At 63.1% G+C, this 43,607-nt stretch carries 41 protein-coding genes (1 of these 41 cut by a window edge); 25 read left to right on the forward strand and 16 right to left on the reverse strand.

Features of this window, described 5'->3' with window-relative positions:
- A protein-coding gene (locus tag BTM36_RS18590; RefSeq protein WP_077237433.1) for a chemotaxis protein crosses the window boundary here: on the reverse strand, positions 1–778 show its 5' portion. Its footprint begins 389 nt before the window's first position; 778 of the gene's 1,167 nt are visible here — the first part of the coding sequence; the start codon lies at positions 776–778; its stop codon lies beyond the left edge, outside the window.
- 429 nt (positions 779–1,207) lie between these two features.
- Between BTM36_RS18590 and BTM36_RS18595 the strand changes: the two genes are divergently transcribed.
- The gene (locus BTM36_RS18595) at positions 1,208–1,849 is read left to right on the forward strand and encodes a deoxynucleoside kinase (protein WP_006461789.1); all 642 of its coding nucleotides are present in this window, start codon (positions 1,208–1,210) and stop codon (positions 1,847–1,849) included.
- Between the two features lie 7 nt (positions 1,850–1,856).
- The gene (panB, locus tag BTM36_RS18600) at positions 1,857–2,684 is read left to right on the forward strand and encodes a 3-methyl-2-oxobutanoate hydroxymethyltransferase (RefSeq protein WP_006461790.1); all 828 of its coding nucleotides are present in this window, start codon (positions 1,857–1,859) and stop codon (positions 2,682–2,684) included.
- A 109-nt stretch (positions 2,685–2,793) separates the two neighbouring features.
- On the opposite strand, the gene dnaJ is transcribed toward panB, so the two are convergent.
- The 6 genes from dnaJ to BTM36_RS18630 form a co-directional block, all read right to left on the reverse strand.
- A complete protein-coding gene (gene dnaJ / locus BTM36_RS18605; RefSeq protein WP_006461791.1) occupies positions 2,794–3,924 on the reverse strand; it encodes a molecular chaperone DnaJ in 1,131 nt (376 codons plus the stop codon).
- Between the two features lie 264 nt (positions 3,925–4,188).
- Positions 4,189–6,138 (reverse strand): molecular chaperone DnaK, encoded by a 1,950-nt coding sequence (dnaK, locus tag BTM36_RS18610; RefSeq protein ID WP_077237434.1) that lies wholly within the window; start codon positions 6,136–6,138, stop codon positions 4,189–4,191.
- A 155-nt stretch (positions 6,139–6,293) separates the two neighbouring features.
- Entirely contained in the window at positions 6,294–6,857 is a 564-nt protein-coding gene (gene grpE, locus BTM36_RS18615; RefSeq protein WP_077237435.1) for a nucleotide exchange factor GrpE, read from the reverse strand.
- Between the two features lie 618 nt (positions 6,858–7,475).
- Positions 7,476–8,585, reverse strand: coding sequence for a ferrochelatase (gene hemH, locus BTM36_RS18620; RefSeq protein WP_077237436.1), 1,110 nt, complete (start codon positions 8,583–8,585; stop codon positions 7,476–7,478).
- Positions 8,586–8,638: 53 nt separating this feature from the next.
- Positions 8,639–10,285: a DNA repair protein RecN gene (gene recN / locus BTM36_RS18625; protein WP_077237437.1), complete on the reverse strand. Its 1,647-nt coding sequence runs from the start codon at positions 10,283–10,285 to the stop codon at positions 8,639–8,641.
- Positions 10,286–10,353: 68 nt separating this feature from the next.
- Positions 10,354–11,271, reverse strand: coding sequence for an NAD kinase (locus BTM36_RS18630; protein WP_006461796.1), 918 nt, complete (start codon positions 11,269–11,271; stop codon positions 10,354–10,356).
- A 36-nt stretch (positions 11,272–11,307) separates the two neighbouring features.
- On the opposite strand from BTM36_RS18630, the gene BTM36_RS18635 reads away from it, so the two are divergent.
- Entirely contained in the window at positions 11,308–12,024 is a 717-nt protein-coding gene (locus BTM36_RS18635; RefSeq protein ID WP_077237438.1) for an HAD family hydrolase, read from the forward strand.
- 78 nt (positions 12,025–12,102) lie between these two features.
- Complete coding sequence (hrcA, locus tag BTM36_RS18640; RefSeq protein ID WP_006461798.1) at positions 12,103–13,131, forward strand: heat-inducible transcriptional repressor HrcA; 1,029 nt, start codon at positions 12,103–12,105, stop codon at positions 13,129–13,131.
- A gap of 120 nt (positions 13,132–13,251) precedes the next feature.
- Here hrcA and fur read toward each other — a convergent pair whose 3' ends face one another.
- Positions 13,252–13,677, reverse strand: a complete 426-nt coding sequence (gene fur / locus BTM36_RS18645) for a ferric iron uptake transcriptional regulator (RefSeq protein WP_006461799.1) — start codon at positions 13,675–13,677, stop codon at positions 13,252–13,254.
- Positions 13,678–13,887: 210 nt separating this feature from the next.
- Between fur and BTM36_RS18650 the strand changes: the two genes are divergently transcribed.
- The 5 genes from BTM36_RS18650 to BTM36_RS18670 all read left to right on the forward strand — a co-directional run bounded on the left by BTM36_RS18650 (position 13,888) and on the right by BTM36_RS18670 (position 16,941).
- Complete coding sequence (locus tag BTM36_RS18650) at positions 13,888–14,436, forward strand: outer membrane protein assembly factor BamE (RefSeq protein ID WP_006461800.1); 549 nt, start codon at positions 13,888–13,890, stop codon at positions 14,434–14,436.
- A 40-nt stretch (positions 14,437–14,476) separates the two neighbouring features.
- Positions 14,477–15,283 carry a 4-hydroxy-tetrahydrodipicolinate reductase gene (dapB, locus tag BTM36_RS18655; RefSeq protein WP_006461801.1) on the forward strand — a complete coding sequence of 269 codons (807 nt, stop codon included), beginning with the start codon at positions 14,477–14,479 and terminating at the stop codon, positions 15,281–15,283.
- A gap of 160 nt (positions 15,284–15,443) precedes the next feature.
- Entirely contained in the window at positions 15,444–16,142 is a 699-nt protein-coding gene (locus tag BTM36_RS18660) for a MotA/TolQ/ExbB proton channel family protein (protein WP_006461802.1), read from the forward strand.
- A gap of 16 nt (positions 16,143–16,158) precedes the next feature.
- Positions 16,159–16,602, forward strand: coding sequence for a biopolymer transporter ExbD (locus BTM36_RS18665; RefSeq protein ID WP_077237439.1), 444 nt, complete (start codon positions 16,159–16,161; stop codon positions 16,600–16,602).
- 12 nt (positions 16,603–16,614) lie between these two features.
- Positions 16,615–16,941 (forward strand): barstar family protein, encoded by a 327-nt coding sequence (locus BTM36_RS18670; protein ID WP_077237440.1) that lies wholly within the window; start codon positions 16,615–16,617, stop codon positions 16,939–16,941.
- A 100-nt stretch (positions 16,942–17,041) separates the two neighbouring features.
- On the opposite strand, the gene BTM36_RS18675 is transcribed toward BTM36_RS18670, so the two are convergent.
- From BTM36_RS18675 to BTM36_RS18700, 6 genes are read right to left on the reverse strand one after another with little or no spacing between them, the layout of a single operon-like run.
- Positions 17,042–17,863: a phosphodiesterase gene (locus BTM36_RS18675; protein ID WP_077237441.1), complete on the reverse strand. Its 822-nt coding sequence runs from the start codon at positions 17,861–17,863 to the stop codon at positions 17,042–17,044.
- Positions 17,860–18,963: an ABC transporter ATP-binding protein gene (locus BTM36_RS18680; RefSeq protein WP_006461806.1), complete on the reverse strand. Its 1,104-nt coding sequence runs from the start codon at positions 18,961–18,963 to the stop codon at positions 17,860–17,862. The genes BTM36_RS18675 and BTM36_RS18680 overlap by 4 nt, the downstream gene beginning before the upstream one ends.
- Positions 18,960–19,763, reverse strand: a complete 804-nt coding sequence (locus BTM36_RS18685) for an ABC transporter permease (protein ID WP_077237442.1) — start codon at positions 19,761–19,763, stop codon at positions 18,960–18,962. Before BTM36_RS18685 ends, BTM36_RS18680 begins: the two co-directional genes overlap by 4 nt.
- Before the next feature lie 18 nt (positions 19,764–19,781).
- Complete coding sequence (locus BTM36_RS18690) at positions 19,782–20,675, reverse strand: ABC transporter permease (RefSeq protein WP_237022535.1); 894 nt, start codon at positions 20,673–20,675, stop codon at positions 19,782–19,784.
- A 21-nt stretch (positions 20,676–20,696) separates the two neighbouring features.
- Complete coding sequence (locus BTM36_RS18695; RefSeq protein ID WP_077237443.1) at positions 20,697–21,704, reverse strand: ABC transporter substrate-binding protein; 1,008 nt, start codon at positions 21,702–21,704, stop codon at positions 20,697–20,699.
- Between the two features lie 45 nt (positions 21,705–21,749).
- Entirely contained in the window at positions 21,750–22,841 is a 1,092-nt protein-coding gene (locus BTM36_RS18700; RefSeq protein WP_077237476.1) for a LacI family DNA-binding transcriptional regulator, read from the reverse strand.
- 551 nt (positions 22,842–23,392) lie between these two features.
- Here BTM36_RS18700 and leuS point away from each other — a divergent pair.
- From leuS to BTM36_RS18775, 15 genes are all read left to right on the forward strand, one after another.
- The gene (gene leuS / locus BTM36_RS18705) at positions 23,393–26,050 is read left to right on the forward strand and encodes a leucine--tRNA ligase (protein WP_077237444.1); all 2,658 of its coding nucleotides are present in this window, start codon (positions 23,393–23,395) and stop codon (positions 26,048–26,050) included.
- Between the two features lie 28 nt (positions 26,051–26,078).
- Positions 26,079–26,618, forward strand: coding sequence for an LPS assembly lipoprotein LptE (gene lptE, locus BTM36_RS18710; RefSeq protein ID WP_077237445.1), 540 nt, complete (start codon positions 26,079–26,081; stop codon positions 26,616–26,618).
- 17 nt (positions 26,619–26,635) lie between these two features.
- The gene (gene holA, locus BTM36_RS18715) at positions 26,636–27,655 is read left to right on the forward strand and encodes a DNA polymerase III subunit delta (RefSeq protein ID WP_077237446.1); all 1,020 of its coding nucleotides are present in this window, start codon (positions 26,636–26,638) and stop codon (positions 27,653–27,655) included.
- Between the two features lie 79 nt (positions 27,656–27,734).
- Entirely contained in the window at positions 27,735–29,003 is a 1,269-nt protein-coding gene (locus BTM36_RS18720; RefSeq protein WP_077237447.1) for a glutamate-5-semialdehyde dehydrogenase, read from the forward strand.
- 39 nt (positions 29,004–29,042) lie between these two features.
- Positions 29,043–29,468, forward strand: coding sequence for a CopD family protein (locus BTM36_RS18725; RefSeq protein ID WP_006461815.1), 426 nt, complete (start codon positions 29,043–29,045; stop codon positions 29,466–29,468).
- A 55-nt stretch (positions 29,469–29,523) separates the two neighbouring features.
- Positions 29,524–30,129, forward strand: coding sequence for a 2-hydroxychromene-2-carboxylate isomerase (locus tag BTM36_RS18730; RefSeq protein ID WP_077237448.1), 606 nt, complete (start codon positions 29,524–29,526; stop codon positions 30,127–30,129).
- Between the two features lie 101 nt (positions 30,130–30,230).
- The gene (locus BTM36_RS18735; protein WP_006461817.1) at positions 30,231–31,487 is read left to right on the forward strand and encodes a class I SAM-dependent RNA methyltransferase; all 1,257 of its coding nucleotides are present in this window, start codon (positions 30,231–30,233) and stop codon (positions 31,485–31,487) included.
- A gap of 179 nt (positions 31,488–31,666) precedes the next feature.
- On the forward strand, positions 31,667–32,080 hold the full coding sequence (locus BTM36_RS18740) for a DoxX family protein (protein ID WP_077237449.1): 414 nt from the start codon (positions 31,667–31,669) through the stop codon (positions 32,078–32,080).
- 141 nt (positions 32,081–32,221) lie between these two features.
- Positions 32,222–33,052, forward strand: coding sequence for a dioxygenase (locus BTM36_RS18745; RefSeq protein ID WP_077237450.1), 831 nt, complete (start codon positions 32,222–32,224; stop codon positions 33,050–33,052).
- 52 nt (positions 33,053–33,104) lie between these two features.
- Complete coding sequence (locus BTM36_RS18750; RefSeq protein ID WP_077237451.1) at positions 33,105–34,022, forward strand: LysR family transcriptional regulator; 918 nt, start codon at positions 33,105–33,107, stop codon at positions 34,020–34,022.
- 317 nt (positions 34,023–34,339) lie between these two features.
- Positions 34,340–34,867 (forward strand): 2,4'-dihydroxyacetophenone dioxygenase family protein, encoded by a 528-nt coding sequence (locus tag BTM36_RS18755; protein WP_077237452.1) that lies wholly within the window; start codon positions 34,340–34,342, stop codon positions 34,865–34,867.
- A gap of 11 nt (positions 34,868–34,878) precedes the next feature.
- Positions 34,879–35,613, forward strand: a complete 735-nt coding sequence (locus BTM36_RS18760) for an SDR family NAD(P)-dependent oxidoreductase (protein WP_077237453.1) — start codon at positions 34,879–34,881, stop codon at positions 35,611–35,613.
- 240 nt (positions 35,614–35,853) lie between these two features.
- On the forward strand, positions 35,854–37,140 hold the full coding sequence (locus BTM36_RS18765; protein WP_077237454.1) for an MFS transporter: 1,287 nt from the start codon (positions 35,854–35,856) through the stop codon (positions 37,138–37,140).
- A 95-nt stretch (positions 37,141–37,235) separates the two neighbouring features.
- Positions 37,236–37,961 (forward strand): SDR family NAD(P)-dependent oxidoreductase, encoded by a 726-nt coding sequence (locus BTM36_RS18770; protein ID WP_077237455.1) that lies wholly within the window; start codon positions 37,236–37,238, stop codon positions 37,959–37,961.
- Between the two features lie 142 nt (positions 37,962–38,103).
- On the forward strand, positions 38,104–38,901 hold the full coding sequence (locus BTM36_RS18775; RefSeq protein ID WP_077237456.1) for an IclR family transcriptional regulator: 798 nt from the start codon (positions 38,104–38,106) through the stop codon (positions 38,899–38,901).
- Positions 38,902–38,945: 44 nt separating this feature from the next.
- Here BTM36_RS18775 and BTM36_RS18780 read toward each other — a convergent pair whose 3' ends face one another.
- On the reverse strand, positions 38,946–40,571 hold the full coding sequence (locus BTM36_RS18780; RefSeq protein ID WP_077237457.1) for an alkaline phosphatase: 1,626 nt from the start codon (positions 40,569–40,571) through the stop codon (positions 38,946–38,948).
- 351 nt (positions 40,572–40,922) lie between these two features.
- Here BTM36_RS18780 and BTM36_RS18785 point away from each other — a divergent pair, with 351 nt between their 5' ends.
- On the forward strand, positions 40,923–42,125 hold the full coding sequence (locus BTM36_RS18785; protein ID WP_077237458.1) for an ammonium transporter: 1,203 nt from the start codon (positions 40,923–40,925) through the stop codon (positions 42,123–42,125).
- A gap of 493 nt (positions 42,126–42,618) precedes the next feature.
- Here the strand turns inward: BTM36_RS18785 and BTM36_RS18790 are convergent.
- On the reverse strand, positions 42,619–43,607 hold a 989-nt coding region (locus tag BTM36_RS18790; RefSeq protein WP_217349593.1), incomplete at its 5' end, for an HD-GYP domain-containing protein.

The following is a 43,607-nucleotide window of genomic DNA, read 5'->3' on the forward strand; positions in this document are numbered from 1 at the left end:
TGCCGACGGCAGCCAGGATCTGCTGGCGGGCACCCTTGGCGCGGGCGGCGATCTGCCGACTGTTCTCGGCCGAACGCTCGGCCAGCTCCTGCCAGCTCTGGGCATCGCTGAGGAGATCGGTCACACCGGTCTGGCCGGCCAGTTGTTCATTTTGCTGGGCCAGGCGGCGGATGTCGTCATTGGCGGCCATGAGCGCGTCGAAGCGGGTCGCCAGCACCTGACGGGCGGCCTGCATGCCTTCCAGCGCCGAGGCGATGATGCCCAGTTGCTCTGCAGCATCCTGGATGGTCTGCAGGATGTCGCCGTTGGCCGCGCGGCTGGCGGGGTCCAGCGTGCCACCGAGACGCTCGTGGATGCCGACGAAACGGGCCGTGAGGCTATCGATGGCCGACTGGGTCTGTGCACGTGCCAGCTGGACATTGCCTTGCCACACCGGCAGCACTTCGCGCAGCAGGTCGGCCAGCGGGAGGGTCTGAGTGGCGCGGGAGGTGGACGCCAATTCCGGCTCCAGTACGGGTTCCATTGCAGGCACCAGGATTGGCTCACCCAAGGCTGCGCCCGGCGCGTGGACGCCCGTTGGCTCGCGCGCCTCGGCTGCCCCGGCAACGGCGGTCCGCGAGACGTCTGCGGCGGCGGGTGCCGGCAGGCAAGTCAGATAGAACGCACCGCCGATCAGGAGGCCGACCAGCAAACCCAGCCACCAGTGCTGGGCCAGCATCATGAACAGCAGCAAATTGACCAGGCACAGCACTGGCAAGATATTGCGAAGCGATTTCAAAGCCACGATCCCGATTTGTTGTTCTCAGCTTGGGTCAATGCGCGTGGCGCCACGGGCACACCATGCTCTTGACAGCGTTTACGGCAGGTATTGGCCGATCTTGGGGCAACAGACAACAGACCGGTACACCGCCTGTTGCGCGCTGCCGGGGCACCGCCTGCTCGGCATGCCGCCCTGCAGCGAACCCGGCACTAATCTCCCACCGGGTTGGTCTATCCTGCGCGCACCAACCCACAGTCTATTGTGCTGGTTGCCCGAGTGTCGCCTTTCGTCGAATAAAGGCCAATTTCCGTTTGAGTTATCGACGCAGTGGATGGGCGAACGGGGATTATTGCAATAATTACAACAAAACCAAGCTTCCGCGGGTGCCGCCCGTCGGGGGAAATCAACTACAATGCCGCACCCGGCGTGCCGGGGGAAAGAGGACGCATGGAACTGGAAAGTTACCGCTACATTGCAATCGACGGGCCGATCGGCGCCGGCAAGACTTCCCTGGCCAAACGCCTGGCCAGCTTGTGGGACGCCCAGGTGGTGCTGGAACAGCCGGAGGAGAATCCCTTCCTGGCCGACTTCTACCGCAATGCCGGCCAGCATGCCTTCCAGACCCAGGTGTTCTTCCTGTTGCAGCGGATCCGACAGTTGCAGGCGCCGCTCGATCCGGCGCTGCTGGAGGGGCGCTTCGTCGCCGATTTCATGCTGGAAAAGGACATGCTTTTCGCCGGGCTGACCCTGGCCGGCGAAGAACTGGCGCTCTATGAAACCTTGTACCTGCAGTTGCGCCCGCAGGCGCGGCTGCCGGACCTGGTGATCCATCTGCAGGCCGCGCCCGAGATATTGCAGGCGCGCATTGCCGAGCGCGGCGTGGCCATCGAAGAAGGTATTTCGCTGGATTACCTGCAACGGCTTTCCGAGTGCTACAGTCAGTTTTTCTATCATTACGAAGGGGCGCCGGTATTGACCGTCAATACCGAACACCTGGATCCGGCGCACAACGACGCCGATCTGCGCACGCTGCTGCAGCACATCGAAGAGATGCGCGGCAAGCGCGCCTTTCTCAATCAAGGAGGTTGAATTTCCAATGGCAGGCTATCTTCAGGAATCCGGCGCGGCACGCGCCAAGCCGGTGACGACCCACACCCTGCAGGCCATGCGCGCCAAGGGCGACAAGATCAGCATGCTGACCTGTTACGACGCCAGCTTTGCGACGCTGATGGAGCGCGCCGGGCTGGAGACGGTATTGATCGGAGACTCTCTCGGCATGGTCTGCCAGGGTCACGATTCGACGCTGCCGGTGAGCATCCAGGACGTGGCCTACCACACCGCTGCCGTGGCGCGCGGCAGCCACACCATGCTGATCATCGCCGACCTGCCCTTCGGCACCTATCCGACCCGTGAAGAAGCCTTCCGCAATGCCGCCCTGCTGATGCAGGCGGGGGCGCAGATGGTCAAGCTGGAAGGCGGTGTATGGCTGGCGGATACGATCAAATTCCTGACCGAGCGCGGCATCCCGGTCTGCGCCCATATCGGCCTGACGCCGCAGTCGGTACACCAACTGGGCGGCTTCAAGGTGCAAGGCAAGACCAGCGATGGCGCTACGCAATTGCACGCCGATGCACTGGCCGTGCAGCAAGCGGGGGCGTCGCTGGTGGTGATCGAGGCGGTACCAGCCACGCTGGGCAAGGAAGTGACCGACCGCCTGGCCATTCCCACCATCGGCATCGGTGCCGGCCCGGACTGCTCCGGCCAGGTGCTGGTGATGCATGACATGCTGGGCGTCTTCCCGGGGCACAAGAGCCGCTTCGTGCGCAACTTCATGGACGGCGCCGGCAGCATCGAGCAGGCCGTGCGCGCCTACGTGGCTGCGGTCAAGGACGGCAGCTTCCCGGCGCAGGAGCATTGCTTCTGAGACTGCGTGAAGCATCAACCGCCTGCAGCATGACTTAGGCGGACAGCAAAACGGCCAGCGATCTGCTGGCCGTTTTGCTTTGCTGCGGTTGTGTGAAGGAGCTCCGGTCTTACTCGAAGAATTCCTTGACCTTGTCCTTCCAGGTCTTGGTCTGCGGACTGTGCTTGGCGCCACCTTCGGTGGTCAGCTGCTCGAACTCGCGCAGCAGTTCCTTCTGGCGTTCGGTCAGCTTGACCGGCGTTTCCACCACGACGTGGCAGAACAGGTCACCGGCATAACCGGAGCGCACACCCTTGATGCCCTTGCCGCGCAGACGGAAGGTCTTGCCGCTTTGGGTTCCTTCGGGGATGGAGAAGGATGCCTTGCCGTTCAAGGTCGGGGCTTCGATCTCGCCGCCCAGCGCTGCCTTGGCAAAGGAGATCGGCATTTCGCAATGCAGGTCGTCGCCATCGCGCTGGAACACGTCATGCGGCTTGATGTGGATTTCCACATACAGGTCGCCCGGAGGACCGCCGTTGACACCCGGCTCGCCGTTGCCGGAGGAGCGGATGCGCATGCCGTCGTCGATGCCTTCGGGAATCTTCACCTCCAGCGTCTTGTTGCGCTTGATGCGACCGGCACCGGCGCAGGTGGGGCAAGGTTCAGGAATGATCTTGCCGCTGCCGTGGCACTTGGGGCAGGTCTGCTGGATGCTGAAGAAGCCCTGCTGCATGCGTACCTGGCCATGACCGCCGCAGGTGGTGCAGGTGACCGGCGAGGTGCCGGGCTTGGCGCCGCTGCCGTGGCAGGTGTCGCATTGATCCCAGGAAGGGACACGGATGGTGGTATCGAAACCGTGGGCCGCCTGTTCCAGGGTGATTTCCAGGTTGTAGCGCAGGTCGGCGCCACGATAGACCTGCGGGCCCGAATTGCGCCCGCCACGTCCGCCGCCGCCACCGAAGATGTCGCCGAAGATATCGCCGAAGGCGTCGGCAAAGCCGCCCGCGCCGGCACCGCCGCCGGCTCCCATGTTGGGATCGACACCGGCGTGTCCGTAGCGGTCGTAGGCCTCGCGCTTCTGCGGGTCCGACAGCATCTCGTAGGCTTCCTTGACCTCCTTGAACTTGTCTTCCGCGCCCTTGCTGTCGGGGTTGCGGTCAGGATGGTACTTCATCGCCAGCTTGCGATAAGCCTTCTTGATTTCGTCGTCGCTGGCGTTCTTCGCCAGTCCGAGCACTTCGTAAAAATCGCGTTTTGCCATGTTGTATAACCCACCTTGTTATTGTGTTCCGTCGCTGCTGCGAAGGCCTGCACTGCGGCCGCCCTTGCGCGACCGGGAACCAACAATGTGAAAAAGCCGAGTTCAGCTTTTGACTGCGGACTCGGCGTACCGGCCTGGCCGATCAGACAACCCGGCCGGGTGGATGCTGCTGGAGCTGATTTCCTAAAAATCCGCCCGGGCTGCGGAAAAACCGCACCCGGGCGCGAGCGCTGACGTCAGGTGAAACGACGCGTCAGTCCCGGATTACTTCACTTCCTTGAAGTCGGCGTCGACCACGTTGTCGTCCTTCGCGGCTGCACCACCGGCACCGGCCGCACCCGCCTGGGCGCCTGCGGCACCGGCTGCGCCACCGGCGGCAGCGGCTTGCGCCTGCTGGTCGGCGTACATCTTCTCGCCCAGCTTTTGCGCAGCGGTCGACAGGGCAGCGGTCTTGGCATCGATGGAGGCCTTGTCGTCACCCTTCAGGGCTACTTCCAGCTCCTTGATGGCCGCTTCGATGACTTCCTTCTCGCCGCCTTCGAGCTTGTCGCCGTACTCGCCCAGGGCCTTCCTGGTCGAGTGCACCAGCGCGTCGCCCTGGTTGCGGGTCTCGGCCAGTTCCTTCAGGCGCTTGTCTTCCTCGGCGTTGGCCTCGGCGTCGCGCACCATCTTTTCGATCTCTTCCTCATTCAAGCCCGAGTTGGCCTTGATGGTGATCTTGTTTTCCTTGCCGGTGGCCTTGTCCTTGGCGCCCACGTGCAGGATGCCATTGGCGTCGATGTCGAAGGTCACTTCGATCTGCGGGGTGCCGCGCGGTGCAGGCGGGATGCCTTCCAGGTTGAATTCACCCAGGGCCTTGTTGCCCACGGCCATTTCACGCTCGCCCTGATAGACTTTGATGGTCACGGCCGGCTGGTTGTCGTCGGCAGTGGAGAACACCTGGCTGAACTTGGTCGGGATGGTGGTGTTCTTCTTGATCATCTTGGTCATGACGCCGCCCATGGTTTCGATACCCAGCGACAGCGGGGTCACGTCCAGCAGCAGCACGTCCTTGCGGTCACCCGAGAGGACCGAACCCTGGATCGCGGCGCCCACGGCGACGGCTTCGTCGGGGTTGACGTCACGGCGCGGGTCCTTGCCGAAGAATTCCTTGACCTTCTCGATGACCTTGGGCATGCGGGTCATGCCGCCGACCAGGATCACGTCGTCGATGTCGGAGACCTTCACGCCGGCATCCTTGATGGCGGTGCGGCAGGGTTCGATGGTCTTGGCGATCAGTTCCTCGACCAGGGATTCCAGCTTGGCGCGGGTGATCTTCAGGTTCAGGTGGACCGGCGCGCCATTGGCCATGGCGATGTAGGGCTCGTTGATCTCGGTCTGCTGAGAGGACGACAGCTCGATCTTGGCGCGTTCGGCCGAGGCCTTGATGCGCTGCAGGGCGATGGCGTCCTTGGACAGGTCCAGACCGTTGATCTTCTTGAATTCCTCGATGATGTAGTCGATCAGGCGCTGGTCGAAGTCTTCGCCACCCAGGAAGGTATCACCGTTGGTAGAGAGCACTTCGAACTGCTTTTCGCCATCGACGTCGGCGATTTCGATGATGGACACGTCGAAGGTGCCGCCGCCGAGGTCATACACGGCGATCTTGCGGTCGCCCTTCTCTGCCTTGTCCAGGCCGAAGGCCAGCGCAGCCGCGGTCGGCTCGTTGATGATGCGCTTGACATCCAGGCCGGCGATGCGACCCGCATCCTTGGTAGCCTGGCGCTGGGCGTCGTTGAAGTAGGCCGGCACCGTGATGACGGCTTCGGTCACTTCTTCGCCCAGGTAGTCTTCGGCGGTCTTCTTCATCTTGCGCAGGACTTCTGCGGAGATCTGCGGCGGTGCCAGCTTCTTGTCGCGCACGCCGATCCAGGCGTCGCCGTTGTCGGCAGCCACGATCTCGTAGGGCATCAGGTTGATGTCCTTCTGCACTTCCTTCTCGGTGAACTTGCGGCCGATCAGACGCTTGGAGGCGTAGATGGTATTGCGCGGGTTGGTCACCGCCTGACGCTTGGCGGGTGCGCCGACGAGGATTTCGCCGTCTTCCTGGTAAGCAATGATGGAGGGCGTGGTACGCGCGCCTTCCGAGTTTTCGATCACCTTGGGCTGATTGCCTTCCATGACGGAAACGCAAGAGTTGGTGGTGCCCAGGTCAATGCCAATGATTTTTCCCATGATTTTTCCTTCGATCTTTCAGCCCTGGATGCCGGGCTACAGTAGTTTTGGATGTTATTAATATGTGGAGAAAAGATGGACTTTCAAGCGTCGAAACCACCGGAACAAGCAAAAATGATGCCTTTGGCGCTGTTCCCCCTTCGACGCCGGTCCGCTTACTTTCCCTGGGCCACCGTCACCAGCGCGGGGCGCAACAGACGGTCGGAAATCATATAGCCTTTTTGCAGCACGGCCACGACGGTGTTGGCTTCCTGCTCGGCCGGCACGGCCGAGACGGCCTGGTGCTTCATCGGGTCCAGCTTGTCGCCGGTTTGCGGGCTGACTTCCTGCAGCTTGTTCTTGTCGAAGGCCGAGGTCAGTTGCTTCAAGGTCATGTCCACGCCTTCCTTCAGGGATTCCAGCGAGGCGTTTTCGATCTTCAGGGCCATTTCCAGGCTGTCCTTGACGGCCAGCAGGGATTCGGCAAAACCTTCGATGGCGAACTTGTGGGCCTTGGCGATGTCTTCCTGAGCGCGGCGGCGGATGTTCTCGCCTTCGGCACGGGCGCGCAGGAAGGCGTCCTGCATCTCGGCAGCACGGGCTTCTGCGGCGGCCAGCTTGTCTTCCAGGGTGGGCTCGGCCGGAGCAGCCTGCTCGGTGGCATTGGCGGCAGCGGCGGCATCCTGCGACTGGGGATCTTGCTGGGCGGTTTGGGCTTCCTGTTTTTCCATGTCTTGCATTCCTGAATTACCTCCAACGAATCGATTGGTGACGTGCATCCGGCAAATTGCGTGCAGTATCGCCGGCGCAAGATGCGGCTCAAGTAAGGCATATCCCTGCATTTTCAAGGGCTATTTAGCCTTTTTTGAGTGGTTTTTTGCCTGATTCTGCCGTTACCGCGTGAAATCCCGAACGTTGGACAGCGCTTTGGACAGTGTTTACCAGGCCGGCCTTCACGTTCACTCGATGCCGGCCTAATATGAATTTAGCCCAATAGCGGGCTGCCCTCGGACTTATCGTATCAACAAGGTGACATCATGAAACCGCCACTGATAGCGGCCACCATCCTCATCGCCGCCTACAGCCTCTTGGCCACCGCCTGGATCAGCTATACCCATCTGGTCGGCGAATTCACGCTCTGAGACTGCCTCTGGGCTGACATCCTGCTTCTGCCGTCGCAACCGCTGGCAAGCCGTGGCGACCTGCGGAACGGCTGCTTTGTTCTTCTATAGAGCAAGCCATCGCGCGGCAAAGAGTTGCACAATAAACAACAACGATGCATCCCGTCCGTATTCTAGCAGGCTGCACGCGGCATTCCGTCGATTCCGGGCAACTTGTTGTTGCCCCATGACAATGCATTACTGGGTGGCACCCAGGGCCTTGGCGCGTTCGGCGGAAATGAGCGCTTGCCGGGCGGCCTCGTCGCGGGCCGCCCCGTTGCTCATGGTGGGCCAGCCGGCCAGGTGCTGCTCGACGATCTCCACCATGCCGCCGATCCAGGCTGGGGCTTCATTCAGACATGGAATAAAGTGAAACTCCTTGCCACCAGCCTGCAGGAAGTCATGCTTGACCTCCATGGCGATTTCTTCCAGCGTTTCCAGGCAGTCACTGGTGAAACCGGGGCACATAACATCGACCCGGCGCACGCCCTGGCGCCCCAGTTCCTGCAGGGTCGGGGCGGTATAGGGTTGTAGCCATTCCGCCTTGCCAAAGCGCGACTGGAAGGTGACCAGATATTCTCCTTCGGACAAACCCAGCGACTGCGCCAGCAGGCGCGCCGTCTTGTAGCACTCGCAATGATAGGGATCGCCCAGCAGCAGCGTGCGCTTGGGAACACCGTGGAAACTCATGACCAGCTTGTCGGGGCGCCCATTGAGCTCCCAATGATCCAGCACCGACTGGCGCAGGGCCTGGATGTAGCCGTCCTGGTCATGATAATTGCGGATCAGGCGCAGCTCGGGGATGTTGCGCACCTGGCGGTAGTGCTCGAACACGGCATCGAAGATGGAGGCCGTCGTGGTGCCGGAATATTGCGGATAGGCCGGCAGTACCAGGATGCGGGTGCAGCCCTGTTCCTTCAGCTGGTCCAGCACCTGCGGCAGCGAAGGCGTGCCGTAGCGCATCGCATACGTCACCTGCAATTGATGATGGCCGCGCGCAGCCAGCTGCACGCCCAGTGCGGCCGCCTGGCGCTGCGTATGCACGCGCAGCGGCGAGCCCTCCTCGGTCCAGATGCTGGCGTACTTGGCGGCCGATTTGGAAGAACGGAACGGCAGGATGATGCCATTGAGGATGAACCACCAGACCGCCCGCGGGATTTCCACCACCCGCGGGTCCGACAGGAACTGCCTGAGGTAGCGGCGCAGTGAGGGGGCATCGGGAGCATCGGGCGTGCCCAGGTTGACCAGCACCACCGCAGTGGAGGCCGGACTGCCGTGGGTGTAGGGAAGTTCTTTGCGGAAGGCCATGGTCGCTTGATTGGATGTTCTTGTTGTGATCGTGGACGATCAGGGATCTGGGATCAGGAGGCCAGCAGTTCGCGTGCGTGCTTGCGCGTGGTGGCGGTGATTTCCAGGCCACCCAGCATGCGGGCGATTTCCTCGACACGGGCCTTGGCATCCAGACCGTCGATGTCGGACAGGGTCTTGCCACCCTCGCTGCGTTTCTTGACCTGGTAATGCTGGTTGGCCTGGCTGGCGACCTGCGGCAGGTGGGTCACGCACAGTACCTGGCGTTCCTGCCCCAGGCGCTTGAGCAAGCGTCCCACCACTTCGGCCACGGCGCCGCCGATGCCGCTGTCGACTTCGTCGAAGATCAGGGTCGGCACGGTCGTAGCCGCCGAAGCGATCACCGAGATGGCCAGCGAAATACGCGCCAGCTCACCGCCCGAAGCCACCTTCGCCAGCGCACGCGGTGCCACCCCGGCATGACCGGCGACCAGAAACTCCACCTGTTCCAGGCCGTACGCGGCGGGCTCGCCGACGTTGAGCGCAATCTCGAAACGACCGCCGGCCATAGACAGGTCCTGCATGGCTGCCGTGACGGCCTCACCCAGTGCAGTTGCCGCCTTGGCCCGGGCCTTGGACAATTTCTGCGCCTGAGACAGGTAGGCGGCCTGCAGCTTGTCTTCCTGGGCTCGCAGGGCGTCGAGGTCGCTGGCGTCGGCCAGCTGCTTCAATTGTTCGGACAGCTTGCGATATTCCTCGGGCAGTTCATCGGGCTGCACATGGAATTTGCGGGCGCTTGAATGAATCGCTTCCAGGCGCTCTTCCACTTCCTGCAGACGCGCCGGATCGAGTTCCACCCGCCCCAGGTAATCATTGAGCGCATACACGGCTTCCTGCAGCTGGATCTGGGCCGGCTCCAGGGCGTCAAGCACGGGCTTGAGGGCGGTATCGACATCCACCAGCTTGCCCAGCTTCTGCGTGATCGAGGACAGTTGCGAGAGGATCGGCGACTCCGATTCGGAGATCACGCCCAGCGCTTCCTGCGCACCGCCGATCAGCGCTGCCGCATGCGAGAGGCGGCTATGCTCGGTGCTGATCTCGGCCCATTCACCGGGCTTGACGGACAGTTTCTGCAGCTCCGCCACCTGCCATTCCAGCCGCTCGCGCTCCAGCAGCACATTGCGGGCATCCTGCTCGAACTGCTCGCGTTGGCGCGCCAGGGCGCGCCAGGTGCGATAGGCGGCGGCGACTTCACCTGCCTGGTCGAGCAGGCCGGCCTGGCTATCCAGCAGCTGGCGCTGGGCATCGGCCTTCATCAGCGACTGGTGCGCATGCTGGCCGTGGATGTCGACCAGCATCTCGCCGACCTCACGCAATTGCCCGGCGGTGGCCGCGCTGCCATTGATGTAGGCCTTGCTGCGACCGGCATTGTCGATCACCCGACGCAGCAGCACGCCGCCATGTTCGTCGGCGAACTCATGCTCTTCCAGCCAGGCCTGGACCTCGGGCGTAGCGGTGAAATCGGCGCTGACGTCGGCCTTGGCCGCGCCCTCGCGCACCACGCTGGGATCGCCGCGACCGCCCAGGGCCAGCGCCAGGGCATCGATCAGGATGGATTTGCCGGCGCCGGTTTCGCCGGTGAAGACGGAAAATCCGCGCGCAAATTCGAGCTCGATGGCATCGACAATCACGAAGTCGCGGATCGTTAAGGTACGCAGCATGGTGGTCTCGCAGCGGGTTGGACGGACAGGCCTGAAGAATGGCGCAAGCCGGCATGCGCCGGCCGCGCTTATTGTAATCGGCCTTCTATCGAGGGGTATTCATTCCAGTGCAGCTTCTCGCGCAGGGTGTCGAAATAGCTCCAGCCCTGGGGATGCAGGAAGGTGATCTTGTGCGCCGAACGGCGGATCACGATGCGGTCGCCATGCAGCACGCTGGTGAGCGACTGCATGTCGAAGTTGGCGCTGACCTCGCGCCCGGAAACCACCTGGATCACGATCTCGCAGGAATCCGACAGCGTGATCGGACGATTGGACAGCGAATGCGGGGAGATCGGCACCATCACGATGCCATGCAGGCTGGGGTGCAGGATGGGTCCGCCGGCCGAGAGCGCATAGGCGGTGGAGCCGGTCGGGGTGGCCACGATCAGGCCGTCGGAGCGCTGGTTGTACATGAAGCGGCCATCGACCTCGACCCGCAGCTCGACCATGCCGGAGGTGGAACCCCGCGCCACCACCACATCGTTCAGGGCCAGGGCGCGGAAGATCTCGCCGCCCTCGCGATAGACCCGCGCTTCCAGCAGCGAGCGCGACTCGGCTTCGACATTGCCGTCCAGCATTTCGGCCAGAGCCGGTATCATGCGGTCTTGCGCGATGTCGGTGATGAAGCCCAGGCGTCCCTGGTTGATGCCGATCAGCGGTACGTTGTACGGTGCCAGCTGGCGCGCGATGCCCAGCATGGTACCGTCGCCGCCGACCACGATGGCCACGTCCGCGTGATGACCGATCTGCTCGGGAGTCATGCTGTCATAGCCTTGCAGGGCGATGTTCTCGGCGGTTTCGGTCTCGAAGACCACGGTGTGGCCGTGCGACTCCAGGAACACGGCGATGTCCGACAATATCTGCGCGATGCCGACGGCCTGGTACTTGCCGACGATGGCGACGGTTTTGGGTACGGCTGCCTGAACGGGTAATTTGATGGGCCACATGCTGCGGATTAGACCATAATTTGAGATGACATTGTAATGAAACCAAGCGCTTCCCCCCTGCCTCCCCCGCCCATCGAAGCGGTCCTGTTCGACCTCGACGACACCCTCTGGGCCATCGAACCGGTGCTGGTGCGCGCCGAAGGCCTGCTCTACGACTGGCTGCGCCAGCACGCACCGACCGTGGCTGCCGCGCATACCGTGGCCAGCCTGCGCGAACGCCGCATGGCCCTGATGCAGACCGATCCGGTCTACCGCATCGACCTCTGGAGGTTGCGCCATACCGCCTTGACCGAGGTCTTCCGCGAACATGACGTGGACCTGGCCCTGGTCGATCCCGCCATGGCCCTGTTCTCCGAAGCACGCAGCACGGTCGCGCTGTTCGACGATGTGGAACCGGCACTGCTGCGCCTGAAAGACAAACTGACGCTGGGCTCGGTCTCCAATGGCTTCGCCGACCTCGAACGCATCGGCCTGGCCGGGCACTTCGTCGTCTCCATCGCAGCCCACCGCTTTGGTCGCGCCAAGCCCGATCCGGCGATCTTCCACGCCGCCTGCGAAGCGCTGCAGGTGGCGCCGGGCGCCACGGTCTATGTCGGCGACGATCCCCTGCTGGATGTGCAGGGTGCGCAACAGGCCGGCCTGCGCGCGGTGTGGATGAACCGCTTTGCGCGAACGCTGCCCGATGGCATCAGCCCCGATGCCATCTGTCGCGATCTGCACGAGCTGCACGACTGGCTGGCGGCTCAGGCCTGAAGTGTCGGCTGGCGCCAATTCACATCCGCCCTCACGTAGCTGTCACTCTTTGCATCATAAGCCGCTAGAATATGCACCATGCAACTCGATAACCGCGCCCGCACACTCCTGAAGGCACTGGTCGAACGGTACATCGCCGACGGCCAGCCGGTGGGCTCGCGCGCCCTGTCGAAACTGTCCGGCCTGGAACTGTCACCAGCGACCATCCGCAACATCATGGCCGACCTGGAAGAGATGGGCTTCGTCGCCAGCCCGCACACCTCGGCCGGACGGGTGCCGACCCCGCGCGGCTACCGCATGTTCGTCGATACCCTCCTGACAGTCGAGGCGATCGACGAAAGCGCGCTGGAAGGCCGCCTGCAGGCTCGCCTGCAGCACAACACCTCGCCGCAGAAGATCATCACCAACGCCGCCCAGGTGCTGTCGTCGCTGTCGCAGTTTGCCGGCGTCGTGATGACGCCCAAGCGTGAATCGGCGTTCCAGCAGATCGAATTCCTGCGGCTGTCGGAAAAGCGCATCCTGCTGGTGATCGTAGATCAGGGTGGCGATGTGCAGAACCGCATGCTGCTCACCGAGGTCGATTACACCCCCAGCCAGCTGGTCCAGGCCGCCAACTACATCAACCAGCATTACGCCGGCCAGTCCTTCGACCAGGTGCGGCTGCGCCTGCAGGGCGAGCTGCGCCAGTTGCGCGACGACATGACCGTGCTCATGCAGGCCGCCGTGGAAGCCGGCAGCGACGCCATGAGCGAGGAGGCCGACAACAACGTGGTCATCTCCGGCGAGCGTAACCTGCTGTCGGTGAGCGACCTGTCCTCCAACATGAATTCCCTGCGCCGCCTGTTCGACATGTTCGAGCAGAAGACCGGCCTGCTGCAGTTGCTGGATGTGTCCAGCAAGGCCACCGGCGTGCAGATCTTCATCGGCGGCGAATCGCAACTGGTACCGATGGACGACATGAGCATCGTCACCGCCCCCTACGAAGTCAACGGGCGCATCGTCGGTACCCTGGGCGTGATCGGCCCCACCCGCATGGCCTACGAACGGGTCATCCCCATCGTCGACATCACCGCCAAGCTGCTCTCCAGCGCGCTGAGCCAGCACTGAAGACGGATACGGCTTCCGCCGGCGGAGCCAACGAAAAAAGCCACGTGGGACATCACGTGGCTTTTTCATTTTCTTTGCAAAGGATTGCCTGCGTAAATATCCGCAAGCAAGGCCCCTGGTTTATTTCTTCAGCTTCTTGCAGTTCTTGCAATGTCCGTACAACGCCAGGGCGTGGTCGGCGATTTCGAAACCGTGTTCCTGGGCGATCTTGATCTGGCGCTTCTCGATCTCGGCATCGAAGAATTCCTCGACCTTGCCGCAGTCCAGGCAGACCAGGTGGTCATGGTGCGAACCTTCGTTCAGTTCGAAGACCGCCTTGCCGGTCTCGAAGTGGTTGCGCTGGAGCAGGCCTGCCTGCTCGAACTGCGTCAGCACGCGGTAGACGGTGGCCAGGCCCACGTCCAGATTGTCGGAGAGCAACTGTTTGTAGACGTCTTCGGCGCTAAGGTGGCGCACGGAGGTGTTCTGGAAGATTTCCAGGATCTTCAGGCGTGGCAGGGTGGCCTTCAGGCCGCTGGCCTTCAGTTCGGATGGATTGTTCGGCATGGTAGAGTGGGTTCCCGGTTTTTACTGGTCTCAAACAGGCGCGCTGGTCCGCTGGGAGGGCCTGGGGACCGCTCCGGCCGGGCTGGTGGGGCAGCCTTTTGCGTCCGGAACGCACTCATGCCTATTTAAGAAGTAAGTTCTAGCTTATCATATAGCGCTTTAGGCTCATGGCTCAACCCGGTTGAAAACTTTATGCGCATGCTTTCCCGAATGAAGTCCCGTCATCAAACCGCCGCAATCGGCGTCGTCGCGGTCCTGGCCCTGCTGGCGGGCTGTTCCTCGACCAAGTCGCCCGAGCAGGCGGCCCCGACCGACACCTCGGGCGTGAAGGTAACCGGCAAGAGCAACAGCCTGTTCGGCTTCCTCAAGCCCTACCGCATCGACATCCAGCAAGGCAATTTCGTCTCCAAGGAAATGGTGGCGCAGTTGCGCCCCGGCCTGACCCGCGACCAGGTGCGCTTCGTGCTGGGCACCCCGCTGCTGACCGACATGTTCCACGCCAATCGCTGGGATTACGATTTCCGCCTGGCCAAGGGCAATGGCGAGATCATGACCAGCCGGGTCTCGGTCTTCTTCAAGGATGACCTGCTGGATCACGTCGAAGGCGGCGAGAACCTGCCCACCGAGAGCGAATACCTGACCCTGATCACCGACTCCAAGGTCGGCGCCAAGGCCAGTTTCGGCGCCGACAAGGACAAGGCCGACAGCGAAGTCAAGCCGGCCTCTCCCGTGGCGCCCTCCTCGGCCACTGGCAAGTAAGCAATACCCGTCTCCCGTCATCCGTCATTCCGAGTTTCCCATGACAGTATTGAATATCGCAGTCGCCGGCGCCTCCGGGCGCATGGGCCGCATGCTGATCGAAGCCATCCTCAACGCCGACGACCTCAAGCTCTCCGGCGCCCTTGACACTCCCAGCGCACCGGCCATCGGCACCGATGCCGGCCTGTTCCTGGGCAAGACCACCGGCGTGCTCATCGAATCCGACCTGGCCCGTGGCCTGGCCGGTGCCGACGTGCTGATCGATTTCACCCGTCCTGAAGGCACGCTGAAGCACCTGGAGTTCTGCGCTGCGCATGGCGTGAAGGTCGTCATCGGCACCACCGGCTTCGAAGCCGAAGGCAAGGCCGCCATCGCCGAATTCGCCAGGAAGACCGCTGTCATGGCCGCCCCCAACATGAGCGTGGGCGTCAACGTGACCCTGAAGCTGCTGGAACTGGCCGCCAAGAACTTCTCGCACGGCTACGACATCGAGATCATCGAAGCGCACCATCGCCACAAGGTCGACGCCCCCTCCGGCACCGCCCTGAAGATGGGTGAAGTCATCGCCGACGCGCTGGGCAAGAATCTCGACGACGTGGCCGTCTATGCCCGCGAAGGCGTCACCGGCGAGCGCGATCCGTCCTCCATCGGTTTTGCCACCGTGCGCGGCGGCGACATCATCGGCGACCACACCGTGCTGTTCGCCGGCATCGGCGAACGTATCGAGATTTCGCACAAGTCGTCCAGCCGCGTCTCGTACGCCATGGGCAGCCTGCGTGCCGCGCGCTTCCTGGCCGGCAAGGAGAGCGGTCTGTACGACATGCAGGACGTGCTGGGCTTCAAGTAAGCCTGGCCCGAAACCACAGGAAATGCCCGACGCTGCCGCGCCCCACCAGGTCCGGCAGCGAATTTTTTTGGGGCAGGCCGCTCAAAGCGACAGCCCCCCTTGATTGCTTCCGATTGACCCATTGCCGCGCTGGCGCGGCGCTATCCCGAAAGAACGCAATATGGAACCGAACGTTGGATTTGCCCACTACTGGGCGCAAGGCGATGCCGTTTCCCACTCCGTCGCCTATCTGCTGCTGATCATGTCGATCGCCAGCTGGTACTACATCCTCTCCAAGGCCTGGGCCGCCTGGCGTATCCGCCGGGGTAGCAACGCGCTGGAACAGTTCTGGCAGGCCCCCACCCTGGCCGACGCCACCGGTGCCATGCAGCGCCTCGACAGCGAGCAGATCTACAGCCCCATGGCCGAGCGCGCCGCCGAAGCCGCCGACATCGGCACCCGCCAGCAAGGCACGCCCTCGCTGAACGCCGCAACCGACCCCGGCGAACTGATCACCCGCACCCTGCGGCGCGAAATCAACCGCGTCTCGGCCCGGCTGGAACGCGGCCTGACCCTGCTGGCGTCGGTCGGCTCCACCGCGCCCTTCGTCGGCCTGTTCGGCACCGTCTGGGGCATCTATCACGCGCTGGTGGCGGTCTCGGCCAGCGGTACGGTACAGATCGACAAGGTCGCCGGCCCCGTCGGCGAGGCCCTGATCATGACTGCGCTGGGCCTGCTGGTGGCGATTCCGGCGGTGCTGGCCTACAACGCCTTCACCCGCATCAACCGCGTGGTGCTGGCCGAACTCGACGGCTTCGCCCACGACCTGCACGCCTATCTCACCACCGGCGAACGCGTCGGCGGCATGCGCAAGCCATGACACCCGGGAGCCCATCATGAGTTTCGGCGGATTCAACGACAACCAGAACTCGGCCCCGATGGCCGACATCAACGTCACCCCGATGGTGGACGTGATGCTGGTACTGCTGGTGATCTTCATCATCACCGCGCCCATGTTCACCCACGCCCTCAAGCTGGACCTGCCCACCGCGCAATCGGCGCCGGCCCCTGAAAAACCGGAGACCATCACCCTCGGCATCGACGCCGCCGGCAAGCTGTACTGGAACGACCAGCCGGTCAGCGAAGAGGAAATGGACAGTCGCCTGGCCGATGCCGCCGGCAAGAAGCCACAGCCCGAGCTGCAGCTGCGCGCCGACAAGTCGACCCGCTACCAGACCATCGCCGAGGTGATGTCGGCCGCGCAGTCTGCCGGCCTGACCAAGCTGGGCTTCGTCACCGACCCCAAGGCCGGCAGCAAGACGCAAGCCAAAGCCAACTGAAAGAGATAGCACATGGCCACCGTAACACTGGCGGGCGACCGCATCACCGACTGGGAGAGCTTCCACACCGAGAGTGCGCAAGCCTTCGGCTTTCCCGATTTCTATGGCCGCAACATGGATGCCTGGGTGGATTGCCTGTCCTACCTGCGCGATGACGAAGGCATGTGCAAGTTCAAGCTCAAGCCCAAGGAAGTGCTGGTCATCAAGATCAGCCACAGCGCCGAGTTGCATCAGCGCCTGCCGGACCTGGTCGAGGATGTGGAATTCTGCTGCACGGCCATCAATGACCGCTGCGAGGATTACGGCGAAGCGCCGGTGATCGAGCTGATCTGGAAGTAGATCGGCGCAGTTGACTTATCTTTCGTATCGCTGCGGCCGGATGAATTGATCTCTATTGCAGATCAATCCATCCGGCCCCTTCAATCACATTCAATCGACTTCAATCGATCAGTTCATCGCCGTCATAGAACGGATACGGACCATCGAACTCGCCGGTGAATGCCGTATGGCTCACCAGGCTGCGCGCCTGCGCATCCCACCAATGCAACTGGTAGCCCGGCGGCTCCATCACGAAACAGGATGGCGCCTGCGGATCCAGGTCCAGTTGCACCTGATGTGACACCCCCGGACAGGTCGTGGCCACCGTGCCGGCAAAACGCCGCTGGATGGAGCGATGCAGGTGACCGCACAGGATGCGCTCCACCTGCGGGTGCTTCTTCACCACTGCTTCCAGCACCTGCGGATTGACCAGCCCCATGTCATCCATGTGTCCGATGCCGGTCGTAAACGGCGGGTGGTGCATGGCGATCACGGTGGGCCGCTCCGGCTGCTGCGCCAGCACCTCATCGAGCCACTGCATGCTCTGCACCGACAACTCGCCACCGCTGGCACGCGGGATCACCGTATCGAGAGCCACAATGCGCACCGGATAATCCTCGACCACATACTCGATGCGTTCACCGCCCTGCTGCAGGTAGGCATGCTCGGGAAAGGCCGCGCGCAGCGCATTGCGCTCGTCGTGGTTGCCCGGCAGCAGGTAGTAGGGCATCGTCAGCGGCGCCAGCAGCTCGCGCAGGCAGGCATATTCGGACGGCTTGCCGAAGTCCACCAGATCGCCTGTGATAACCAGCACATCCGGGCGCTGCTTCAGGCCGTTGACCTGCGCCACGCAACGGCGCAGGCTCTCGGCGGTATCCACCACCCGGTACGACTTCTTGCCATCGGTCTTGATGTGCAGGTCGGAAATCTGTCCCAGTATCATGCGTTCTCCTTCACGGCGGCGGGCGCCATCTTCACCAGGGCCTCGGCCGGCACCCGCAGCGCGATCTGCTGCCCAGCTTCCCACCAGCCACGGCGGCTGGTCTCGGCGATGACCGGGCGCTCCGCCCCGATCTCGATTTCAAAGCGGGTGCGGTCGCCCAGGAAAAAGGTATTGATCAGCTTGCCACGCAGGCATTGCGCATCGGCTTCGGTGATATCGACCACCTGCACATCCTCGGGACGGAACATGGCCCATGCCGGCTGGCCCTGTTGCGTCGCATTCATCGGATTGCCGGCATCGGGCAGCGGCAGGCTGCCATTGGGCAGCAACAACCTATCTCCGGAAACGATACCTTGCACGCGATTCATCGCACCGATGAAATCGGCCACGAAGTCATTGGCAGGATGATAGTAGATCTCCTGGGGCGTGCCGATCTGCGATATCTTGCCGCGCTCCATCACCACGATGCGGTCGCCCAGCGCCATCGCCTCACCCTGGTCGTGGGTGACGTAGATGGCGGTGATGCCGAGGCTGCGCAAGAGCTTGTTCAGGTCACTGCGCACCGCTTCGCGCAACTTGGCGTCGAGCGCTGTCAGCGGTTCATCCAGCAGCAGCACGCGGGGCTCCATTGCCAGCGCCCGGGCCAGCGCCACACGCTGCTTCTGGCCACCGGAAAGCTGGTCCACGCGACGATGCGACAGCCCCTGCAGATGCACCATCTCCAGCAGCTTTTCCACGCGCTCGGCGCGCTCGCCGGCCGGAATCTTGCGGATCTTCATGCCGTAGGCGATGTTCTCGCCCACGCTCATGTTGGGGAACAGCGCATAGTTCTGGAATACCATCCCCACGCCGCGCTTTTCGATCGGCAGCGCGGTCACGTCATCCTCGCCGAAGAGCACACGACCGCCCTCGTCGGGGAACTCCAGACCGGCAATCATGCGCAGCGTGGTGGTCTTGCCGCAGCCCGACGGGCCCAGCAACACCAGGGTTTCACCGGGATGGATTTCCAGGTCCAGCGGCTGCAGTGCCCGCGTACCGTTGGCGAAGGACTTGGCACACTGATGTAGGCGAATGGAAACGGCTTCTTTCTTGGACTTCATAGACTGACTTTCTTGCGTGTTGCCTGGGTCGCCCACTGCATGCCGATCAGGAGCGGAATGATCATGAAAAAGAAGATCAGCGTATAGGCCGATCCCACCTCCAGCCGCATCGATGCATAGGCATCGGCCAGGCCCACCGGCAGGGTCTGGGTCAGCGGCGTGTGCAACATCCAGGTGATATTGAATTCGCCGATCGACAGGGTCACCACCATCAGCGCGCCGGCCAGGATGCCGGAGGCCGCATTGGGGATCACGATGCCGAAGAAGCGACGCAGGCGCCCCGCGCCCAGGCTGGCAGCGGCTTCTTCCAGCTGCGCCAGTTGCGAGGACTGCATCACCGCCAGCACCGGGCGCACCATGAAGGGCAGCGTGAAGAGCACATGCCCCACCAGGATGAAGAGAATGCTGGCGCGAAACTGGCGATACTGCCCATAGGCCATGATCAGCGCCAGCGCAGTGGCCAGGCCCGGCACCGCCACCGGCATCATCAGCAATTCCTCGATCACCCGTGCCAGGCGGCTATGCCCGCCGCGATAGCGCGCCAGCATATAGGCAAGCGGTACCCCGGCCACCAGCGTCACCGCCAGGCAGGCCAGCGCAATGAACAGCGAGCGCCAGATGGTGGGCTGGTACATCTCCCACACCTGGGCCACCCAGCGCAGCGTGAGTCCGCTGGACAGGCCCACGAAGAAATTCTCGGTGACGCCGGCCAGCATCGACAGCACCACCGGCACCACCAGGAAAGCGCACACCAGCAGCGTAAAGGCCAGTTGTACGTAAAAACGCAATCGGTTCTGCATCATCGTTCCTTGCGCGCCTTACGCCGCTGCCGCCACGCCGCTGCCGGTGAGCGAGCGCGCCAGGGCCAGCATGGCCCAGGTGATCAGGCCCAGCACGATGGACAGCGAGGCCGCCGTGGCGAAGTTGGCGTAGCCGGTAAATTCGTTGTAGATGGTCATGGGCAGCACATCGATATTGGCGGCCAGGGTAAAGGCCGTACCGAAGGCACCGACGCTGGTGGCAAAGCAGATCGCCCCCGACGAGATCAGGGCCGGCAGCAACGCCGGCAGCACCACATGCAGCAACACCTGCCAGGGTCTCGCGCCCAGCGAACGGGCCGCCTCTTCCAGCGAGGGATCGAGTTTCTCGGCCGCCGCCACCACCGTCAGGATCACCCGCGGAATGGAGAAGTACAGGTAGCCCAGGAACAGCCCCGCCAGCGAGTACGCAAACACCAGCGATTCACCGAACAGCCAGTTGGTGAAGCTGCCGATCAGGCCTTGGCGCCCGGCCAGCATGATCACCATGAAGCCGACCACCACGCCGGGAAACGCCAGCGGGAAGGTCAGCATGGCCAGCAATACCGACTGGCCGGCAAAGCGGTTGCGTTGCAGGAACAAGCCCACCATCACCGAGATCGCCAGCGTGGCCAGGGTCACCACCGCCGACAGCGCCAGCGTGGACAAGAGGCTGGCGAAGTAATGGCGATTGGTCAGCACCGACAGATAGGCCATGGCACCGTCCGGGCCGGATGCGCCGACTGCGACCAGGCGCGCCATCGGCAACAGCCAGAAGGCGCAGAACAGGGTCAGGCCCGGTGCGGCAAACCACAGCCACACGCCGTTGCCGGCGCTGCGCACACCGGCGCCCGGTTTGCGCTCGGGCTTGAGCACGCCCGGCGCACCTGGCGTAGCGGGGATGGCGTTTTTCATGCTTGCTCCTGCGTCCCGCATTTATCGCACTTCAGCCAGGTAACGCTCGCCGAACTTGCGCTGTGCTTCGGCCATCTTGCCGTAGTCGACCGACTTGGCGCGGGCATATTCGGCCGCCGGCAGGAAGCGCGATTCGGCTTCCTTGGACATGGCCGCAGCACGCACCGGACGCAGATAGGCGTTGGCCCAGATGGCCTGCCCCTGATCCGACAACAGGAAGTCCAGCACCTTCTTGGCCTCGGCCTGGTGCGGCGCATTCTTCACCAGCGACACCACGTAGGGCACGGTCACGGTGCCTTCGGTGGGGATCACGAAGGCGACGTTGGCGTGGTCCTTGTACTTGGCGCGATAGGCGTCGAAGTCATAGCCCAGCAGGATGGGAATCTCACCCGAGATCAGGCGCGCATAGGAGGTCTGCTTGGGCACGATGGGCTGGTTCTTCTGCAGGTTCTTGAAGTAGCCGATGGCGGGCGAAAAGTCGTCCAGCGTGCCACCCAGGGCCTGGTTGATCGCCACCGCGCCGACGTAGCCGACGAAGGCCGAGGCCGGGTCCAGGTAGCCGATCAGGCCCTTGTATTCCGGCTTCTGCAGGTCAGCCCAGGACTTGGGGACCGGCTTGCCCTTGAGCGCATCGATGTTGACCATGATGCCCATGGTGCCGGAGTGGATGGTGAACCAGTAACCGTCCGGGTCCTTCAGGCCATTGGGAATGTCGTTCCAGTTGGCCGGCTTGTAGGGGGCCACCAGATCCTTGTTCCTGGCTTCGATGCCGAAGGACACACCCAGGTAGGTGAAGTCGGCCACCGGACTGCCCTTTTCGGCCGTCAGCTGGGCCAGGGCCTGGCCGCTGTTCTTGTTGTCGGGCGGGACGGTGATGCCGGTCTTGTCCTTGATCGCCTTGATCTGGGCAGCCCAGTCGGCCCACTCCGGCGGACAGTTGTAGCAGATCGCGGTCTGGGCAGAAGCAGCGACGGAAGCCGACAGCAGCAGTGCGCCGGCGGCGGTTTGAATAACACGTTTCAGGAACATGTCAGATCCTTTCCTAGAGGTTGAACAACGAAAGCACGACAAAATTCAGGACGGTGAATGCGCAGCCGGTGGCGGCGCCACCGACCCGCCCTCGCGCAGTACATGCGGCAGGATGTGACGCAGCGCCGGCTGGGCAGACTGCGGGGACTGCGGGGACTGCAATGACGGGCCCTCGGCAGCCGCCGGCACGGCACGCTCGATGGCTTCCACCAGCGTGCGCAGGGCGACATCACCGATGCGCTCGGAAGGCTGCACCACGCTGGCCAGCACTGGAGCCATCAGGGCGCCGACCGGGATGCCGTCGAAGCCCATCACCGAGATATCGCCCGGCACCTGCAGACCCAGTGCGCGCAGGTCGCGCATGGCGCTCAGCGCCAGCAGGTCGTTGGAGCAGAACAATGCGGTGGGGCGCTGCAGCGGGTCGGCCATCATCTGCTGGTAGTCGGTGGCGGCGGTGAGGGTATGGCGCTCCACTTCGATGGCCGGCAGCGGCGCCAGGCCGGCCGCCTGCATCGCATCGAGATAGCCGTAATAGCGCTGCATGGCACGGTCGGACGCATTGAAGCGCCCCGACAGCATCTGGATGCGCCGATGACCCAGCCCGATCAGGTGGGCCACCGCATCACAGGCGGCAGCCCGGTTATCCACCGAGACCGAGGCGCGATGGGTGGTCGGGCCGGATGTGGCCAGCTGGTTATAGGTGAGGACGAAAGGGATGCGTTCACGTTCCAGCAGGTCCAGCGTGGCATTGGAGCCGGCATCGGCCACCGTCAGGATCACCCCGTCCACCCGATGCCCCAGCAACAGCTCGACGGCCGCCGATTCTTCCTCCGGCAGGTATTCGGTGGTGGTAAACATCACCGAGTAATCCAGCGCGCGCGCCGCCAGTTCGATGCCCTGCAGGCACTGGGCGAAGACGGTGTTGGACAGCGTCGGCACCACCACCCCCACGGTGCGCGAATTGCCGGCCCGCAGATTGCGACCGGTGAAATTGGGCCGAAAACCCAGTTCGGCGATGCTGCGATGGATCTTCTCGGCCGTTTCCGCGCTCACCGAACCAGGCTTGTTGAGCAGGCGGGACACCGTGGCGATGGACACACCGGCCAGATGGGCAACTTGTTTGATGGAGGGACGCACGGCGGCACCAGGGGCAAATGAAAACGATTTCATGATGCCGTCCGATTGTTACGACCTCATGACCATGCGCGACCGGCATGCGGTATGCCGCAGGCGGCCGGGGGGCCGGGACGCCCGGGGGCTGCCCCCCAACCAGGGGCGCCAAATTCATCGGTTCTATCGTAAAAAAATAGCTTTTTCGCAATTTTTCGATATTTGATGAGAACAAATTCGAGAATCGACATCGCCCGACGTGAAGATGGTTTCATACGTCTGCTCGATCAACAACACCGCCTACAGCCGCGCGAATCCAGCCGATCCGTCCCCCCTGACCGGCCGGATGCACGTAGCTGCGGTCCCTGATGCCGCCCTGCTCTGGCACAGGGATCTTTGCCCGCCTCCGGCTTTTTCCAGGGGGGCGGGCTTTTTTTGTTTCCCGTCGGAAAACCCCCATCCAGGCCTGCCCCGGGCCTGACGGGCGCAGACTGCGTCGACGGGGTGGCGAGCCGGTATAATGCAGGGTTTCGAATCGCATTCCCTTCCCAACCGAATCCCATCCGTATCAGCCCGTCATGCAAGATAAATACAGCCCAGCCGAAGTCGAACAATCCGCGCAGCAGCACTGGAACGCCATCGACGCCTACAAGACCGTCGAAAACGCCCGTGACAAGCAAGGCCGCGACAAGAAGAAGTTCTACGCCTGCTCGATGCTGCCCTACCCCTCCGGCAAGCTGCACATGGGCCACGTGCGCAACTACACCATCAACGATGTGATGTATCGCTACCTGCGCATGAATGGCTACAACGTCCTGATGCCAATGGGATGGGACGCCTTCGGCATGCCCGCCGAGAACGCCGCCATGGCCAATGGCGTGCCACCGGCGCAGTGGACCTATTCCAATATCGACTACATGAAGTCGCAGATGCAGTCCATGGGCCTGGCCATCGACTGGTCGCGCGAGATGACCGCCTGCCGTCCCGAGTATTACAAGTGGAACCAGTGGATGTTCCTGAAGATGCTGGAGAAGGGCATCATCTACAAGAAGACCGGCACCGTGAACTGGGACCCGATCGACCAGACCGTGCTGGCCAACGAGCAGGTCATCGACGGCCGCGGCTGGCGCTCGGGTGCGGTGATCGAAAAGCGCGAAATCCCGATGTACTACGCCCGCATCACCGACTACGCCGACGAGCTGCTGGAACACGTCGAGACCAAGCTGCCCGGCTGGCCCGAGCGCGTGCGCCTGATGCAGGCCAACTGGATCGGCAAGTCCACCGGCGTGCGCTTCGCCTTCCCGCATGAGATCAAGGACGCCAGCGGCCAGCTGATCAACGACGGCAAGCTGTTCGTCTTCACCACCCGCGCCGACACCATCATGGGCGTGACCTTCTGTGCGGTGGCCCCGGAACATCCGCTGGCCACCCTGGCCGCCGAGAACAACCCGGCCCTGCAGACCTTCATCGCCGAATGCAAGCAAGGCAGCGTCATCGAAGCCGACATGGCGACGATGGAAAAGAAGGGCATGCCCACCGGCCTGTACGTCACCCACCCGCTGACCGGCGACAAGGTCGAGGTCTGGGTCGGCAACTACGTGCTCATCACCTACGGCGATGGCGCCGTGATGGGCGTGCCGGCGCACGACGAGCGCGACTTCGCCTTCGCCCGCAAGTACGACCTGCCGATCAAGCAGGTCATCGGCGTAGAAGGCAAGACCTACTCTACCGACGCCTGGGAAGAATGGTACGGCGACAAGGAAGCCGGCAAGACCATCGCCTCCGGCAAGTACGATGGCCTGGGCTACCAGGCGGCCGTCGATGCGGTGGCTGCCGACCTGGCGGCACAGGGCCTGGGCGAAAAGAAGGTCACCTTCCGCCTGCGCGACTGGGGCATCTCGCGCCAGCGCTACTGGGGTACGCCCATCCCCATCATCCACTGCCCGGATTGCGGCGACGTGCCGGTGCCTGAAAAGGACCTGCCGGTGGTGCTGCCGGAAGACTGCGTGCCGGACGGCAGCGGCAATCCCCTGAACAAGCATGAGCAATTCCTCAAGGTCGACTGCCCCAAGTGCGGCAAGCCGGCCCGTCGCGAAACCGACACCATGGACACCTTCGTGGACTCGTCCTGGTACTACATGCGCTATACCTCGCCGGGCAGCAACGACGCCATGGTCGATTCCCGCAACGATTACTGGATGCCCATGGACCAGTACATCGGCGGCATCGAGCACGCCGTGCTGCACCTGCTGTATGCGCGCTTCTGGACCAAGGTCATGCGCGACTTCGGCCTGGTCAAGTTCGACGAGCCCTTCACCAACCTGTTGACGCAGGGCATGGTCCTGAACGAGACCTACTATCGCGAAGAAGCCTCGGGCAAGAAGATCTGGATCAACCCGGCCGATGTGGAACTGACCTTCGACGACAAGGGCCGCCCGGTCTCGGCGATCCTCAAGACCGACGGCCAGCCGGTAGAGATCGGCGGCACCGAGAAGATGTCCAAGTCCAAGAACAACGGCATCGACCCGCAAGCCCAGATCGACCAGTACGGCGCCGATACGGCCCGTCTGTTCACCATGTTCGCCTCGCCCCCGGAACAGACCCTGGAATGGTCGGGTGCCGGCGTGGAAGGCGCCAACCGCTTCCTGCGCCGCGTGTGGGCCTTCGGCTACAACAATGCCGCGCGCATCACCGCAGCCGGCGCCATCGCTGCCATCGACGCGGCCCAACTCGACGATGGCCTGAAGACCCTGCGCCGTGAAGTCCACAAGGTGCTGCAACAGGCCGACAACGACTTCAAGCGCATCCAGTACAACACCGTGGTCTCGGCCTGCATGAAGATGCTCAACACGCTGGAGGCCGCCAAGCCGGCCGCCGGCGCGGCCGGCGACGCGGTCCTGGCGGAGTGCTTCTCGATCTTCCTGCGCGTGCTCAATCCGGTGGCGCCGCACATCACCCACGTGCTGTGGCAACAACTGGGCTACGCCGCCGCCCAGGGCGACATCCTCGACGCCGACTGGCCGCAGGTGGACGCAGCCGCCCTGGAACAGAGCGAGCTCAAGCTGGTGGTGCAGGTCAACGGCAAGTTGCGTGGCGAGGTGACGGTTCCCAAGGATGCCGACAAGGCCGCCATCGAAGCCGCTGCCCTGGCCAACGAGGATGTGAAGAAATTCCTCACCGGCGCCCCCAAGAAGGTGATCGTGGTGCCCGGCAAGCTGGTCAACATCGTCGCCTGATCCGGCCCAACCCAACCGACGGAACTCCATGCACGCTCAAGTCCAAATCAAGCGTTTCTCGCAATGGCTGCTGATGGCCCTCGCTGCCGTGATGCTCACGGCCTGCGGCTTCCACATGCGCGGCGCGGCCGACCTGCCCTTCAAGACCATCTACCTCGGCTTTGCGCCCAACTCCGCCGTCGGCGTGGAACTCAAGCGCAACATCGAGGCCAGTGGCGCCAAGGTGGTCGCCGACGCCAAGGATGCCGAAGCCAACCTGAAGGTGTTGGCCGACTCCCGCGACCGCCAGGTGCTGACCTTGAACACCAACGGCCGCGTGCGTGAATATGCGCTGTTCCAGCGCTTCACCTTCTCCGTCACCGACCCCAAGGGTGTGGTGGTGATTCCGCCCACGGCCATCACCCTGCGTCGCGTCATCACCTATGACGAGAACCAGGAACTGGCCAAGCAGGCCGAGGAAGCACTGCTCTACCGCGACATGCAGTCCGACCTGGTGCAGCAGATCCTGCGTCGCCTGGCCGCCTCGAAGTCGGCCATCAGCACCGAGAAGGCGCAGTCGGATTCCTGATCCGGCCACGCACAATCATGCAACTGCGCCACGACTCCCTGGACGCCCATCTCGGCAAATCGCTGGCGCCACTCTATGTGATCGCCAGCGACGAGCACCTGCTGGCGCTGGAAGCGGCCGACAAGATCCGCCGCAGCGCCCGCGCCAATGGCTATACCGAGCGTGAAGTGCTGGTGGTGGAACGCAGCTTCAAGTGGGGCGAACTGCTGGCGGCCAACCAGTCGCAATCGCTGTTCGGCGACAAGAAACTGATCGAACTGCGCATCCCCACCGGCAAGCCCGGCAAGGATGGCGGCCAGGCCCTGCAGGATTATGCCGCCAACCTCTCGCCCGACAACCTCACCATCATCAGCCTGCCCAAGCTGGACTGGGCCACGCAGAAGGCGGCCTGGGTCGGCGCCCTGCAGCAGGCGGCGGTGTACATCGACATCCCGCTGGTGGAACGCGCCCAGTTACCGGGCTGGATCGGCAACCGCCTGGCTGCCCAGCAGCAGAGCGCTGACCGTCCCTGCCTGGACTTCATCGCCGACCGCGTGGAAGGCAACCTGCTGGCCGCGCACCAGGAAATCCAGAAGCTGGCCCTGCTCTACCCGCCCGGCAAGCTCGGTTTCGAACAGGTGCAGGACGCCGTGCTCAATGTGGCACGCTACGATGTCTTCAAGCTCAACGAAGCCATGCTCTCCGGTGACATCGCCCGTCTCACGCGCATGATGGACGGCCTCAAGGGCGAAGGCGAGGCCCTGCCGCTGGTCCTGTGGGCCGTGACCGAGGAAATCCGTACGCTCCTCAAGCTCAAGTCCGGCATGGCCCAGGGCAAGCCGGTAGGCGCGCTGCTCAAGGAATACCGCATCTGGGGTCCGCGCGAACGACTGATGGAACCGGCCCTGCGCCGCATCAGCCTGGCCGCGCTGGAACAGGCCCTGCAGGAAGCCGCCCTGGTGGACCGCATGGTCAAGGGCCTGCGCGCCCGCACCTTTGCCGGCGACCCGTGGGACGCCCTGCTGCAACTGGGACTGAAACTGGCCCGCGGGCGCTGAGCCGCCAGCAGGCCCATCAAGATCGCGCAACACAGACATACCAACACGGCCGCGCCCATCGCGCTGCGGAGGAACCAGAATGGAAAACATCGAACTCTACATGAACCGCATCGGCCAGCAGGCCCGTGCCGCCTCGCGTGCCATGGCGCGTGCCGATACCGCCGCCAAGAACCAGGCGCTGCTGCTGATCGCCGCCGCCATCCGTCGCGATGCGGACGCCCTGCGCGCCGCCAATGCGCTGGACCTGGATGCGGCCCGCGCCAATGGTCTGGCCGAGGCCATGCTGGACCGCCTGACGCTGTCCGACAAGGCCATCGCCACCATGGCCGAAGGCCTGGAGCAGATCGCCTCCCTGCCCGACCCGATCGGCGAGATCAGCAACATGAAATACCGCCCCACCGGCATCCAGGTCGGCCAGATGCGTGTGCCCCTGGGCGTGATCGGCATCATCTACGAGGCCCGTCCCAACGTCACCGTGGACGCCGCCGGCCTGTGCATCAAGAGTGGTAACGCCACCATCCTGCGCGGCGGTTCCGAAGCCATCCATTGCAACCAGGCCCTGGCCAAGCTGGTGAAGGAAGGCCTCAGCGGCGCCGGCCTGCCCGAAGATGCGGTGCAGGTGGTCGAGACCACCGACCGCGCCGCCGTCGGTGTGCTCATCACCCTGCAGGAATACGTGGACGTCATCGTGCCGCGTGGCGGCAAGGGCCTGATCGAACGCCTGATCAAGGAAGCCAAGGTCCCCATGATCAAGCACCTGGACGGCATCTGCCACGTCTACATCGACGACAAGGCCGACACCCGCAAGGCGCTGGACGTGGCCTTCAACGCCAAATGCCATCGCTACGGCACCTGCAACACCATGGAAACCCTGCTGGTGTCGCGCAACATCGCCGCAGCCGTGCTGCCCCCGCTGGCCGAACTGTATCGTGTCAAGGAAGTGGAACTGCGCTGCGACCCTGAAGCGGCCGATATCCTGGCCGACTACCCCTTCCTGAAGCCGGCCACGCCTGAAGACTGGGACACCGAATACCTGGCCCCGATCCTGGCCGTGAAGGTGGTGGCCGACATGGATGAAGCCATCGATCACATCAATCGTCATTCCTCCCAGCACACCGACAGCATCATCACCGAGGACTACACCCGCGCCATGCGCTTCCTGCGCGAAGTCGATTCGGCCTCGGTCATGGTCAACGCCTCGACCCGCTTTGCCGATGGTTTCGAATACGGCCTGGGTGCCGAGATCGGCATCTCCAACGATAAGCTGCACGCGCGTGGCCCGGTGGGCCTGGAAGGCCTGACCTCGCTGAAGTATGTGGTGCTGGGCCAGGGCCAGGTGCGCCAGTAACCGATCACGTCAACCCGAACGCCAACGCCAAGGACCGTCATGCTCTGGATCAAAGCCCTGCACATCGTCTTCATCGCCTCCTGGTTCGCCGGCCTGTTCTATCTGCCGCGCATCTTCGTGAACCTGGCGCAGGAGACCGACCTGGTCTCCCGCGAACGCCTGCTGGGCATGGCGCGCCGGCTGTACCGCTTCACCGGCATGACCGCGCTGGTGGCGCTGGTGCTGGGCGCATGGCTGCTGGCCATCACCTGGCAATTCTGGAAAGGCCCGGGCAACGGCTGGCTGCATGCCAAGCTGTTCCTGGTGGTGCTGGTGATCGGCTATCACCACGCCTGCGGCTCCCTGCTCAAGAAATTCGAGCACGGCAAGAATACCCGCAGCCACGTCTGGTTCCGCTGGTTCAATGAAGTCCCGGTGCTGCTGATGCTGGCCATCGTGATCCTGGTCGTCGTCAAGCCGTTCTGATATCCCCAAGCCACGTACCTCTCACCACACACCATCATCCCTTCCGGAGCCGGTCATGAGCAAAGTCTGTGAGTATTTTTTCGCCCCGCATTCTCCGTTCGCCTATCTGGGGCACGAACGTTTCGTCGCCCTCGCAGAGAAGTACCAGGTGCAGATCCTTCCCAAACCTTTCGACCTGTCGAAGATCTTCGGCGTCTCCGGCGGTCTGCCGCTGGCCAAGCGCGCCCCGCAGCGCCAGGCCTATCGCCTCAAGGAACTGGCGCGCTGGAGCGAATTCCTGGGTAAGCCGATGATCCTGCAACCGACCTATTTCCCGGTCAACAGCGATACCGCCGCCCGCCTGATCATCGCCACCCAGCTCGCGCATGGCACGGCCGCGTCGCTGCGCCTGACCGGGGCCATCATGCGCGCCGTCTGGGAAGAGCAGAAGAACATCGCCGACACCGATACCCTGATCGCCATTGCCAACGCCCAGGAGCACGATGGTGCGGCCCTGCTGAAATCGGCCGAGACCGCCAGCGTGCAGGCCGAGTTCGACCGTTTCACCGATGAAGCCAATGCCGCCAGTGTGTTCGGCGCACCCTGGTTCGTCTACGAAGGCGAAGGCTACTGGGGCCAGGACCGCCTCGATTTCGTCGAGCGCGCCTTCGCGAAAGGCTGAGCGGCCAGCGTACAATGACGCCGGGCTGCGCAATGAACAGAAGCGCAGCCCGGCGTTCTGATTTTTGAAGCCCTGTTTTTCAACGGATAAAAGGTACTCCCATGCAATCCCAAGACACCCAATACTCTTACTTCTGCCCCTGCCCGCGTGGCCTGGAAGCGGCACTGGCAGAAGAACTCAACGAGATCGCCGCCCATGCCGGCCCCGCCGCCAATCTCAAGGTGCACAACCAGGTCCCGGGTGGCGTGCACTGCTCCGGCACGCTGCTGGCGGCCTACCAGATGAACCTGCATTCGCGCATCGCCAGCCGCGTGCTGCTGCGCATGGGTCACGGTTCCTACAAGAACGAAAACGACATCTACGACCTCACCCTGGCCCAGGCCTGGGAAGACTGGTTCAAGGTCTCGCACACCATCCGCGTGGACCTCACCGCCGTGAAGTCGCCGCTGCGCAGCCTGGAATTCAGCACGCTCAAGATCAAGGATGCCATCTGCGACCGCTTCCTCGACCAGTTCAAGCTGCGTCCCTCGGTCAATACCCGCACGCCCGACATGCGCATCGCCGGCTTCGTCGATGCCCACAACTTCACGGTCTACCTGGATACCTCCGGCGAAGCGCTGTTCAAGCGCGGCTGGCGCGAAGAGACCGGTGACGCCCCGCTGCGCGAGAACCTGGCGGCAGGTCTCTTGCGCACCTCCGGCTGGAAGCCGGGCGTGCCACTGTTCGATCCCATGTGCGGCTCCGGCACCATCCTGGCCGAAGCGGCGCAGATGATTGCCGGCGTGCCGCCCGGCGCGCGTCGCCGCTTTGCCTTCGAGAAGTTCAGCAACTTCGACGCCGATGCCTGGTTCGCCATCAAGGGTGACTTCAAACCCAACCCGATCCCGACCACGCCGACGCTCTTCGGCAGCGACATCTCCGGCGACATGGTGGAACTGACCCGCAAGAACCTGGTGCGTGCCGGTATCCAGTTCGAGATTCCACTGAAGCAGATCGAGGCGCAGGAGATCAAGCCACCGCTGGACGCCGATGGCCAGCCGCTGGTCGGCATCATCCTCTCCAACCCGCCCTACGGCGAACGGATCGGCGTGCGTGGTGATCGCGCCCTGCCGACCGAAGAACTGTTCACGCAATTCTTCAGCGCCTTCTCCAGCACCTTGAAGCAGCGCTTTGCCGGCTGGAGCGTGTTCCTGTTCTCGGCCGACCTCGGCCTGCCCAAGCTGATGCGCCTGAAGGAATCGCGCAAGACCCCGTTCTTCAACGGCGCCCTGGAATGCCGCCTGTTCCGCTTCGACATGGTGGCCGGCTACAACCGCCGCGAAGAGGCCAAGCCACATTCCCGCGACAGCGAGGACTGAAGCAGGACAGGCGGGACCGGATTATCAACCACGCCAAGACAATCCATCCCGCCGCGGCCGGTTTATCCGGCCCGCATTCTTCCCTACAGTGTGGACATGGCCCATCTCCATCACGCCCGCCAGAGAGCGCGCACGATAGCTGGCCTGCCTTCATCCACTCCACACTTCCCGGGATCATCATGAGCACCGTCACCGTCAATACCCGCGCCGACTACGCCGCCTTCCTGCTGCGCGTCACCATGGGCATCTTCTTCCTGGTCCACGCCGGACTGAAAATATTCGTCTTCACCCCGGCAGGCACCGTGGGCTTCTTTGCCTCGCTGGGTGTACCCGGCTGGTTCGCCTATCCCGTGATGGCGCTGGAAGTGGTAGGCGGCATTGCGCTGGTGCTGGGCTACTACGGTCGTTGGCTGGCACTGCCCCTGGCGGCCGACCTGCTGGGCACCATCGTGCTGGTCCACGGCAAGGCAGGATTCCTCTTCACCAACCCCAAGGGTGGCTGGGAATACCTGGCGCTGTGGACCGTCGGCCTGGTCGCCGTGTTCCTGCTGGGCGACGGCGCCTTTGCCCTCAAGCGTGAAGAGCGCAGTTGATCGCCCTGTTTGCCGAAATCATCCAGCCGGGCCACGCGCCCGGCAAAATTCATATAGATTCAGTTTGATCGTCGAGATCTTTTAGTTCAGTTCTTGCGTGCGGGAAATCAAGTTTTCCACAGGCGACTCAAGGAAACCATCATGTCCGATACCCTCCACCTGCCCTCGCTGTTCGTCTCGCACGGCTCGCCCATGCTGGCCGTGGAACCCGGCCGTACCGGTCCGCTGCTGGCCGGCATCGGCGCTACCCTGCCGCGCCCGCGTGGCATCGTGATGATGTCGCCACACTGGGAGACCTTCACCCCGCGCGTGGGCAACCAGGCCAGGCCGCGCGTGATCCACGATTTCGGCGGTTTCCCGCAGGCGCTCTATGCACTGGACTACCCCGCACCAGGCGCGCCCGCGCTGGCCGAACATGTGGCCCAGCGGCTGCGCGATGGCGGCCTGCCGGCCAATACCGATGACGGCTGGGGGCTGGACCACGGAGCCTGGGTACCGCTGCGTTATCTTTATCCACAGGCCGATGTGCCGGTGATCCAGCTGTCGCTGCAATCGCAGCAACCGCCGGCCTATCATTTCCAGGTCGGCCAGTTGCTGGCACCGCTGGCCCGCGAAGGCATCCTGCTGGTCGGCTCGGGCAGCTTCACGCACAACCTGCGCGAACTGCGTCGCAACGATGCCGATGCCGGCGACGCCCCGCATACGCTGGAATTCCTGCAATGGTTCCTGGACCGCATGCAGGCCGGTGACCTCGAGGCGCTCTTCGGTTACCGGACCACGGCCCCGCACGCGGTGCGCACCCACCCCAGCGACGAACACCTGCTGAGCCTGTTCTTCGCCATGGGCGCGGCCGATGACTGGACCCGGCTGGTTCACCTGGACAGCGGTTCGACGTATCATAGCCTGCGCATGGACGCCTTCGCCTTCGGCACGGCCTCCAGCCTGCTGGCACAACTACCGGCTGCCGCCTGAGCCCCCGTCTCCCTGACGGCGCCGGCGCGGCGCCATCTGGGGGATAGACGGGTTGAACAAACTGCGTGAAATCGAATACTTCATTGCCGTGGCCGAGCTGGGCAGTTTCGTCAAGGCCGCCGATGCGCTGGGCATCTCCAAGGCGGCCGTCTCGCGCACCGTACTGGAACTGGAAGCCCGCCTGGGCTCCCGCCTCATGCAACGGACCACGCGCCGGCTCTCGCTCACCGAAGCCGGCAGTCTCTACCTCGAACGCTGCAAGCAGATCGTGGCCGACCTGGAAGCCGCCGACGACCTGGAAGCCGCCGACGACCTGCTCTCGGCCGGCACCGCCCGACCGGCCGGCCTGCTGCGCATCAACGCCCCCGTCACCTTCGGCGTGCTGCACCTGGCACCGCTATGGCCAATGTTCCTGGAGCGTTACCCGGAGGTGGAGCTGGACATCACCTTGTCGGACCGTATCGTCGACATCATCGATGAAGGCTACGACCTGGCCATCCGCATCGCCCGGCTGGCCGATTCCACCCTGATCCACCGCAAGCTCACCAGCACCAGCCTGCCGGTATGCGCCTCGCCCGGCTACCTGGAAAAACATGGCACGCCCGCCCATCCGCACGACCTGGCGCGGCACCAGGTCATCAGCTACAGCTACAACCAGGGCAAGGATGAATGGCAGTTCAGTGGCCCGGAAGGACCGGTCAGCGTGCGCGTGAATTCGCGCATGCACGCCAACAACGGTGACAGCTGCGTGCAGGCGGCGCTGGGCGGCGTGGGCATCACGCGCCAGCCCACTTTCATGATCGACCAGTATCTGCGCAGCGGCCAGCTGGTCCCCATCCTCGCCGACTACGGCACGCCTTCGCTGGGCATCTACGCCGTCTATCCCAGCCGCGCCCATCTGCCGGCCAAGGTCAGGGCGATGCTGGACTTCCTCGCCGAGGCATTCGCCCAGGTCCATTGGGACCACTGACGGCGCCACGCACCCGCTGGCACCCGGCCTCACCTTCCCATCCCCTGCAGCAGCGCTCCCGCCCGATGGCTTGAACGTCATCGGCGCATAAATTTCATCATTCCAGGCCAGGCCCTCGCGCTCGTGTTGCGTGCCTCAGCCTGCCTTTGCCTGCCTGACGCTTGATCGATATCAAGGATGGTGACTCGCTTTTGTGGACACGGGAGCGGGCCACTGCGCTGTTGACTTTCACTTTCTGATCACCCAAAGTGACCATATTGCAGACGCATTGTTCATATAGTGGACAATAAAAGACAAATATTCCAACTGGAGACCTCATGAGCACTCTCATGCCGGCTGACTCGAAGATGCAGCCCTATCAATTCCCCAATCCCAAGGAGGCCCCGCTGGAAATCGTGGTCAACCCGGCCGTCCCCGACGACGAGCGGGTCTGGGTACCGCAGGCCGACAACGTCTGGTTCCGCCCGCTCTGCCTCAATGTCTCGCAGGGCTACTGGACCAACCTGCTGCGCGTGCGCAAGTCCGGCGTGCTCTCGCGCCACCGCCATCCCGCGCCCGTCCATGGCATGGTGCTCAAGGGGAAATGGCGCTACCTGGAGCATGACTGGATCGCCGAACAGGGCAGCTATGTCTTCGAACCACCCGGTGAGACCCATACCCTCTACGTCCCGGAAGACGTGGAAGAAATGATCACCTACTTCCACATCACCGGCGTGATGTTCTACTGCGACCCCTGGGGCAAGTTCGAAGGCTATGAAGATGTCTTCACCAAGCTCGATATGTGCCGCAAGCATTACGAAGCGGTCGGGCTGGGCAGCGACTACGTCGACCGCTTCGTGCGCTGAGGGCGGAGCGCATGCATTACGACACTGCGAACTACGATTTCCCTGACTGCGTGGCCGTGGTCACCGGCGGCCATGGCGGTATCGGCGCGGCCATCGCGGCGCGCCTGGCGGAGGCCGGCGCACGCGTGGTGGTGTGGGACCTGCACCAGGCTGCCAGCTCCCCCTACCGGCAGCAACAGGTGGACATCACCGATGCAGGCTCGGTCGAGGATGCCGTCCATCAGTTGCTGGTGGAGACCGGCCGCATCGACTTCCTGATCAACAATGCCGGTTATGCCGGCCCCACCGTGCCGCTGGACGAATACGACGTGGCCGAATGGCATCGCATCGTGCAGGTCAACCTGCTGGGCGTCTTCCACGCCTGCCGCAGCGTGGTCCCGGCCATGCGTGCGGCCGGACGCGGGCGCATCGTCAACATCGCCTCGCTGGCCGGCAAGGAAGGCACGCCCAATGCGTCAGCCTACAGCGCCGCCAAGGCCGGCGTACTGGCGCTGACCAAGTCGCTCGGCAAGGAACTGGCCGAGACCGGCATCCTGGTCAATGCCATCGCCCCGGCGGCGGTGAAGACGGCGCTGCTGGAACAGATGTCGCCGGCCCACGTCCAGACCATGATCGCCAAGAGCCCCATGCACCGCCTCGGCACCGTGGAAGAAGTGGCCGAGCTGTGCGCCTGGCTGTGCTCGGGCTCGTGCAGCTTCAATACCGGTGCCGTATTCGACCTCTCCGGTGGCCGCGCCACCTACTGAGCAAAACAGGAAGGAGCAGGACCGCAGAATCATCCGGGCAAGCGAGGATCACGGCCAGGGGCGATGCAGACATCACCCCGGCCGTGCCGGAGCAGTAGCAGGGACGGCATCCACAACGTCCTCAAGACCGCGTCCTCGCATGACGCTTTCGCCATGTCACCGACACAGAGCGCCGCAGCAGACGGCGCCGGCAGGAAGCACGCCAATGGCATCAACTCATTCACTCTGGAGACGTAACCCATGGAAGTCCAAAAGGAAAAGAGCCCCCGGCTCAAACGCATACAGGTCGTCGCACTGACCTTTCTGATGCTGGCAGGCATCGTCAACTATCTTGACCGCAGCACCCTGTCCATCGCCAATCATTCGGTGAGCCAGGAACTGAACCTGAGCGCCTCGCAGATGGGCCTGCTGCTGTCGGCCTTCTCGCTGGCCTATGCCTTCTCTCAATTGCCCATCGGCGCCATGCTGGACAAGTTCGGCGCGCGCGTGATGCTGGGCGCCGGCATGTTCGTCTGGTCGCTGGCGCAACTGGCCGGCGGCTTCGTCAACACCCTGCAGCAATTCCTGGTGGCCCGCGTGTTCCTGGGCCTGGGCGAGGCACCGCAATTCCCGGCCGGGGCCAAGGTGGTCTCGGAGTGGTTCGCCATGCGCGAACGCGGTGGACCGACCGGCATCTTCGTGGCCTCCTCCACCATCGGCCCCGCCCTGGCACCGCCCATCCTCACCATCCTGATGCTGTCCTTCGGCTGGCGAATGATGTTCGTCATCATGGGCGTGCTGGGCATCGCGGTATCGGTGGGCTGGTATCTGTTCTACCGCAATCGCAACGAGGTCGAACTGACCCCGTCCGAGGTGCTGTACCTGGCCGACGATCACGACACCGACCCCAATGCCAACGCCAAGCTGACCTGGAGCGAGTGGAAGAGCCTCTTCAAGTACCGCACCACCTGGGGCATGCTGTTCGGCTTCATGGGCGTGATCTACATGGTCTGGCTGTACCTGACCTGGCTGCCGGCGTATCTGGAGCATGAGCGTCACCTGTCCATCGCACGTACCGGCTGGGTGGTGGTCATCCCCTACATCTTCGGCACCCTCGGCATGCTGTCCTCCGGCTATATCGCCGATGGTCTGATGAAACGCGGCATGCCCGCCATCCGCAGCCGCAAGTGGCCAATCTGTGCCGGTCTGATCGGCGCGGGTGCCTTCACCATCCCGGCCGCCTACACCCCCAGCACCACCATGGCGATCGTCTACATCTCGCTGGCCATGGCCTTCGTGAACATGGCCTCGGGCGGTGCCTGGGCACTGGTGTCGGTAGCCATCCCGCGCCGTCTGGTGGCTTCGCTGGGCAGCATGCAGAACTTCGGCGGCTACCTCGGTGGCTCGCTGGCGCCGGTCATCACCGGGGTAGTGGTGGACCAGACCCACTCCTTCGTCAACGCCCTGCTGATCAGTGCGGCGGTGGCCTTTGCCGCAGCGCTGGTGTACATGTTCGTGGTCGACAAACCCATCGAATCGCACGCCTGAACCCGCGCTACGCAGTCGCCTGACCCGATGCCGCCGCCCGCGGGTAGCGGCATCCAGCCAGTCCCCTGCCACCCTCGCTATCCAAAAGGAACACCATGAGCTTCATTCCCGATCTTCTGCAGGGCAAGACCGCCCTCGTCACCGGCGGTACCCAGGGCATAGGCGGCGCCGTCGCACGCCAGCTGGCAGCACTCGGCGCCCGCGTCATTGCAGCCGGATTGCCGCCCTTCGCCCACGAGGAATTCGCCGGCACCGACATCACCCTGGTGGAAATGAATGTGGCCAGCGAAGAGAGCGTGCGCGCTGCCCTGGCCGGCCTCAAGCAACTGGACATCGTGGTCAACTGCGCCGGCATCATCAAGCGCGGCGCGGAACTGGAGACCGAAGTCTTCGAACAGGTGATCGCCGTCAACCTCACCGGCACCATGCGCGTGTGCGCGGCTTCCCGTGAATTGCTGCGACAGTCCGGCGGTTGCATCGTCAACACGGCCTCCATGCTCAGCTTCTTCGGTGGCGGCCTGGTCCCCGGCTATAGCGCCAGCAAGGGCGGCGTAGCGCAGCTGACCAAATCACTGGCCATTGCGTATGCGGCCGACGGCATCCGCGTCAATGCGGTGGCACCGGGCTGGATCGCCACCCCGCTCACCCAGGCCCTGCAGGACGATCCCACCCGCGCCGGCCCGATCCTGGCGCGCACTCCCTTGAACCGCTGGGGACGCCCGGAAGACATCGGCAATGTCGTGGCCTTCCTCTGCTCACCCGCCGCTTCTTTCATGACCGGCACCATCATCCCGGTCGACGGCGGCTATCTGATTGCCTGATCACCCCATTCCATGCATGCCTTTTCCCGCGTCCGCTGCTCCAGGCGGCGCGGGCTTTTTTGCGCTGGGGCACTACCAGGCTCCGCTATAATCTGCCCGCTCCCGCTCCCGATTCCGCTCCTGTCTCCTTAAGCCTGCGCCCATGCCAGACCACGACAAACATCCCGACGACCCGAACAAGATTGCCGGCACCGCCGCCTTCTCCAAGTTCGTCGCCGTGCTGCAATTGATCGCCGACCAGGACGCGCCACTGAACATCGCGCAGCTGGCGGCGCTCTCTGGCTATCCGCGCCCCACCGTCTATCGCATCCTGGCCGCCTTGATGGCCGAGGGCATGGTGGTGGAAAACCCGCGCAGCAAACAGTTCGAGGTGGGACCGCGCCTGATCAACCTGGCCAGCCGCGCCTGGGACCGCAGCGATATCCGCACCACTGCCATCGAACCGCTGCGCCAGTTGCGCGACATCACCCGCGAGACCATCCACCTGGCCGTCCCCAGCGACGTCAGCATGGTCTACATCGAGAAACTGGAAAGCCCGCAAGCCGTGCGCATGGCATCGCGCATCGGCACCCGCGTGACGCTCTATTCGAGTTCGGTGGGCAAGGCCTATCTGGCCGGCCTGGAAGAATCGCGCCGCGAAAACCTGATGCGCACGCTGCAGATGGAGCCCTTCACCGAGCACACCCACACCGATCTGTCGGCTCTGCGCCAAGACCTGGAACAGACCCGCGCCCGCGGCTATGCCGAAGACCGTGAAGAGAACGAAGCCCAGATCTTCTGCTACGGTGCCGCCATCGTCGGCGCCGACGGCTTGCCGGTGGCCTGCGTGAGCGTGAGCATCCCGCTGTTCCGGCGCCTGCCCGATCCACAGCAGGCCTATGTGGCGCCGCTGCTGCAAGCCTGCGCCACCATCTCGCGCAAGCTGGCCGGACCGGGCTGAAGCCGGTCCGGCCTTCAGCTCCAAGCCGCATCAAGCACTGAACATCAGGCCTCGGGCGGCAGTTCAACCTTGTAGATTTCCTTGCCGTCGGTATTGTGCAGCGTCACGGTGAGCGTCTTCGATTTCGCATCGATCTTGCCGATACCGAAGAACTGCAGCAGCTCCGCCGGCGAGCGGTTCTGCTTCATGTCCGCCGGAATGCTCACGAAACGCACATCCGGACCGAAGGTGCGATCGATCTCGCCCGGACCGAAGGTACCGGCGTTGATCGGCCCGCCGACGAATTCCCAGAAAGGCTTGAAGTCGGTGAACTGCGCGCGTTCGGGCGCATAGTGGGTGGCCGAGGCATAGTGCACATCGGCCGTCACCCACACCACGTTCTTGACGTCGTGCTGCTTGATGAAGCGCAGCAGCTCCGCCACCTCCAGCTCACGCCCCGACGGCTTGCCGTTGTCGGCATTGGCCCAGGCCTCGAAGGTGCCGGGTGGCACATCGACATTGAGGTCCGGCACCACGATGGACAAGGGCATGTCGCTGGCGATCAGCTTCCAGGTCGAGCGTGAGCGCAGCAGCGCCTGCTTGATCCAGCGCATCTGCTCCGGCCCGAGAAACTCCGCATCGTGACCGCCGCGCTGGCGATTGGGCGAATTGCGACCGCGATAGCTGCGCTCGTCCAGCATGAACACCTCCAGCAGCGGGCCGTGATTGAAGGCGCGATAGATGCGGAAAGGATCGGCCTGGTCGATGCGGAAGGGATTGTGTTCGAACATGGCCTGGCGCGCACGGGCCGCCAGCACATCGATGTTGCGCTCGTCGTAGCGCTTTTCCTGGGCGCCGATCACCTGGCCCGGATACCAGTTGTTGCGCACCTCGTGGTCGTCCCACTGCACCAGGAACGGCACCTCGGCGGCGAAGCGGCGCTTGCTGGCATCCAGCATGTTGTAGGCGAAGTTGCCGCGATAGTCGTCCAGCGTCTGCGCCACCTTGGACTTGGCCTCGGTCACCACGTTGCGCCACAGGCTGCCATCATCCAGCTTCACCTCGGACTGGATCGGACCGTCCGCATAGATCTGGTCGCCCGAATGGATGAAGAAGTCAGGACGGAAGCGGCGCATGCTCTCGTACACCCGGTAGCCACCCCATTGCTCATTGATGCCCCAGCCCTGGCCGGCTTCGTCCCCCGAGAAGGCGAAGGTGATGTCGCGTGCCTGCCCGCGCGCCGTAGCCGGCACCATCAGGCTGCCGGTCAGCGGCTCGCTCAGGGCCGACTCATGCACCAGGTCCTGGAAACGCACGCGGTAATACACCCGCTGCCCTGCCGGCAAACCCCGCAGGTCCACGCGGGCGGTGTAGTCGTCCCGCGCCAGCGCAGTGGGGCCGGCGATGCGCACCGCATCGGCGAAGTTCTCGCTGGTGGAATACTCCACCAGCATGCGCGCATTGCGGTCGGCGCGCGCCCAGACGATGGCGCTGTCGCGGGTAACGTCGCCGCTCATGATCCCGCCCGGGAACTGCGGGCGCAGACGCTCGGCGGTGACGATGGCCGGCGCGGCAGCCAGGCTGGCGGGGCTGGCGATCACGGCCACGCTGCCGGCGGCGGCGGCAGTGACGGCGCTGTCGCGCAGGAAGCGGCGACGGCTGGGTTCGGCTGGCGAATTCTGGTCTGGCATGGCAACTCCTGAGGGTGAGGAAAAAAGAAGGGAGTTGCAATTTAGCAATCGCGTATGACCGTTCCATGAAAGCACGATGACCAATGCTGACCGGATCCCCCAAAACGGCTAAATGACGTGATTTTCAAAAAAATTCGAGCCGCCCTGCCCTCGCACCAAAACAAACCGCGCCACCGTATCGCCTACCCGTATCGCACAATTTTCGTGCGCATCACAAGCTGACAAGGACCTAACGCACCCAAAAAGTCCTTTTGAATCAAGCCACTGCAAAACAATCACCAAAATGGAACGAAAATTGCATCAGTCCGGGCTTTCGATTCTTTCCTTGCACAATTTTTGGGAGATTTTCTGGTGGACGATCACAAAAACGGCGCAGACGCCCTCTTCATCCTGCTGGGGGCGATCATGATCCTGGCCATGCATGCCGGCTTCGCGTTCCTGGAACTGGGGACGGTGCGCAAGAAGAACCAGGTCAATGCCCTGGTGAAGATCCTGGCCGACTTCGCGGTCTCGACCATTGTCTATTTCTTCATCGGCTACTACGTCGCCTATGGCGTGAGCTTCTTTGCCGGTGCCGAAACCCTGGCCGAGCGCAGTGGCTTCGAGCTGGTGAAATTCTTCTTCCTGCTGACCTTCGCCGCCGCCATTCCGGCCATCATCTCGGGCGGCATCGCCGAACGCTCCAAATTCAACCCGCAGCTGCTGGCCACCGCCGTACTGGTCGGCCTGGTCTATCCCTTCTTCGAGGGCATCGCCTGGAACCAGCACTTCGGCGTACAGGCCTGGCTGGCGGCCACCTTCGGCGCCGAATTCCACGACTTCGCCGGTTCCATCGTGGTCCACGCCGTCGGCGGCTGGATCGCCTTGCCCGCCGTGCTGCTGCTGGGTGCGCGCCGCGGCCGCTACAGCAAGGAAGGTGCGGTCGCCGCCCATCCCCCCTCCAACATCCCCTTCCTGGCACTGGGCGCATGGATCCTGACGGTGGGCTGGTTCGGTTTCAACGTGATGAGCGCGCAGACCCTGGACAAGATGAACGGCCTGGTCGCGATGAACTCCCTCATGGCCATGGCCGGTGGCACCCTGGTCGCACTGCTGATGGGCCGCAACGACCCCGGCTTCGCCTACAACGGCCCGCTGGCCGGCCTGGTGGCGGTATGTGCCGGCTCCGACCTGATGCACCCGCTGGGCGCGCTGGTCACCGGCGGCATGGCCGGCGCCATCTTCGTGTGGATGTTCACCCGCACCCAGAACAAATGGAAGATCGACGACGTGCTGGGTGTCTGGCCCCTGCATGGGCTATGCGGCCTGTGGGGCGGCCTGGCGGCTGGCATCTTCGGCTTGCAGGCGCTGGGTGGACGCGGTGGCGTGTCCTTCATGTCGCAACTGGTGGGCAGCGTGATGGGCATCGCCATTGCGGCAGTCGGTGGATGGATCGTGTACGGCCTGCTGAAGAAGACGGTCGGCATCCGCCTTGATCCTGAACAGGAATTCGAAGGCGCCGATCTGGCGATCCACAAGATTTCGTCGACGGCGGAGCGGGAGACGAGTTGGTGACCTGATAAATAAGAATAAAGTCTGTCGAGCCCGTTAAAGTCTGTCGGACTCCTTGATACTGTATTAAAAGTGCAATCGCAAAAGCGTCAGCTCCAATGGAAAGGCCACCATTCCGGTGGCCTCGACTGGCTACTGGTGAAAAAAAACGGATCCGTCACCTGCACAAACTAAGTACCGAAATCACCTTTGACTTAGTAAGCGAGTGAACCATTCACTATGGGCGACGTTCTGGTTCGCTTCGTTTCGGCTGGCGCCAGGCTGGTCGGCCGGAAACGGGTCAGTTCAAGGCCATTACGCAGCGCGAAAAAACCTTAGTAATTGGCTGCGGCATGTACGCACGACGAAAATTCGAAACATTACGATTTCTGGTAACAGCTCAACATTGCGGGCGCCATTAGCGGTTCAAAACCTTGGCGTAGGATTCTTTCTGAATCTTGTGCCGCCCCCCCCCTAGTCAAGTGATCGTGTTCGTCGTACGCGAATACTCTCTTTCTCAGGCAAACTCCTCCTGTTGGATAAACGCTTGGATGCCTCCTTGATCCACATCGAGTTGAGACGGATGCATAAATTCCTGCGCGTAGTTAAAACATATGCCACTACGTAAGAGCAACTGGAATATATCCGGGTCAATATGCCCGGTATCTGCCATCTTTTTCATGATTGTTAGTGTCTCTGATAATTTTTTCCCCGTTTTATACGGACGATCTGCAGCTGTCAGGGCTTCAAAAATATCCGCGATTGCCATCATTCGGGCCTCGATGCTTAACTCATTTTTGTTCAGCATTTTGGGATAACCGCTACCGTCCATCTTCTCGTGATGCCCTGTGGCAATTTCAGGAACGCGCTTTAGATTTGATGGCAAAGGCAGACTGTCAAGCATGATGATAGTTTGCACAATATGATCATTGACCAAGTATCGCTCCTCGGCCGTTAGTGTTCCACGGCCAATTGACAGATTGTAAATTTCGCCCAAATTAAGCCGGTATTTAGGCGCAGGCATTTTGATACCTAGGTTCGTATATAGCGTCGGATCTACGGATTCAGCATGGCGCTCTATCAAGTGCTCTGGCTTATCGTCCAACAAGTATTCTTTGCTCGCCGCCACGGGAGATATGCTCTTTTTCCTTGCGCGTTCTTCCCACGACAAACCGAGAGAGTCATCCATCGTTCGGATCCAGGTGCGGCGAGCGATGCAGCGCAAGCGCTCAAGGTCCTCCGGGCGAACTACTTCCCCACCCATATTGCACGACGCCACAAATTCAAATTCCTGATCAAGCTCTACGCACTGTCTACTTAGCTCATTTTTCAGAAGCTCTGGGTCACCTCCTGCCAGCTGCTTCTGGAGGGATAGTATCTCTGCATCACGCTTAAGAACTTCAAACCGCATTCTTATTTCATGGATACGTGGAATAGCCCCTTGAATCTCAGGACACGAAGACTCTCTTAAAATAGAGGATAGTCTTATGACCAGTTTTACGACTA

Source organism: Herbaspirillum sp. VT-16-41 (assembly GCF_001994935.1).
GTDB classification, from domain to species: Bacteria; Pseudomonadota; Gammaproteobacteria; order Burkholderiales; family Burkholderiaceae_D; genus Herbaspirillum; species Herbaspirillum frisingense.

What these genes read in the sequence shown, in the direction of transcription:
- lptE (WP_077237445.1), top strand. Translation starts at nt 26,079, where the DNA reads ATGCACGCTCAAGTCCAAATCAAGCGTTTCTCGCAATGGCTGCTGATG.
- BTM36_RS18740 (WP_077237449.1), top strand. Translation starts at nt 31,667, where the DNA reads ATGAGCACCGTCACCGTCAATACCCGCGCCGACTACGCCGCCTTCCTG.
- BTM36_RS18720 (WP_077237447.1), top strand. Translation starts at nt 27,735, where the DNA reads ATGGAAAACATCGAACTCTACATGAACCGCATCGGCCAGCAGGCCCGT.
- fur (WP_006461799.1), bottom strand. Translation starts at nt 13,677, where the DNA reads ATGCCGAACAATCCATCCGAACTGAAGGCCAGCGGCCTGAAGGCCACC.
- BTM36_RS18690 (WP_237022535.1), bottom strand. Translation starts at nt 20,675, where the DNA reads ATGAAAAACGCCATCCCCGCTACGCCAGGTGCGCCGGGCGTGCTCAAG.
- dnaK (WP_077237434.1), bottom strand. Translation starts at nt 6,138, where the DNA reads ATGGGAAAAATCATTGGCATTGACCTGGGCACCACCAACTCTTGCGTT.
- dapB (WP_006461801.1), top strand. Translation starts at nt 14,477, where the DNA reads ATGACAGTATTGAATATCGCAGTCGCCGGCGCCTCCGGGCGCATGGGC.
- BTM36_RS18595 (WP_006461789.1), top strand. Translation starts at nt 1,208, where the DNA reads ATGGAACTGGAAAGTTACCGCTACATTGCAATCGACGGGCCGATCGGC.
- hemH (WP_077237436.1), bottom strand. Translation starts at nt 8,585, where the DNA reads ATGGCCTTCCGCAAAGAACTTCCCTACACCCACGGCAGTCCGGCCTCC.
- dnaJ (WP_006461791.1), bottom strand. Translation starts at nt 3,924, where the DNA reads ATGGCAAAACGCGATTTTTACGAAGTGCTCGGACTGGCGAAGAACGCC.
- BTM36_RS18670 (WP_077237440.1), top strand. Translation starts at nt 16,615, where the DNA reads ATGGCCACCGTAACACTGGCGGGCGACCGCATCACCGACTGGGAGAGC.
- BTM36_RS18675 (WP_077237441.1), bottom strand. Translation starts at nt 17,863, where the DNA reads ATGATACTGGGACAGATTTCCGACCTGCACATCAAGACCGATGGCAAG.
- BTM36_RS18725 (WP_006461815.1), top strand. Translation starts at nt 29,043, where the DNA reads ATGCTCTGGATCAAAGCCCTGCACATCGTCTTCATCGCCTCCTGGTTC.
- BTM36_RS18660 (WP_006461802.1), top strand. Translation starts at nt 15,444, where the DNA reads ATGGAACCGAACGTTGGATTTGCCCACTACTGGGCGCAAGGCGATGCC.
- holA (WP_077237446.1), top strand. Translation starts at nt 26,636, where the DNA reads ATGCAACTGCGCCACGACTCCCTGGACGCCCATCTCGGCAAATCGCTG.
- panB (WP_006461790.1), top strand. Translation starts at nt 1,857, where the DNA reads ATGGCAGGCTATCTTCAGGAATCCGGCGCGGCACGCGCCAAGCCGGTG.
- BTM36_RS18755 (WP_077237452.1), top strand. Translation starts at nt 34,340, where the DNA reads ATGAGCACTCTCATGCCGGCTGACTCGAAGATGCAGCCCTATCAATTC.
- hrcA (WP_006461798.1), top strand. Translation starts at nt 12,103, where the DNA reads ATGCAACTCGATAACCGCGCCCGCACACTCCTGAAGGCACTGGTCGAA.
- BTM36_RS18770 (WP_077237455.1), top strand. Translation starts at nt 37,236, where the DNA reads ATGAGCTTCATTCCCGATCTTCTGCAGGGCAAGACCGCCCTCGTCACC.
- BTM36_RS18735 (WP_006461817.1), top strand. Translation starts at nt 30,231, where the DNA reads ATGCAATCCCAAGACACCCAATACTCTTACTTCTGCCCCTGCCCGCGT.
- BTM36_RS18780 (WP_077237457.1), bottom strand. Translation starts at nt 40,571, where the DNA reads ATGCCAGACCAGAATTCGCCAGCCGAACCCAGCCGTCGCCGCTTCCTG.
- BTM36_RS18730 (WP_077237448.1), top strand. Translation starts at nt 29,524, where the DNA reads ATGAGCAAAGTCTGTGAGTATTTTTTCGCCCCGCATTCTCCGTTCGCC.
- BTM36_RS18760 (WP_077237453.1), top strand. Translation starts at nt 34,879, where the DNA reads ATGCATTACGACACTGCGAACTACGATTTCCCTGACTGCGTGGCCGTG.
- BTM36_RS18775 (WP_077237456.1), top strand. Translation starts at nt 38,104, where the DNA reads ATGCCAGACCACGACAAACATCCCGACGACCCGAACAAGATTGCCGGC.
- leuS (WP_077237444.1), top strand. Translation starts at nt 23,393, where the DNA reads ATGCAAGATAAATACAGCCCAGCCGAAGTCGAACAATCCGCGCAGCAG.
- BTM36_RS18650 (WP_006461800.1), top strand. Translation starts at nt 13,888, where the DNA reads ATGAAGTCCCGTCATCAAACCGCCGCAATCGGCGTCGTCGCGGTCCTG.
- recN (WP_077237437.1), bottom strand. Translation starts at nt 10,285, where the DNA reads ATGCTGCGTACCTTAACGATCCGCGACTTCGTGATTGTCGATGCCATC.
- BTM36_RS18695 (WP_077237443.1), bottom strand. Translation starts at nt 21,704, where the DNA reads ATGTTCCTGAAACGTGTTATTCAAACCGCCGCCGGCGCACTGCTGCTG.
- BTM36_RS18745 (WP_077237450.1), top strand. Translation starts at nt 32,222, where the DNA reads ATGTCCGATACCCTCCACCTGCCCTCGCTGTTCGTCTCGCACGGCTCG.
- BTM36_RS18685 (WP_077237442.1), bottom strand. Translation starts at nt 19,763, where the DNA reads ATGCAGAACCGATTGCGTTTTTACGTACAACTGGCCTTTACGCTGCTG.
- BTM36_RS18765 (WP_077237454.1), top strand. Translation starts at nt 35,854, where the DNA reads ATGGAAGTCCAAAAGGAAAAGAGCCCCCGGCTCAAACGCATACAGGTC.
- BTM36_RS18630 (WP_006461796.1), bottom strand. Translation starts at nt 11,271, where the DNA reads ATGTGGCCCATCAAATTACCCGTTCAGGCAGCCGTACCCAAAACCGTC.
- grpE (WP_077237435.1), bottom strand. Translation starts at nt 6,857, where the DNA reads ATGCAAGACATGGAAAAACAGGAAGCCCAAACCGCCCAGCAAGATCCC.
- BTM36_RS18635 (WP_077237438.1), top strand. Translation starts at nt 11,308, where the DNA reads ATGAAACCAAGCGCTTCCCCCCTGCCTCCCCCGCCCATCGAAGCGGTC.
- BTM36_RS18680 (WP_006461806.1), bottom strand. Translation starts at nt 18,963, where the DNA reads ATGAAGTCCAAGAAAGAAGCCGTTTCCATTCGCCTACATCAGTGTGCC.
- BTM36_RS18665 (WP_077237439.1), top strand. Translation starts at nt 16,159, where the DNA reads ATGAGTTTCGGCGGATTCAACGACAACCAGAACTCGGCCCCGATGGCC.